The sequence below is a fragment of the Cyclobacterium sp. SOCE241 genome, assembly GCF_056867545.1.
Genome location: NZ_CP149779.1, coordinates 5,767,137 through 5,824,807, shown reverse-complemented (window position 1 = coordinate 5,824,807; position 57,671 = coordinate 5,767,137). Strand labels below are relative to the sequence as shown.

42 protein-coding genes, 2 tRNA genes and 9 pseudogenes (2 of these 53 cut by a window edge) are annotated in these 57,671 nt (G+C 37.7%); 20 read left to right on the top strand and 33 right to left on the bottom strand.

Features of this window, described 5'->3' with window-relative positions; genetic code table 11:
* Positions 1-202 (bottom strand): annotated as a pseudogene (locus WG932_RS29565) (putative porin) (it extends 612 nt beyond the left edge of the window).
* Positions 203-359: 157 nt separating this feature from the next.
* Entirely contained in the window at positions 360-1,307 is a 948-nt protein-coding gene (gene lpxK, locus WG932_RS29560; protein WP_483086279.1) for a tetraacyldisaccharide 4'-kinase, read from the bottom strand.
* A 165-nt stretch (positions 1,308-1,472) separates the two neighbouring features.
* Here lpxK and WG932_RS29555 point away from each other — a divergent pair.
* The 3 genes and pseudogenes from WG932_RS29555 to WG932_RS29545 all read left to right on the top strand — a co-directional run bounded on the left by WG932_RS29555 (position 1,473) and on the right by WG932_RS29545 (position 3,848).
* Positions 1,473-2,569: pseudogene (locus tag WG932_RS29555) on the top strand (Nif3-like dinuclear metal center hexameric protein).
* 3 nt (positions 2,570-2,572) lie between these two features.
* Positions 2,573-3,340 (top strand): zinc ribbon domain-containing protein, encoded by a 768-nt coding sequence (locus WG932_RS29550; protein ID WP_014021193.1) that lies wholly within the window; start codon positions 2,573-2,575, stop codon positions 3,338-3,340.
* A 97-nt stretch (positions 3,341-3,437) separates the two neighbouring features.
* Positions 3,438-3,848 (top strand): hypothetical protein, encoded by a 411-nt coding sequence (locus WG932_RS29545; protein ID WP_014021192.1) that lies wholly within the window; start codon positions 3,438-3,440, stop codon positions 3,846-3,848.
* Here WG932_RS29545 and WG932_RS29540 read toward each other — a convergent pair.
* The gene (locus WG932_RS29540) at positions 3,843-4,466 is read right to left on the bottom strand and encodes a histidine phosphatase family protein (RefSeq protein ID WP_483086278.1); all 624 of its coding nucleotides are present in this window, start codon (positions 4,464-4,466) and stop codon (positions 3,843-3,845) included. The genes WG932_RS29545 and WG932_RS29540 overlap by 6 nt on opposite strands.
* Positions 4,467-4,519: 53 nt before the next feature.
* Between WG932_RS29540 and WG932_RS29535 the strand changes: the two genes are divergently transcribed.
* From WG932_RS29535 to WG932_RS29475, 13 genes are all read left to right on the top strand, one after another.
* Positions 4,520-4,939: a hotdog fold thioesterase gene (locus tag WG932_RS29535; protein WP_014021190.1), complete on the top strand. Its 420-nt coding sequence runs from the start codon at positions 4,520-4,522 to the stop codon at positions 4,937-4,939.
* A gap of 5 nt (positions 4,940-4,944) precedes the next feature.
* Complete coding sequence (locus tag WG932_RS29530) at positions 4,945-5,739, top strand: chorismate-binding protein (protein ID WP_483086277.1); 795 nt, start codon at positions 4,945-4,947, stop codon at positions 5,737-5,739.
* 32 nt (positions 5,740-5,771) lie between these two features.
* On the top strand, positions 5,772-6,152 hold the full coding sequence (locus WG932_RS29525; RefSeq protein ID WP_483086276.1) for a chorismate-binding protein: 381 nt from the start codon (positions 5,772-5,774) through the stop codon (positions 6,150-6,152).
* Between the two features lie 2 nt (positions 6,153-6,154).
* Entirely contained in the window at positions 6,155-7,588 is a 1,434-nt protein-coding gene (gene menD, locus WG932_RS29520) for a 2-succinyl-5-enolpyruvyl-6-hydroxy-3-cyclohexene-1-carboxylic-acid synthase (RefSeq protein WP_483086275.1), read from the top strand.
* Positions 7,585-7,833, top strand: a complete 249-nt coding sequence (locus WG932_RS29515; RefSeq protein ID WP_483086274.1) for a thiamine pyrophosphate-dependent enzyme — start codon at positions 7,585-7,587, stop codon at positions 7,831-7,833. Before menD ends, WG932_RS29515 begins: the two co-directional genes overlap by 4 nt.
* 479 nt (positions 7,834-8,312) lie before the next feature.
* A complete protein-coding gene (locus tag WG932_RS29510; RefSeq protein WP_483088745.1) occupies positions 8,313-9,158 on the top strand; it encodes an inositol oxygenase family protein in 846 nt (281 codons plus the stop codon).
* A gap of 70 nt (positions 9,159-9,228) precedes the next feature.
* The gene (locus WG932_RS29505; protein WP_483086273.1) at positions 9,229-10,494 is read left to right on the top strand and encodes a solute:sodium symporter family transporter; all 1,266 of its coding nucleotides are present in this window, start codon (positions 9,229-9,231) and stop codon (positions 10,492-10,494) included.
* Positions 10,495-11,056: 562 nt separating this feature from the next.
* Complete coding sequence (locus tag WG932_RS29500; RefSeq protein ID WP_041934710.1) at positions 11,057-11,425, top strand: hypothetical protein; 369 nt, start codon at positions 11,057-11,059, stop codon at positions 11,423-11,425.
* A gap of 164 nt (positions 11,426-11,589) precedes the next feature.
* Complete coding sequence (locus WG932_RS29495; protein WP_014021185.1) at positions 11,590-12,813, top strand: efflux RND transporter periplasmic adaptor subunit; 1,224 nt, start codon at positions 11,590-11,592, stop codon at positions 12,811-12,813.
* 19 nt (positions 12,814-12,832) lie between these two features.
* Positions 12,833-16,003: an efflux RND transporter permease subunit gene (locus WG932_RS29490; RefSeq protein ID WP_014021184.1), complete on the top strand. Its 3,171-nt coding sequence runs from the start codon at positions 12,833-12,835 to the stop codon at positions 16,001-16,003.
* A gap of 56 nt (positions 16,004-16,059) precedes the next feature.
* Positions 16,060-17,514, top strand: coding sequence for a TolC family protein (locus tag WG932_RS29485; protein WP_483086272.1), 1,455 nt, complete (start codon positions 16,060-16,062; stop codon positions 17,512-17,514).
* A gap of 445 nt (positions 17,515-17,959) precedes the next feature.
* A complete protein-coding gene (locus tag WG932_RS29480) occupies positions 17,960-18,535 on the top strand; it encodes a pentapeptide repeat-containing protein (RefSeq protein ID WP_048642697.1) in 576 nt (191 codons plus the stop codon).
* A gap of 126 nt (positions 18,536-18,661) precedes the next feature.
* Positions 18,662-19,351 (top strand): TVP38/TMEM64 family protein, encoded by a 690-nt coding sequence (locus WG932_RS29475; RefSeq protein WP_048642696.1) that lies wholly within the window; start codon positions 18,662-18,664, stop codon positions 19,349-19,351.
* 70 nt (positions 19,352-19,421) lie between these two features.
* On the opposite strand, the gene WG932_RS29470 is transcribed toward WG932_RS29475, so the two are convergent.
* The 9 genes from WG932_RS29470 to WG932_RS29430 form a co-directional block, all read right to left on the bottom strand.
* The gene (locus tag WG932_RS29470; protein WP_483086271.1) at positions 19,422-20,750 is read right to left on the bottom strand and encodes an amidohydrolase family protein; all 1,329 of its coding nucleotides are present in this window, start codon (positions 20,748-20,750) and stop codon (positions 19,422-19,424) included.
* 235 nt (positions 20,751-20,985) lie between these two features.
* Positions 20,986-21,402, bottom strand: coding sequence for a hypothetical protein (locus WG932_RS29465; RefSeq protein WP_483086270.1), 417 nt, complete (start codon positions 21,400-21,402; stop codon positions 20,986-20,988).
* Complete coding sequence (locus WG932_RS29460) at positions 21,396-22,271, bottom strand: glycosyl hydrolase family 28 protein (protein WP_483086269.1); 876 nt, start codon at positions 22,269-22,271, stop codon at positions 21,396-21,398. Before WG932_RS29460 ends, WG932_RS29465 begins: the two co-directional genes overlap by 7 nt.
* A gap of 256 nt (positions 22,272-22,527) precedes the next feature.
* The gene (locus WG932_RS29455) at positions 22,528-22,938 is read right to left on the bottom strand and encodes a hypothetical protein (RefSeq protein WP_014021175.1); all 411 of its coding nucleotides are present in this window, start codon (positions 22,936-22,938) and stop codon (positions 22,528-22,530) included.
* 23 nt (positions 22,939-22,961) lie between these two features.
* The gene (locus tag WG932_RS29450; RefSeq protein WP_483086268.1) at positions 22,962-23,864 is read right to left on the bottom strand and encodes a hypothetical protein; all 903 of its coding nucleotides are present in this window, start codon (positions 23,862-23,864) and stop codon (positions 22,962-22,964) included.
* Positions 23,865-25,538: a T9SS type A sorting domain-containing protein gene (locus WG932_RS29445; RefSeq protein WP_483086267.1), complete on the bottom strand. Its 1,674-nt coding sequence runs from the start codon at positions 25,536-25,538 to the stop codon at positions 23,865-23,867.
* Positions 25,535-30,406 (bottom strand): LamG domain-containing protein, encoded by a 4,872-nt coding sequence (locus WG932_RS29440; RefSeq protein WP_483086266.1) that lies wholly within the window; start codon positions 30,404-30,406, stop codon positions 25,535-25,537. Before WG932_RS29440 ends, WG932_RS29445 begins: the two co-directional genes overlap by 4 nt.
* Positions 30,379-32,478: a hypothetical protein gene (locus WG932_RS29435; RefSeq protein WP_483086265.1), complete on the bottom strand. Its 2,100-nt coding sequence runs from the start codon at positions 32,476-32,478 to the stop codon at positions 30,379-30,381. The genes WG932_RS29440 and WG932_RS29435 overlap by 28 nt, the downstream gene beginning before the upstream one ends.
* 10 nt (positions 32,479-32,488) lie before the next feature.
* Positions 32,489-33,385, bottom strand: a complete 897-nt coding sequence (locus WG932_RS29430; protein WP_483086264.1) for a tail fiber protein — start codon at positions 33,383-33,385, stop codon at positions 32,489-32,491.
* A 640-nt stretch (positions 33,386-34,025) separates the two neighbouring features.
* Here WG932_RS29430 and WG932_RS29425 point away from each other — a divergent pair.
* Positions 34,026-35,783 carry a hybrid sensor histidine kinase/response regulator transcription factor gene (locus WG932_RS29425; protein WP_483086263.1) on the top strand — a complete coding sequence of 586 codons (1,758 nt, stop codon included), beginning with the start codon at positions 34,026-34,028 and terminating at the stop codon, positions 35,781-35,783.
* A gap of 429 nt (positions 35,784-36,212) precedes the next feature.
* On the opposite strand, the gene WG932_RS29420 is transcribed toward WG932_RS29425, so the two are convergent.
* From WG932_RS29420 to WG932_RS29400, 5 genes are all read right to left on the bottom strand, one after another.
* Positions 36,213-37,064, bottom strand: a complete 852-nt coding sequence (locus WG932_RS29420) for a hypothetical protein (RefSeq protein WP_483086262.1) — start codon at positions 37,062-37,064, stop codon at positions 36,213-36,215.
* Positions 36,995-37,498, bottom strand: coding sequence for a hypothetical protein (locus WG932_RS29415; protein ID WP_483086261.1), 504 nt, complete (start codon positions 37,496-37,498; stop codon positions 36,995-36,997). The genes WG932_RS29420 and WG932_RS29415 overlap by 70 nt, the downstream gene beginning before the upstream one ends.
* A 650-nt stretch (positions 37,499-38,148) precedes the next feature.
* Positions 38,149-38,221, bottom strand: a tRNA-Thr gene (locus tag WG932_RS29410).
* Between the two features lie 148 nt (positions 38,222-38,369).
* Entirely contained in the window at positions 38,370-40,403 is a 2,034-nt protein-coding gene (locus WG932_RS29405) for a DUF349 domain-containing protein (protein ID WP_483086260.1), read from the bottom strand.
* Positions 40,404-40,462: 59 nt separating this feature from the next.
* Positions 40,463-41,032: a YqgE/AlgH family protein gene (locus tag WG932_RS29400; protein ID WP_014021156.1), complete on the bottom strand. Its 570-nt coding sequence runs from the start codon at positions 41,030-41,032 to the stop codon at positions 40,463-40,465.
* A gap of 98 nt (positions 41,033-41,130) precedes the next feature.
* Between WG932_RS29400 and pdxH the strand changes: the two are divergent.
* A pseudogene (pdxH, locus tag WG932_RS29395) lies at positions 41,131-41,768 on the top strand (pyridoxamine 5'-phosphate oxidase).
* Between the two features lie 297 nt (positions 41,769-42,065).
* Here the strand turns inward: pdxH and bshB1 are convergent.
* The 10 genes and pseudogenes from bshB1 to WG932_RS29345 all read right to left on the bottom strand — a co-directional run bounded on the left by bshB1 (position 42,066) and on the right by WG932_RS29345 (position 50,937).
* On the bottom strand, positions 42,066-42,782 hold the full coding sequence (gene bshB1, locus WG932_RS29390; protein WP_014021153.1) for a bacillithiol biosynthesis deacetylase BshB1: 717 nt from the start codon (positions 42,780-42,782) through the stop codon (positions 42,066-42,068).
* 29 nt (positions 42,783-42,811) lie between these two features.
* Positions 42,812-43,842: pseudogene (locus WG932_RS29385) on the bottom strand (peptidoglycan DD-metalloendopeptidase family protein).
* Positions 43,843-43,854: 12 nt separating this feature from the next.
* Entirely contained in the window at positions 43,855-44,793 is a 939-nt protein-coding gene (trxB, locus tag WG932_RS29380) for a thioredoxin-disulfide reductase (protein WP_483086259.1), read from the bottom strand.
* A 155-nt stretch (positions 44,794-44,948) separates the two neighbouring features.
* Entirely contained in the window at positions 44,949-45,812 is an 864-nt protein-coding gene (locus tag WG932_RS29375) for a sigma-70 family RNA polymerase sigma factor (protein WP_014021150.1), read from the bottom strand.
* Positions 45,813-45,912: 100 nt separating this feature from the next.
* Positions 45,913-48,041, bottom strand: a pseudogene (gene pnp / locus WG932_RS29370) (polyribonucleotide nucleotidyltransferase).
* 101 nt (positions 48,042-48,142) lie between these two features.
* Positions 48,143-48,418, bottom strand: coding sequence for a 30S ribosomal protein S15 (gene rpsO, locus WG932_RS29365; protein WP_014021148.1), 276 nt, complete (start codon positions 48,416-48,418; stop codon positions 48,143-48,145).
* 80 nt (positions 48,419-48,498) lie between these two features.
* Entirely contained in the window at positions 48,499-48,753 is a 255-nt protein-coding gene (locus tag WG932_RS29360) for a hypothetical protein (RefSeq protein WP_483086258.1), read from the bottom strand.
* Between the two features lie 2 nt (positions 48,754-48,755).
* Positions 48,756-49,097: a hypothetical protein gene (locus WG932_RS29355; RefSeq protein ID WP_483086257.1), complete on the bottom strand. Its 342-nt coding sequence runs from the start codon at positions 49,095-49,097 to the stop codon at positions 48,756-48,758.
* 47 nt (positions 49,098-49,144) lie between these two features.
* A pseudogene (locus tag WG932_RS29350) lies at positions 49,145-50,307 on the bottom strand (LptF/LptG family permease).
* 225 nt (positions 50,308-50,532) lie between these two features.
* Positions 50,533-50,937, bottom strand: a complete 405-nt coding sequence (locus WG932_RS29345; protein ID WP_149394310.1) for an START-like domain-containing protein — start codon at positions 50,935-50,937, stop codon at positions 50,533-50,535.
* 92 nt (positions 50,938-51,029) lie between these two features.
* Between WG932_RS29345 and WG932_RS29340 the strand changes: the two genes are divergently transcribed.
* A tRNA-Met gene (locus WG932_RS29340) sits at positions 51,030-51,103 on the top strand.
* A gap of 561 nt (positions 51,104-51,664) precedes the next feature.
* On the opposite strand, the pseudogene rplT reads toward WG932_RS29340, so the two are convergent.
* The 4 genes and pseudogenes from rplT to thrS all read right to left on the bottom strand — a co-directional run bounded on the left by rplT (position 51,665) and on the right by thrS (position 54,913).
* A pseudogene (rplT, locus tag WG932_RS29335) lies at positions 51,665-52,008 on the bottom strand (50S ribosomal protein L20).
* A 95-nt stretch (positions 52,009-52,103) separates the two neighbouring features.
* Complete coding sequence (gene rpmI, locus WG932_RS29330) at positions 52,104-52,298, bottom strand: 50S ribosomal protein L35 (RefSeq protein WP_014021144.1); 195 nt, start codon at positions 52,296-52,298, stop codon at positions 52,104-52,106.
* Positions 52,299-52,320: 22 nt separating this feature from the next.
* On the bottom strand, positions 52,321-52,872 hold the full coding sequence (gene infC / locus WG932_RS29325; RefSeq protein ID WP_014021143.1) for a translation initiation factor IF-3: 552 nt from the start codon (positions 52,870-52,872) through the stop codon (positions 52,321-52,323).
* An 85-nt stretch (positions 52,873-52,957) separates the two neighbouring features.
* On the bottom strand, positions 52,958-54,913 hold the full coding sequence (gene thrS / locus WG932_RS29320) for a threonine--tRNA ligase (RefSeq protein ID WP_483086256.1): 1,956 nt from the start codon (positions 54,911-54,913) through the stop codon (positions 52,958-52,960).
* A 548-nt stretch (positions 54,914-55,461) separates the two neighbouring features.
* On the opposite strand from thrS, the pseudogene WG932_RS29315 reads away from it, so the two are divergent.
* Positions 55,462-55,891 (top strand): annotated as a pseudogene (locus tag WG932_RS29315) (DUF6157 family protein).
* 77 nt (positions 55,892-55,968) lie between these two features.
* Here WG932_RS29315 and WG932_RS29310 read toward each other — a convergent pair.
* Together WG932_RS29310 and WG932_RS29305 are read right to left on the bottom strand one after the other, a co-directional pair.
* The gene (locus WG932_RS29310) at positions 55,969-56,661 is read right to left on the bottom strand and encodes a TrmH family RNA methyltransferase (RefSeq protein ID WP_483086255.1); all 693 of its coding nucleotides are present in this window, start codon (positions 56,659-56,661) and stop codon (positions 55,969-55,971) included.
* An 11-nt stretch (positions 56,662-56,672) separates the two neighbouring features.
* Positions 56,673-57,671, bottom strand: a pseudogene (locus tag WG932_RS29305) (DNA gyrase/topoisomerase IV subunit A); it runs 1,594 nt beyond the window's last position.

Genomic DNA, 57,671 nt, shown 5'->3' with positions numbered 1-57,671 from the left:
CTATCTGAACCGGTACATCATAGAAAATGGGTCTTGCAGCAGTCCCTAAATTGCCCAGATCTTGGTACTTGTACCAGGTATTGGCCACCGGTTCATAGTTGTGAAACCCTGTAAGAGAGGTATCCAGCTCAAGTTTCTTGAATTTATTGTTTTTGACAAATTTCTCATAAAAATATAGAGAAGTTTTAGGCCCATATACCATTTTAGTCGAATCATCAAGTAATCCGGACCTCATGGCGTTTTCACTCTTCTCATTCTTTTCTTCTTCCGTAAGCGGTGCATTGGGCCGTTGTTGCTGAGCCCATATCGGAGAAGATAACAAAAAAGTTATCCCTAAAAGTGCGAAGAAGAGTCTCAGATTAAATTTCACTTTCAGCATTTTTATTTATAATCAAGCTTTCAACCCTATTCAAAAGTTGTTCTTCTTCATTTCGTGTCATTTCTACTTCCACAGGTAAGACAAAAACCGGAATATCCGGTATCAATTCTAGCAATCTATTGTCCTTCAATTTTACTGCATCTTTTTCTGTAGTCAAAATGGTTACGTTTTTTGCAGAATGAATCTTATAAATTCCTTTAATCTTTTCCATATCCTGCGCTTTATAGGCATAATGATCAGGAAAAGCCAATATTTCCAGTACTCTTTTACCTTTATTTTCTAATGCTAAACGAATAGGTTCAGGATCTACTATACCTGTTACCAAAATAATATTGTCACCCAATGAGAAATCTCCTTTACCTAATGCATAAGGTGCTCCATATTTTAGCCCTGCAAAGTAAATCGGTTTTGCCGAATTAAGATAGGCAGCGGTTTTTTCTTTGTAAATGCTTTTATCTTTTTCTGATAAATTTTGTGGACATTTAGTAAACACTATTATATCCGCCCTATTAACATTCTTTCTTCCCTCCCTCAATCTTCCCATCGGCAAAAGGTAGTCTGAGAAAAAGGGTTTTTGATAAGTAGTCAATAATATATTTAGATCTGCTGCAAGGTATCTGTGCTGGAAGGCATCATCAAGAACAATGGCCTCCACATCCGGATTTTCCGCAAGGATCATAGGGATAGCCAAGATTCTCTCTTCCCCTACAGCAACGCAAACCTTGTTCTTATATTTTGAATAAATCTGAAATGGTTCATCACCAATGTCTGCGGGAGAACTAGTCTCTGTGGCCAATCTATAGCCATGGGTTTTCCTTCCGTAGCCCCTACTCAAAACGCTCAAATTAAATTTACTCGAAAGCCTATTGAGCAAAAACTCAACGAAAGGCGTTTTACCTGTACCTCCTACGGCTAAGTTCCCTACCACAACTGTTGGCACCTCGAATGGTTGACTTTTTTAAGACCCACGTCAAACATCCTGTTTCTCAATGCAGTGACTCCATCATAGATTAAAGCAAAAGGAAACAGTAAAAAATCAACAAAACGCATTGTGTTTTTTTTGTAGTTTTGAGAATAAAACGAAAGCAAATATATGGTTTATTTGATTAAGGATATCATAACTTATCTGGAAAACCTAGCACCAACAGCCTATCAGGAAAGTTATGACAATGCAGGATTAATCGTTGGTAATGCTCAGGCAGAAGTAAAAGGCATTATTTGTTCACTAGATGTGACGGAAGAGGTGGTTCAGGAAGCCATTGAAAAAATGCAATCTAATTGTTGCACACCATCCCATTATTTTCGGCGGATTGAAGCAATTGACAGGTAAAAACTATATTGAACGTACAGTAATAGCTGCTATCAAGAATGACATTGCTATTTACGCAATCCATACCAATCTTGATGCAGTAAACCAGGAGTCAATCGCAAGATAGCTGAAAAAATAGGATTGTTAAACCCTCAAATTCTCGCCCCTAAAAAGGGTATTGTTTCCAAATTAACCACCTTTATTCCTAAAGGAGAGGAAGAAGATGTACTAAAAGAATTATTTGAAGCAGGTGCAGGGAATATTGGAAATTACTCCAATTGTAGTTTTAAATCAGAGGGTACCGGAAGTTTTCTTCCTAAAGAAGAAGCAGAACCAACCATTGGCGAAAAAGGAAAGCTCGCTTTTGTTGAAGAGACACGTGTTGAATTAATTTTCCCAAGTCATCTGGAATATAAAATTATCCAAACATTAAAAAAGGCCCACCCTTATGAAGAAGTCGCCTATTACCTTCAGGTGCTTGAAAATAAAAATCAGGATGTAGGCTCAGGAATGATTGGAAGTTTACCAGAACCAATGGAAGGAGAAGATTTTTACTTTACCTTAAGTCCTCAATGAACTTAAAGGTGCTTAAACACACTAAAATACTGAACCGAAAAGTAGAGAAAATAGCCATTTGCGGGGGTGCAGGGGTATTTCTATTGAATCATGCTAAAAAATCCGGAGCAGATGTTTTTGTCACTTCAGACATAAAGTATCATGAGTTCTTTGATGCAGAAAACAGTATCCTATTGACAGACATAGGACATTATGAAAGCGAAATTTATACAAAAGAACTTTTAAAAGATATATTGTCACGAAAATTTAGTAATATTGCAACCTATTTGACAAATGTAATTACAAATCCTATAAGTTACCTATAGTACATGGAAAGTCCAGTCGCACAGAAATTAGAAGCAATTCTCAACTTACAAAATATCGATTCCCGTCTTGATGCAATTTTTAAGGTGAGGGGAGCTCTTCCTGAGGAAGTCCAGGATTTAGAGGATGAAATAATAGGATACGAAACCCGTTTAAGCAAATTTAATGCTGACATATCCTCAATGGAGGATGAGATCAAGAAGTATAAAGATGCCATAAAAGATTCCGAAAAACTGATCAAAAAATACCAAGATCAGCAAATGAATGTTCGGAACAACAGGGAGTATGATGCAATTACCAAAGAATTGGAATTGCAGGATCTAGAAATCCAAGTATCCAAAAAGAAAATAACCGAGACTCAAGTAAGGATTGAGAATAAAGAAAAAGATATCGCAGACCTGAATGAAATCTTAAAAGACAGGCAAAAAGACCTTGATCAAAAGAAAGGGGAATTGGACACCATTGTCTCTGAAAGCGAAAACGAAGAGAAAAAGCTTAGGAATGAAAGGGAGAAAGCTGCCAAAAAGGTAGAGGAGCGGTTGATTAAATCTTACGACAAAATTAGAATCAATGCCAAGAATGGTTTGGCCGTAGTATTGGTTAAGCGTGGTGCTTGTGGCGGTTGTTTCAATATTGTTCCCCCTCAAAGACAAGCTGAGATCAGGGAAAGGAAAAAAATAATAGTTTGTGAACATTGCGGTAGAATTCTTGCTGGGGTTGAAGACGAAATCGTCGAAGAGCCAAAACCAAAAAGAAAAAGAAGCAAAAAATAAAATAGTAAAAATCCGGAAATTAAAATTCCGGATTTTTTTTGACTTAATCCATTTTCACTATTGATTCGTATATCTATATTATATATATTACGAATCTATGAAAAAGGTATTTTTATTTTTTCTGGCAAGTATGATCGGGTTTCTTTCTTTTGGAAAAGAAAGAAACGACAAAACCTTTTTGATAATTTTTGATAAGACTGAACTTGCACACCACCAAGCAAGTTTAGGGCTCATGGAATTGAATATTTCCAGCACTTTTGAAACCAAACTTTACACCGGCAATTCTGAGACTGCACTAATTGTCACTGTTCCTTTTACTGACTGGACGGTCTGCGATATGGGGCGATCTATTGTAAAAGTTTCCGACAACAAAGAATTGCCTTTGGAACAAATCGCTTTTAGGATCATTGACATGGATGCAAGTCAGAAAAACTTTAAATCACTGCTTAGTGAGACCAAAGAAAATCAAGAAGAAGTCAATAGCCCCCTCATAAAGCTTGACTTATAATTCTTTCATCGTTAATGGTGAAGGATGGTAGCTGTCCAAGTATATCTTTCCGTCTTCTTTTTCTTCCAACAAATAACAACAGAGATTTTCATGCTTGAATACATCCATATACCTTAATTCATACCCCAACACTACGGTCATTAATATCCTTATGGCTCTGCCATGCATACAAACAAGAATATTCTCTCCCCCTGTAGTGAGGATATAATCAAAAGCACGTTTTAGCCTTATGGCCACTTGCCTCGGCGATTCACCTCCTTCAATTTTAAAATCCAACTCGCCAGTAGACCATCTTTGAAGCATATTCACATAGTACTGGTTCTCTTCATGGTCCATTGGTAAACCTTCGTAATTTCCCCAGGAAATTTCATTTAAATCCACCAGCTGTTCTTGGTAATTATCCGGCTTTAAAAACTGGGCAATAGATTGCTTTGTTCGAATGAGGCCTGAATGATAAATATGGTCAAAAGGTACATTTTTAAAGTTCTCATAAAATGCAGCAGCTTGTTTTTTACCGGTGGCATTAATCGGCGCATCAATGCCACTTCCTTGGACAACTCCCTTTAGGTTGTAATCCGTTTGCCCATGCCTTACTACATATATTTTTTTAGTGCTCAAGATTCCTTAATTTTGGTTCAAGGTTCAAAGAAAAAAATTTTATCCCACATAACATGGTATTTAGTAAAAAACCCGACCTTGATTTTATAAATCAAATGGGAAAAGACAATATGCCCGGCTTTCTGGAAATCAATTTTACAAAAATTGGTGATGATTTCCTCGAAGCAGAAATGCCTGTAAATAATAAAACCAAACAACCCATGGGTTTGTTACATGGTGGAGCAAATGTAGTATTGGCTGAAACCTTAGGTTCAATTGCAGCCATACTTACCTTAAACCTGGATACCCACTATGCTGTAGGCTTAGAAATAAATGCCAACCACCTGAGGGCGGTGAAGGAAGGAAAGGTACTGGGTAGGGCTACACCTCTGCATATTGGGAGAAAAACCCAAGTTTGGGAAATTAAAATTACTGATAACAAAGGGAAGCTCTCCTGCATTAGCCGAATTACCATGGCTATATTACAGAAGTAAACTTTATGGAAATCACCAATACTAAAACTAGCAACTCAAAGGAACATCTTATTTCTTCCCTTTTTGTTAAAGCTATAAGAAAGAATGCCGCGATTGCGGTTTGGAGAAAACCAAAGGCATCAAAAATAGAGATCATCATAGATGAAGACCTTCATGCAAACGGAGAAAGCCTGAAAGAATTGGATGACCTCCCTCCTGGATTTATGGCCCATCCCTTTCAAGCCTCAGCGGTGCATTCCCCTATTTATATTAAAGCAGGAAATTATAGTTACATTGATCTTAAAGGAAATCATCAGGATGACGAACAAAGTGAAGATTTTTCTGAATTTGAAAACACAGCTACTACAGTACTTGCTACAGAAATAAGAAATTTTATCAGCACGGCAAAAAGTAAATCAAACACCTCAACCACATCCAAGGAGGCATTTTTAACAACAGTAGAAAAAGCCATTGCTGCCATTAAGTCCGGGGATCTGTATAAAGTAGTACCGGCAAAAACCAAATGCATTGACCTCCCCGAAAATTTCGACTTGGCTTCAGTATTTCTTACTCTTTGCGAAGCTTACCCAAATGCTTTTATCAATTGTTTTTATAGTGAAAACACGGGTTTTTATATCGGGGCAAGCCCGGAAACTTTGATTAGAACCAAAGGTGATGAATTCTTTACCATGGCTTTGGCGGGTACTCAGATAGCAAAAGGAGAAAACCCTTTGAAAAATGCAGCATGGACTCAAAAGGAAATAGAAGAACAGGCATTGGTTAGTCGGTACATCGTTGACTGCTTTAAAAGATCCGATTAAGGGAATACAAGGAAATCGGCCCAAAAACTACTGTGGCAGGAGGGCTTTTGCATCTCAAATCCGAATTTTGGGTAGACATGAGCGCTACTAACTTCCCGCAACTAGGAAGTGTGATGCTAGACTTGTTGCACCCTACTTCAGCAATTTGTGGCATGCCGAAAGACCAAGCACTTGAGTTTTTACAATCGGAAGAATCCTTTGATCGGGCCTATTTCTCCGGATTTATCGGACCTGTAAATATGGATGAAGAAACCACACTGTACGTCAACCTCAGATGCGCCATGTTGGCCAATAAAAAAATCTGGCTATATGCCGGAGCGGGTATTACCGAAGACTCTGTACCGGAAAAAGAATGGGAAGAGACAGAAATGAAATGTAATATTATAGGCCAGTTTTTACAAACAAAAAAGTAATTGTGATACTTCCCCACCTTACCTACTTAGCTTCCATCTGCGCCAATAAGGGTGTCACCGAGGCGATCCTCTCTCCGGGTTCACGTTGTGCTCCGGTTTCACTGGCTTTTATTAGACATCCCGATATCCATTGCCGAATCATTCCTGATGAGCGTTCTGCCGCATTTATTGCAATGGGCATGGCTCAACAGAAAAACAAACCTGTAGTTTTGATCTGCACCAGTGGCTCAGCGGCATTGAATTATGGCCCTGCTATAGCTGAAGCTTATTACCAGCAAATCCCCTTATTGGTGCTGACTGCAGATAGACCTGCTGAATGGATTGAACAATGGGATGGCCAAACCATTCGGCAAGAAAATATTTATGGACACCATATTAAAAACAGCTACACCTTCCCTGATGAGGTATCTCATCCGGATAAATTATGGCATGCCAAAAGGATAATTAAAGAAGCCCTTATTCAGTCGGAAGATTTCCCAATGGGACCGGTGCACATCAATATACCATTGAGAGAACCTTTTTACCCACAAGCCAATGAACAATACCCCTTTGATCTTACGGATCTTGAACCTGATTTGGACCTCCACCTCCCCACTTCCACCTTTAGAGAAGAAAGTGTTGTCCAATTAAAAACAGAAATAAAGAAATACCAAAAGGTATTGATTATTCCAGGCCAACAGCGTCCTGATAGTAACATTAAGCATTTGTTGAAGTCTATTGCTGAAAATCACCAAGCTGTGGTAATTACAGATGCCATCAGCAATATGTCTCAGGAGGCTACAATTAAGCATCACGACCTATTATTGATAAATCAAACAGAAAAAATGGTTCCGGAGCTGATTATTAGCTTTGGCAAATCCATTGTTTCAAAGGCATTGAAGTTGTTTTTAAGACAACAGAAAATAGCCCACTGGCACATACAACAAAATGGTCAGGTTCCTGATACTTATCAAAATTTAAATCAAATTATCAGGCTGAAGCCAAAAACATTTTTAGATTTCTTTAGAAAAGAAGCCAATAAATTGGAGACAAACTTTGAAAATGAATGGCTGAAAAAAAACGCTACTGTCAAAACCAAATTACCAAGTTTACTTGAACATGCACCATTTGGGGAATTAAATGCTTTAGAGAAAATACTAAAGGCTCTACCGGCTTATGCAAAGCTTCACATCGCCAATAGCATGGCCGTGAGAAATGTAAACTTTTTAGGACTAGGCGGAGATGATCTTGAGATTATTTGTAATAGAGGGACAAGCGGGATTGATGGATCAAACAGCACAGCTGTAGGTTGTACATTTACCACCAAGGAGCCGGTGGTATTGGTCACCGGAGACATGGCATTCTTTTATGACAGAAACGCATTTTGGCACCAATACAATCTACCCAACCTCCGGATAATTCTATTTAATAATCAGGGGGTGGGATCTTCCGAATGATCGATGGCCCCTCTAAATTGCCTGAATTGGACGAATATTTTGAAACCAAACAAAAGCTAAATGGCAAATTTTTGGCTGAGGAGTTTAATTTCCACTACCGTGAGGTAACAGGCATGGGTGACCTTTTATCCGAGCTACAAACCTTTTTTGACAAGTCGCTAAACCCAAAACTACTAGAGATAAAATGTGACAGTGAAACCAATACCAATACCCTAAAAATGATAAAAGAAACACTCAAGGTGTAATAAACCAGTTCTTTGCACTAAATCTGAGGTTTATTTTTTTAAACATCTAAACAAACCACTTTTTATAGGAATAGTTACCCACTCAACCAAGATTATTTAATAGGATTTCTCCGCCCAGACATAGTCGGGGGTAAAGCCTATATCGTGTTTATGGGAAGTATTGTAATCAAAGGAAAATCAGGCTGTTTGGAGATTTCACCTTAATGGTCCTATGGTGAAATTGAAAATAGCAACAAAATGGCTGATTTTGTAGTGATTTCAGCACGTAATAGATTATGAATTTCGGGTTCAACCGGACTTCAAAGGTTCATTTTCTGAAAATAATTGAAAGCCGCTTGCTGTGGCTACGGAAGAATCTCTATACCAGTTAAATTTGAATAAAATTTAGGACAAACATTCATTTGTTTTTTCTAAATTTAAGGATTGACAATAAAACTCAAATTCATGGGACAGGAATTTACAAGTAAAGAAAAACTCCTCTGGAAAATATAGAAGACTGGGAAGCTGATTTAAAGGTCAGGTATCCAAAGCCTAAGACAGAAGAAACCAAGGAAAAATCTGATTACCGCAATTATCATGATTCCGAAAGAGTGGACACCGTCAAGGAATTTTATCGGCTCAATCATCAATACCAAACGGTCGATTTTGTAAAGGAAAAGCAAAAGGAGTTCCTCACTTTTGATAAAAAAGAAATGTCATTTTGGGAGGCAATTGATTACCTCAACACCTTGGTGGATGATTCTGACCCTGATACTAGTCTAGACCAACTTCAACACTTGCTACAAACCTCAGAAGCCATAAGAGCAGACGGACATCCTGATTGGTTTGTATTGACAGGATTTATCCATGATTTCGGCAAAATACTCTGCTTATTTGGAGAGCCGCAATGGGCAGTTGTTGGAGACACATTCCCAGTAGGATGCCAACATTCAGACAAAATTGTTTATCCCGAATTTTTTGAGTCAAACCCTGACAGCAAAGACGTTCGATACAATACCAAGTATGGGATGTACGAAAAAAACACCGGACTTGACAATGTCAACATGTCTTGGGGTCACGATGAATATTTATACCAATTGGTGAAAGATCAACTACCGGAACCGGCCTTATACATGATAAGGTACCATTCTTTCTATGCCCAACACCGGGAAAATGCTTACGACCATTTGATGAATGATCATGATAGGGAAATGTTTAAATGGGTGGATAAATTTAATCCCTACGACTTGTATTCTAAAGTCCCTGTCCCACCTGATGCAAAAGCATTGCGGCCATATTATGAAGATTTGGTAGCGAAATACCTTCCCACGACCTTAAAATTTTAAACATTCCCAGCTAATAAACCCAACCTTGATTGCTGCCCATAAAATTGGGGCAGCAATTTAACTTTATACTATGCTCACTGCCTTAACCTTTATAGGATTTACATTATTTGTTGCAATTTTTTCATGGTACAAATTAAGGAAGGATGACATCAGTTCAAGAGATGGCTATTTCTTGGGAGGTAGATCTCTGACAGGAGGAGTAATTGCAGGTTCCATGATATTGACCAATATATCTACGGAGCACTTGATCGGACTCAATGGATCTGCTTATAAAAATGGAATGATCATCATCGCCTGGGAGGTTACTAGTGCCATAGCATTGGTTATTGCGGCTTTGTACTTCCTACCCATATACCTTAAAATGGGTTTAACCACCATTCCACAATATCTTGAACAACGGTATGATGGAACCACGAAAACCATTGTAGCATTTTTATTAATGGTATCCTTTGTAGTGACCTTACTTCCTATAGTATTGTATACAGGAGCCATTAATTTGGAAAGTATTTTTAATGTTTCAGAGGTATTCAATGTGAGTCAATCTGAAGGAATTTGGATCACGGTGGTAACCATTGGGGTAATAGGTTCCATATATGCCATTTTTGGTGGATTGAAAGCCGTGGCTTTGTCAGATTCCATCAATGCCATTGGTCTATTAATCGGTGGGCTTTTGGTACCAATTTTTGCACTATGGGATATAGGTGATGGCAATATTATAACAGGTATGTCCAAAGTATATGACTACGCGCCAGAGAAGTTTAATGTCATTGGTAAAGAAGATTCAGTCCTTCCTTTCAGCACCATATTTACGGGCCTTATGATCAATCAATTGTACTTTTGGGGGATGAATCAAACCATCATTCAGCGTGCCTTTGGAGCAAAGAATATGGCAGAAGCCCAAAAAGGACTGTTATTCACAGGGATGATGAAAATCTTTATCCCTTTAATCATTGTTATCCCCGGTATAATCGCCTATTACTATTACAATGATCAGTATTATGACAACCAGGACTTTATTTATCCTGTCTTATTGACACGTGTTATGCCGCTAGGCTTGCTTGGTTTTTTCGCTGCAGTTGTGCTCGGGGCAATATTAAGTACCTTCAACAGCGTATTAAATTCTGCTGCAACAATTTTTAGTCTTGACATCTACAAAAAATTAATAGACAAAGAATCAAGTGACAAAAAATTAGTTTATGTGGGGCGTTTAAGTTCACTTACTTTGGCGGTATTTGCCATTTTAATTGCCCCACTTGTAGGAAATGCACCGGAAGGACTTTACCAATTGATGCAGCAATTGAACGGAATCTTTTTATTCCCATCGCTTCTATTTTAATTGCGGGATTTTTCATTCCAAAAATCACTGCAAATGGAGCAAAGGTAGGCTTGTTTACAGGTTTGTCATTTTATTTGCTTACCACTTTTATATTTGATTCAGGCATTCACTTTATACACATTTGGGCAATTGAATTTATCATTAATCTTATGGTCATGTTTGCTGTCAGCCATTATTTCCCCGGAAAACCCAACACTTTTGTCAGGAAGGCTCCGGTTTTAGAAATGAAACCGTGGAAATTTGCTAAGCCTGTGTCTTTGGGGCTTTGTGTCATTACTTTATTAATTTACATCTGGTTAGGTACCTAAACCAATTTTGTATTTTAGTAAGTTTGACTAACTAATGAAAGCGAGGAAAAAAAGGTTATTTTACCTGAAAAAATTTACAATTAGCAGTGCTCAGAATGTAAGTTTTTTCTACACTTATTCTGGTTTTATTGGGCATTAGAAAATTTAAAATTATTGTTTAATAAATCTTAAAACATGGTTTTTAATTGTATTAAGGCCTAGTTTGCTTTTGTAAGCGGTCAGTCTATTCAATATTTTTTTTCTATTTTTGTGCTGTGAAATTTGGCAAACATAAAATAGGGGCATTTTTAACCAGAGTGGTATTGACCAATTTATTGGCTATCTTTTTAATTAGTCTTTCTGTTGCAGAAGGAGAAAAGGCCATGTACAATTTCCCCTCGCCAGGATTCGAAATTGGAATGTTGGATTATGATTATCTGGATTTCCCAACTTCCTTGACAAGAACATTCACCAATTACTCTCCCCAAAAAAACGCTTTATTACCTACTTTTTATTTGAAGGCAATTGATTTCAAAAGCCTGATAATAACTTCATTGAATAATCCCAAAAGAATCTGTACATCAGCTTCACTCAGGCAACTTAAACGAATCATCTCTTTGGTGATTTGTAAAAATGCCCCCTGAGTTAAGGTTCAACTGTATATTTTAGTTTTATAAGTAAAATATATGGGGAAAATGTCAGAAAACGCCCCTTAATAATCCGGTAAATATGCCATAAATATTCTAAGGCCTATATACCAAAAAATCATAGTATCAATTTATTGTAATTTTAACTTTATTTAAAAGAAATGTTAAACACAAACCAATGGTTCAGGTCTTCCTTTTTGGAATACCGAACAATCATCACATTGCTTTATTTGGCAGGGATTGCTTTCACATCCGTGTCATGTAGTGAGGGAAACGGAAAAGGCAAAAAGAATGCTGAAGTATTGGAAGTTCCGGTCTTTACATTATCTCCTAAAAGCATCGAAGTGCCTCAAACCTATGTTTGCGACCTTCAGGCCATCCAATTTGTTGAGGTTAGGTCTAAGGTGGAAGGTTTTGTAGAAAACATTTATGTGGATGAGGGAGAAAGTGTTAAAAAGGGTCAACCATTATTTCAGTTGTCCTCCGCCGAATACAATGAATTGGTAAATTCAGCTCAAGCCAAATTGATGCAAGCAAAAGCAGAAGAGAAATCTGCTAGCTTGGAAGTGGAAAGGCTTAAAGTGCTGGTAGATAAAAAAATCTATTCCCAATCTGAGTTAGAGTTGGCCCAATCCAAAAAGGAAATGGCGCAATCTGCGATTTTGGAAGCACAATCCATGCTTAAAAATGCTCAGGTAGGTTTGTCCTATACAACTGTAAAGGCACCGTTTGATGGGATTGTCGATAGGATTCCTTATAAAACAGGTAGTCTTGTGAAAAGTGGCGATTTATTGACCAACATCACGGATATCAGTGAAATTTTCGCTTACTATAGAATTACTGAAAATGAATACCTTGAGTTCATGCGAGGAGAGTTAGACAAGGAGTCTGATAATGAAGAAATGAATCAGCAAGTGACAGAAACTTTGCAAAAAGAACAAGAGGAAATTTCTCTAATCATGTCTGATGGAGTGGTTTATCCTTACAAAGGAAAACTAGAAACCATGGAAGCAGATTTTGAACAAGGTACAGGCTCTATCGCCTTAAGGGTAAGGTTTCCAAACCCAGATCAATTGATCAAGCATGGTGCTAGTGGCAAAGTACAAATGAAGAGTATGCTTAATGACGTTTACCTAATTCCTCAGAAATCTACTTTTGAGATCCAAGAGTACAATTATGTATACTTAGTCGATAGTGAAAACAAAGTCAATGTTCGTAGTTTCCGTCCATTGGGAAGACATGGGTTATTTTACATCGCTCAAGACTTCAATCCCAATGACAAAGTTGTTTTAGAAGGTATTCAATTATTGAAAGATGATGTAACCGTCAAAACAAACCCTGTTGGGGAAGAAGAAATTTACAAATCCTTGGACATCAGCCTATAAAGGTTAAAAATATTTTCACATGTTTGATTTATTTATAAAAAGGCCTATCCTTTCGACGGTGATCTCAATTTTGATCACTTTGCTAGGATTATTAGCCCTGCTGGGATTACCAGTGACCCAGTTCCCGGAAATTGTTCCACCCTCTGTTACCGTAACTTCCCAGTATCGTGGAGCAAATGCAGAGGTGGTAACCAAAGCTGTTACCACCCCACTCGAAAGGGCCATCAATGGGGTGCCGGGAATGACTTATATGTCTTCTGTAAACACCAATGATGGTGTATCTGTGATCACCGTATTCTTTAATGTAGGTACAGATCCGGATCAAGCAGCTGTAAACGTTCAAAACAGAGTAGCGACAGTAGTAGATGAGCTCCCGGAGGAAGTAATTCGTGCGGGTGTAATGACAGAGAAGGAAGTTAACTCTATGTTGCTTTACCTTAACCTTATTACTTCCGATACTACTCAGGACGAGAAATTTGTATATAATTTTGCAGACATCAACATCCTTTCGGAATTAAAGAGGATTGACGGTGTAGGTAGGGCTGAAATCATGGGTAATAGAGATTACGCCATGAGGATTTGGTTAAATCCGGACAGAATGGTTGCTTACAACCTCACCCCACGAGATATAAGCGATGCCATACAAAGCCAAAACGTAGAAGCAGCACCGGGAAAATCAGGGATTAGCTCTGATAGAGATCCGCAGGCTTTACAGTATGTATTAAAATATACCGGTAAATTCAATCGTCAAGAGGATTACGAAAACATAACACTAAAAGCGCTTCCTGATGGATCTTTGTTAAAAATACGAGATGTCGCTGAGGTAGAGTTTGATTCTGAAGATTACAATATGGTATCAATGACAGATGGGCAACCTTCTGCATCCATTATGATTAAGCAAAGACCGGGTTCCAATGCCAGGGAAGTAATTCAAAACATCAAAGATAAAATGGCTGAGCTAGAGGAATCTTCATTTCCTCCAGGTATGTCTTATAATATTTCTTATGATGTATCACGATTTTTGGATGCTTCCATATCTGAAGTAGTTAAAACACTAATAGAGGCCTTCTTGTTGGTGTCCTTTGTGGTTTTTATCTTCTTACAGGATTGGAGATCAACACTTATCCCTGCCATAGCAGTACCTGTATCACTTGTTGGAACTTTCTTTTTCATGAGTCTATTTGGCTTTTCCATCAATATGCTTACACTATTCGCGATGGTATTGGCAATTGGTATTGTGGTAGATAATGCCATTGTGGTGGTAGAAGCGGTACACGTGAAAATGCATCAAGATGGACTCAATGCCCAAGATGCTACATTTGCGGCCATGAAAGAAATTGGTGGAGCCATTATCGCCATTACATTGGTAATGTCAGCAGTATTTGTCCCGGTAAGTTTTCTTTCCGGTCCCGTAGGGATTTTCTATAGGCAGTTTTCTTTGACACTGGCCATCGCCATTGTGATTTCAGGTATCAACGCACTTACCTTGTCTCCTGCCTTGTGTAGTATTCTACTTAAACCCGTTCACCATGAAGGCAAGAAAAACATTGTCAGCAGGTTCTTTGTAAAATTCAATGAAAAATACGATGCTTTCTCCGGCAAATATGCCGGGTTAATTGGTAAGACTGCCGGAAGGAAAACCATAACTTTTGGGCTATTAATCCTGTTTTTCTTCCTTACTTATGGAATGACTCAAATCTTACCCTCAGGTTTTATTCCAAATGAAGATCAGGGGATGATCTATGTCAATGTGACCACTCCTCCAGGTTCTACCATGGATAGAACACAGCAAATAATGGATGATGTGCAAGCTTCTATTCTTCCTTTTGATGAGGTAGAAACCATATCTACCCTTGCAGGTTACAGTTTGTTAACAGAAACAGCAGGTGCTTCTTATGGTATGGGGATGATCAACCTTGTGGCTTGGGAAGACCGTGAGGAAGATGTAAATGCACTTATTGAAAAATACCAGGAAAGAACCGCACACATAACAGGAGCAGCCATACAGTTTTTCGCTCCTCCTCCTGTTCCGGGATTTGGTAATGCATCAGGTTTTGAATTGCAGATGCAAGACAGAACCGGCGGGGATTTGGCATTTACTGCCTCCACAGTAGAGGATTTCCTTAACGAAGTAAGGGCACGGCCTGAGATTCAGGAGGTATTTACCAACTTTGATCCATCCTTCCCTCAGTATATTTTAAGGGTAGATCATGACAAGGCAGCAAAACTTGGGGTAGACATTAGAGAGTCAATGGAGACCCTTCAGAGTTTTATTGGTAGTTATTACAGTTCAAATTTCATTCAATTTGGACAAATGTATAAGGTAATGCTTCAGGCCTCTCCTGAGTTCAGGACTAACCCAGAGTCACTCTTGAAAATGTACACCAAGAACAATCAAGGTGAAATGGTTCCATATTCCAACTTTGTCAATTTGGAAAGAATATATGGCCCGGAGCAACTGACAAGGTACAATATGTTTATTTCAGCCATGATCAATGGAGATGCCGCACCGGGTTATTCAAGTGGGGACGCCATTCGAGCAGTAGAAGAAACTGCAGTAGCAACTTTGCCTAGAGGTTTCAATATTGATTGGTCGGGTATTACCAGAGAACAAATTGCTTCGGGTAATCAAGCGGTATATATCTTCCTCATTTGTTTGGTTTTTGTATACCTATTACTTGCTGCCCAGTATGAGAGCTATTTACTTCCTCTGCCGGTAATTTTATCCTTACCTGCCGGTATATTTGGCTCCTTTTTATTGTTACAAATTACAGGATTGGAGAACAATATCTATGCACAGGTATCATTGGTAATGCTCATTGGTTTGTTGGGTAAAAATGCCATCCTAATCATTGAGATTGCGGTACAATCCAGAGAAAAAGGTATGGGTATTTTGGAATCCGGAGTACATGCTGCAGTAGAAAGACTACGTCCAATCTTGATGACCTCTTTTGCCTTTATTAGTGGTCTAATTCCTCTTGCATTGGCTAGTGGAGCCGGAGCCATTGGTAACCGAACCATTGGTACAGCAGCTGCAGGTGGTATGTTCATTGGTACTTTTGTAGGAATTATATTAATTCCGGGTTTGTATGTGGCTTTTGAATCTCTTTCGGCTTATTTAAACAAAAAGCCAGATAAAGCTCCTGTTACCGAAAAGGTGATCAATTCTACTGATCTTAAAACATCCTAAGGAAGTGGCGATGGCCGGATTTATTCCTGCCATCGTTTCTAAAACTGAACAAAATCATGAACAGAAATTCATACCAATATATCGTATTAATCCTCTTGGTGTTAAGTAGCCTAACAGCCTGTAAGGTTGAAAAAGCCTCTTTGGAAAATATCAAGGCGCCACCATCAAGTTACCAAGACACCCAACTTGAAGGGGACAGTACCAATTTAGCCATGGTACAATGGAGATCCTTTTTTGCTGATGAGCATCTAAATCGATTGATTGAAAAAGGCCTTGAAAACAATCAGGAAGTTGCTAAAACTCTGGCGAATATCAGGATCGCAAGAGCAGCTTTATCCCGAGCAAAAATGGGGCAATTGCCTGAACTCAATCTTACTGCCGGAAGTAGTGTCAGGAAATTCGGTGATTACACTATGGATGGTGTAGGTAATGATGACACCAACCTTTCTTCTACTGTTCCAGAAGATAAAAGAATTCCTAAACCATATACAGATTTTATGGTTGGAGCTGAGTTCAACTGGGAATTAGACATTTGGGGCAAATTAAATATGCGTAAAAAGCAGGCTTTGTCTGAATACATGTCTTCAGTAGAAATGGGTAACCTTGCCCGTACTTGGTTGATTGCAGAAATAGCTAAAAACTATTACAACATTATCGGATTGGATGAAGAAATTGAAACTTTATTAGCCAATATTGCTTTCCAAGAACAAGCTTTTGAACTAGGTAAAAGCCTAAAAAATGCCGGTAAAGAAAGTCAATTGTCTATCGATCAGTTTGAAGCCTTGATGTTGAATTCAAAAGGAATTCTTGTAAGAAAAAGAAGAGAATTGAAACAAGCAGAATTAAATCTCTCTTATCTTATAGGTACTTATCCCGAGAATATTCAAAGAGAATCGCTATCTGAAGTCAACGTATTGCCTCCTGTCTTGGAAATAGGCCTGCCTTCTACCCTACTTACCAAGCGACCTGATGTTAGGGCTGCTGAACAAACCTTACAGGCGAATAATCTGGAAGTAGGCATCGCACGTACCGCCTTTTTCCCAACTTTTAATCTTTATGGGATGGCAGGATTCAATGCATTTGATTTTAGCAAATTATTCCTAAATCCTGCATCAACAGTCTACCAAATAGGTGGTGGGTTGGTCGCTCCTGTATTTAACAGAAGCAGGATAAAAGCAGCTTTCGAAACAGCCAAAGCCAAACAAAAGGTAGCTTTGTATGATTATGAACAAACAGTGTTAGGTGGTTATTTGGAAGTTTTGGGTCTGGTTAATGAATACCAAACTTTAAAAGAAGAGTTAACCCTAAAAACAGATGAGGTGCTTGTGCAAAGAAGATCTGTAGACAATGCAAATACCATGTTTAAAGTAGGTTACGCAGACTATTTAGATGTAATCAACAGTCAATCCAATTCATTGGCCTCTGAACTAGATTATATTGAATTAAAGGTTCAACAATTGCAAAGTATTGTGAGCCTTTACAGAGCCTTAGGTGGTGGTTGGGAGGAGTAAAAGTTGAAACCCTGACTAAATAAACTGAGCTATTCGCTTAAAAAATCCCCAATACAATTTTGTTTTGGGGATTTTTTGTCTCTGCAAGTCAAACTGAATTTTTAAATATTATTTTTTCTCAGATTATATAATAGAATTTCCAGAACTTTGTTAGGGAATTTTAAACTTAAGAAAATCTTCAAACGGCACAATAAGGTGCCTTGTAGTGATTTCAATTGTTAATAGTTTGTCATTGGACCTTTCGATCACTTATTTAGTAATGCTAGGATTTAGCTCATTCCAAGCCATTGACACTAGCAATAATTACTTCCCTAGGTTTTCCTTAAAATTGAAGAGAAAAAATATTCTTAATTAATAGCAGTGATATTTTTTAAATGCTCGCATTGCCTTAATTTCGCTAAACTAAGCCAAACTCACCCTTAACTTTCATCAACAGTCATTAGCCATGGAAAGTGAATCATTTCAAAAAGAAACATTTGATCAAGTCGATTATTCCGAAAACCGAATGGAAGGTGAAGCCTACGAACAATGCCTCTTCTCCAACTGTAATTTCTTTAATAGTGATCTTTGCAGGATAGAGTTTATGGATTGTCAATTTATTAATTGCAACTTTTCCATGACCAGTATTATAGATGCGGCTTTTAAAAATGTGGCATTTCAACAATGTAAATTAATGGGAATAGATTTCAGTAAATGTGATGACTTTTTATTTTCGGCTTCCTTTACGGGTTGCACTCTTGATTATTCCATTTTTCAAGCCAAGAACTTAAAGAAAGCCAAGTTTGACCACTGCTCATTAAAGGACGTTGACTTTTCTAATGCTGACCTAAGCTTTGCTATATTTGATACATGTAACCTACTTCAAGCCACATTTTATAACAGTATATTAGAAAAGGCTGATTTCAGGACAGCTATTAACTACAGTTTTGATCCGGCATACAACAAAATTAAAAAAGCTAAATTCTCCCTGGAAGGATTACCCGGTTTATTATCTAAATACAACATAGAAGTGAATTATTGACCTATTCCAAGGTCTAAGCCATAAATGTTTCCTGTTTTGAAATATTAACCCTTACTATTTCAGTTCGGCATTATTTTAGTGAACAACCTATTAAATTTTTCAATGGTTGGTTCAAATTATTCATAAATGTCAAAAAGGAAAACATCTAAATGGCCCTATATAATTTCATTTTTATTTTTAGGAAGCTTAATCAGCTTGTATTTTCTCAATTCATCTGTCCATCAATTTTTCAACGAAGCCTGGGAGGTGTTGGGAAGCAATGATGAACAAAGAATATCAAATTGGGTGAACCAGTTTGAGTTCTGGGGTCCATTAATAATTGTTGCAGCAATGGTGGTCCAAATGTTTATGTTTATCATTCCTTCTTTCCTGTTGATGGTCGTTACTGTATTAGCCTACGGCCCTTGGTTAGGGTCAGGAATTATTCTTATAGCTATATTTACAGCTTCAAGCATAGGGTATGGGGTAGGAGTCAATTTTGGCACACCAGTTATCGATCGTTTGCTGGGAGAAAAAACCGATAAAAAAATCACCGGCTTTTTAGAGGATTATGGTTTCTGGGCCGTTATTGTAACTAGGTTATCTCCTTTTCTCTCAAATGACGCCATCAGTATCATTGCAGGTATGCTTCGGATGGGCTATTGGAGATTTATAGGATCTACAATGCTAGGTATATTACCTTTAACAGCTGCAATAGCCATATTAGGAGAAAACAGAGAGGAGATGAAGACCGGTTTAATTTGGTTAGGGGCTGTGAGTTTGGTAGGATTTATCATATATGTTTGGTGGGATAAAAAAAGGAGAAATAAAAATTAAGTCCCTCGCCTAAAATAAATTAAGCGAGGGATTTACAAGCAAAGAATTCAAGCTAATGATTTTACGAATTTTAATCCATTGTACCGCTATTTTCTACCCACTCTCCATTTAGCATTACTTTCTTAATGGAATACATGGATTTAATATCCTTAGAAGGATTACCTTCTACCAAAATTAAATCGGCTAACTTCCCTTTTTCAATGCTTCCCAATCTTTCTTGAGTACGGAAATATTCCGCATTGATAATGGTACTACTAGAGATTACTTCTAATGGACTCATACCTGCTGCAATTAGCAATTCCATTTCTCTTTGGTAAGCAAGTCCAGGTTTTACATATCGACCTGAATTGTGAGATCCTATAACAATTTTAACCCCTGCCTTATGAGCCATGCCTACAAATTCAAGCATGTTTTTAAATCCTTTGGCCTCATATTCTTTCACTCCATCGTCACCAAATTGCTTTTCAAATGTGGCAAGAGTCGGTGACAATACTACATTGTTTTTGGCAGCCAAAGCAAGTACCTCTTTCACTCGGTCAGAAGATAAATCTATTTTTGACCACAACTGATACCTTCCTGCCCTACGGTTATTGCTGTCTTCCTGAACTGAATTCCTGAATTCTTCTGCATCTTTTGGGTCAGCAATAGAAGTACCAAAAGAAGTGACATGTTCAATTCCTTTTAAACCTGCTAAAATTGCATCGTCAGCATCTACCAATTCCAAGTGGGCCACTACAGGTATCTTATGAAAATCAGCTGTTTTAACCACTGTTTCTATGTACTTTAAAGGAAGTCTAAAATAAATTTTTATCCCGGATGCTCCATTCTCAACATACTCCCCAATTTGGGACCTGATATGATCTGCATCTTTCACTAAAGTGGCCTGTTGAACATATACTCCAGGGTAACCATCAAGGTGTGCACCGGTCACATAAACTCTGGGCATTTGGGTAGTAGCAAAATGCTGTGCCTGATAAAACCTGATGGGATGGCCGGGATCTCTCATGGTAGTTACACCATTCCTAAGTAGGTTACTTAGAGATTTGTTATTATTGGCACTATGGAAATGAGCATCAATTAGTCCCGGTAAAAGGCTCATTCCTTTCCCTTCTGTAACTTCTGCACCCTGAGGTATACTAACGCTATTTTCCGGTCCAATTTCAACAATTCTGTTTCCTTTGACCACCACTGTAATATTTTCACTAACAGGTCCGCCTAAACCATCGATAAGTCGAAGGCCTACTATCGCTTTTACCCTATCACCTAAAGGACCTTCCGGTGGATTTATCTCCAATAAGGAAGGATTGGCCTCATTTTGAGAAAAAACCTTATTTGTGAAGAGCATGAGCCCAAGGCAAATCAACATTACCAGAGATCTAGAATCTTTAATTACAGTCATTTTTTATGTTATTTTGTGATATTTATCTATTAACTTTTTCTATTTGGATTATAAAAATATTGGCTAAAAGCCAAATAGTTTACGTTACCAAAATCTTTCAAGAAACTTAAGCATAAACAACAATCCCAACTTGATTATTGAAAAACCCCTTCCTAAAATACCATTAACTTCTAAAGCTAAGTTGTTATTTTTATTTATTGAAATTTTGGTATAGGAATTAAAGAACATTAATTTATTATTTCACTTTGATCCAATTATTTTGGGTGACATTTGAAGTAGTCAAAGAGTCGATTTCGTAAAGCGTGGCAGTAGCATTTTCACCGGAGTACATTCCATTCATAAAATGGCAATCTGCTACTTGTGCTTGAATTCTAACAAGGGATTGACCATTTCCTATAATATTCATGGCATGGATAGAATTAATTTTTCCTGGCAGAGATTCCTCCCCATATCCCCTACCTCCGATGAGGATGGCATCATGACGACCCTCGTTGGCTTTAAAAACCACTCCATTGATATAAACATGGTGAATTCCGGCCTGATCACTAGCCCTAATAGCAATGGCGCGATACCTATTTTCACAGGAAATATTGGTGATCACTACCTGTTCTATATCATCTTCTGGTCCATACCACCTACTGGCTGTTACCATACTGTCAGTAATGTCCCCATTTTTTTAACAAGTTCAGGGGCTGTATCGAGATTGGATAGTGCTATAAAATCATCTCCGGTGACTCCGGAAATATTGTCAATTCTAAAATTTTTACAGCCTTGCCTTAAATTGATCCCATCTTTATTAGACACCATATGCTGTTCTCCATTGACCCTTACAAATTCCTCATTGAAAATGGTTAGGTCAGATAGTTCGGCACCTATTGTGCGTTCAAAACTTATGGTCCAGCCATGGGTGTTTTCAAACCTTACATTTTTTATTGAAAAGTTCTTGACATAGCCAATTAGCATCATAATGTTTCGCCAGTCGCCTTTTTGCTTTCGGTCCGGTTTTCCGGCATCAGTTCCGTAACTTACTCTCCAATTCCCTTTATCCTGCTCTTCCTTTGGATTCAATGTCAGCATTCTTGCTCCGTCTCCAGTAGACCTGGGATTGCTTGCCCCCTTCAAAATGGCTTTCCCTATCCCATATATATTTATATTTTCATTCCATTCAGGGTTAGTTATTCCTAATCCCACGTTATCGGATCTAAACATATTGTCCCTGCTGGAATTTGATAGTTGAAGGGTACAATTGTCTAAAATTAGCGTGAGATTGCTTGGTAATAAAATGGCACTATCGATCATCCAGACATTGGTACCATTGTTATTGATCTTAGGTATACGAACTAAATTCGAAGTGTTTTTGGCTTTTTGAATGGCCTGTAAAATCCGCTCTGTATCTGTTCCATGGAAGTCATTGGGGGTGACTGATGCCTGCCCAGTCATTGCAAAGACATTAGCAGGATTTATTAATATAAAGTTTACGAAAAAGACACTTATTACAAACGCAATTAAATACTTGGGCATAAGGAGTTTAAATCTATATGGATCAATTTTCACAACTGTTTATTTAGGAGATTGTGAAAATAAGTAAAATATGAATTTATCGAATTATTGTAAGTAAATTCAATATTATAACCATTATAAATTTAAAACTAAATCCATTTGGGCAACCTATAGTACAAAATTCTTCTAAATCATTACCCAGATTCATTATACTGGTTTACATTTTTAAAAGTCTTTAATTAATCGAAGAAACTTAGAAATAAGGCCTTCTTCCTTCTCATTCTATCAATTGAAAATCACCTTGTTCAACGTAAGTCAATTCTGTAGATACGGCTGTTTTCACTAATTCTGCAATATTTTTGCCATTTACCAGTGTCACCGGATTACTTTTTACCCCTTCCTCTATAAACGACATACTGTAAGGTGACCCATTTATGGTATACTCGATTTTTGAAGCGTTTGTATTGCGGTTATTGTTTGTTGTAACTTCGATCTGAACGGCGTATTTAATATCGGGAGAAATACAATCTGAATCTAGCACTTCAGTTCCATCTTCATAAACAAATTTAATTCCAATTGGGTGATACCTTTCTTCATTCCCTAAAAGACCTGTATTGTCCTCCTTAATGCAGCTGACACAATAAATGGTCAAAAAAATTAGTATAAATATATTTCTTGCAATTTTCATTACTCACTCTTTTAAAATTATTTCTACGTTTTTTCAAGATCACCCGTTTTCAATAGATAATCGCCAGCCAGTAAATCCGTAAAAAGCACCTCCCCATTGACAATAGGCAATTTTGCATATTCAATCTGGTCTTTAAATAAAATAATTTCCCCTCCATTTAGATCCGATACAACTTTGATGGCTCCTCCATTGTAACAAACAGCATCCTTTTTGTATATTTTTATACTGCTTGATCTTGTGGTATAACGTACACTTATTACCCATTGCTTTTTCATTGATTCATCCTGTGATAAAACATCCAGGTATACAGGACTTGAGAAATCCAGCACACTCGTACCCGAGATTAGTTGTTGACCTCTATGGAATAATTTACTACCATCACTTAATTCAAAAACACCTTTTAGTAAGGTGGGATTAACCCCATTATTAAGATAAAGAACCATCTCTTGGTCATTTTCAGTTTTATTCACTACTTCAATATCCTTAAAACTAAAGTCAAGTAATTGCGCTTCATTATTTAGCGCAGGACTTGCAATACTGAAAGCCTGCGATAAATTACCGCGTAAGGCATTGGTTTCAAATTTTACTGTTTCGGATATATCTGTTACTTGATTTTTCTCAGAATCATAAACCTTAAAATGGATGGTTTCACCTAGGGTATTAGAAAACACATTAAAATACGCATAATACCTGTCTTTGCTTTTCACATAAATCAAATTGGTAGTACCTCTACATTCTCCATTTACAAATGCACCAACTTTATCGCTCGTACTATTTAAATTAAGACCGTCAATATTTAAGAAAGAGACAAATGACATGGTATATTCGAAGTTATTTTCCTCTACCACCCATTCAGGCTCTTGCCCATAACCATTTGTACAGATAAAAAAGAGTATTGCCAGCCTAATAATTGATCCTTTCATCATCTATTCTTTTATAACCTTAAAAGTATAAGGTAGGAATGTGTTCTTGAATTTAATCTTCAGAATATAAAGCCCACTCCCCACATCGGGGTTAAGTATGAGTGTATTAATTCCTTTATTTATACTTTTCCCATAAGTATTTACCAACTGACCAAACGTATTAAACAATTGGATATTGATAAAATCATCCTGATTGGAAATTAGCTTTATCTGCAATTCCTCTTTGAAAGGGCTGGGGAAAATTTTAATTCCACCCAATATTTCATTCCCTAATACTACCGGATTTTCTACCGTTCCAAGCACATTGTTTGCAGTGAAATGGAAAGTTTTGTGGGTAGGAATCATGCGCTCACCATCACCTATATAGAAGGTTAACTCCTTATTGGTCTCCCCAAAAACAGTAATAAAACTTAAATTTTGATTCCCAATCACTTGGTTTACTGCTTTTCCTCTTAAATCACCCTTATCATCAATTGCAAACAGTTCGTGGTAGCCTTCGGGTAACAACACTACTGCATTCATATTGGCCGAAAATCTAGCAAATTCAGCCGATATCACTTCCTCCGGTGTTTGAATCTCAAGATTCGACATTCGGGAATTAGAGAAATCCCATAAAAACCTAGGGTAGGTGAATATTTGCTCTTGACTAGATCGCAGCATATAACCTTTATTGGCTTCTAAATAATTTAAAGTACCACTCCAACCATTTACCTCATCATATATGGCAAATTGATTTTGAGACTTAATAACATCCCCTTCATGAGCATCGAAAGATGACAGGCCTTCATTCAATGCAACATTGTTTTTTAAAGGATAGGGTAACCAATTCCAATTGAGCTTGATAGGAAAACTCCATGAATCTAAATTGACAGAAGAACCGGAAAGAATTAAATCCTGTCGATTATTAAACTTCGCTTTATACATGTAAGAAGTAGATAAACCGCCATGCTCACTTATTTCACCATTCCATGAACTGGATTCAGGAGAATTCTCATTTTTAAAGTAGGTTTCTAATTTCGAAGGGCTATTGCTCATTAGCCTGTCCGACGTTTCTAAAACCATTCCTTCTGTTAAGACATTTAAATTTGAAAAATTTTGATCCTCAATATTTAGAGACAACCATGTCCATCCTTGATTCAATTGTATTATTTGCTCTACAACCCCTGAATTTTCAAACATTGAGGTATTAGTCTGAGTGCCTATTATGGTGTTTTCATTAAAAGTAACCGTCAACTTCTCATCTAAAGTTGCCTGAACAACTTGTCCTTTTGAAGCATCCCATATTTTAAAATTAATTAAATCACTGTAAGCCGAATCACTATAGACCGTTAAAAACACAAAGTATTCCTGATAGGCCTCATCCCAAACCATGTCCGCTACGCCCCTTAGCTCACCATTAGAGAAAGCTGAAACTTTATCATAAATGTCATCAGAATAAACACCATCTATGCTAACTCGACCGACAATATTCATACTATAATTAAAACTATTCGGGTCTATGACCCAATCAGGATCTTCTGCTAAGACCCTAAGTTTCAATTGTAGTTTCTCGTCTAACCCGAAATCAGTTTGTAGATATAGGTCTTCTATGTATTCTCCTGTTGCCAGACCTTCATCAACACTAGCTGTTATCACTACCTTACTATCCGGCAACAATGTTCCCGAAGAACTGCTCAAAGATAACCAACTTGGAATGCCAGAAATCGCAAAGGGCTGGGTTTGCCCCCTTTGTTTAAGATGCTTATTTCAAAGAATGTAGCTTCTTCACCAATTTTGGTAAGGTCAACAACATCGTTGTGGCCGTCTACAAACCAACTCATCTCATTTTTTTGTATAAAAGCTGTCCAGGTTATTGGGGATTGTTGCATATTATCAGAAGCATCAAACATTCGATGAACGGTAATGTCTAATACCTGTCCTTCTACCACTGCCCAATCTGAAATCACAGGTTCCAAAATCATTTCATCTTCATTGATCACATGATTCACCTGAAATTTGATTAGGTTTCTTTCAGGCTTTATGGCAGGAACATCATTTGAAAAATTAACAGCACCGGCATTCATCGTACCATAGGAAGTGCTCATTTCTCCACCACTGACAACGTGGTAATATAGTGGCCCCTTATCAGTTGCAGTGTTAGGTGCATTCATTCTGGCATAAAGTAATAGGCCAATACTTTCCACATCAATTTCATGGTACCTATCTCTAGAAATTTGATCAACATTCCTAAGGGTATTCCAAAGACGGAATTCATCGATTTTCCCAGTAAAAACACGGTCCACTGTTTCTTTATTCCCTAGATCTCTAAATCCTCTCGCTCCTATCCAAACCTTATCCCCGGAAAACCCACCTATATTAGTCATTGGATTGGAGGATACTTGTTGGGCATCCACGTAGGTTCTTAGAGCACCATTTCGATTGAATAATAGTGTGATGTGGTGCCAAGAATTATCAGCGACACTTGCAGCGGTTAACACATAGGTATTTTCTTCACTGGCCAAATACAAAGCTCCGGACGTATTCATATTGATCGACCATTTATTCGCCAAACCGTTGGACTGGATCGGATCCTTTCCTTCTAGTGTGCCATCACCTATTCCTCTTCCATTTGAGAAAATAGTTGCCTCTTGCGGAGTTTCTGTTTTGATCCAGAAGGAAATAGTTGCATCCATTTCATTGGTCATCTGAACAAAACCAACATCATCCAAGGCCAAGTATTGCCCATTACTAAAGGAATAAGCAGTCCCTTTAGGCTTAATATCCCATTCCGCTTTCACTAATGCATGTTTAAAACGTGCAAGATCATTAGCAAGCTCTCCACGTCCCTCGTTCAGCGGCCAATAACCTACCAAATTAGCCTCTTTCCCTTGGAGCTTGCTATACATCCCGGCATATGCATCGCTCAAAGTTTTTGATACTGACCACAACCGGAGATCATGAATATTTCCAATGAAAGAATTTCCACCAATAATTAAGGGGTTGTTATTTGTAAATGCTGTGTTTGCCGAGCCGGCATCCCCACCTATTTCCCTATCATCCTCATATATACTTAGCGTTCCCAATTCATTGTTATGCGAAAATGTATAGTGATGAAATAATTCGTCATTTGCGATAGTTCCATGGGCTGTGATATCCCCAAGGGTTACAAATATCTCATGGTCCTCCAAATTGATGGTTAGCCCGTCTTTTTGTTCAACAATTGTAGCTGTGCTTTCTGTAGTCGAATTATTCATCCAAAACTCAAGGGTCAAATCACCCGACACTAACCTTGGGCTTTCAATAGTTACCGTGTTACTATCCCCCTCAAAATACAAAGAAACACTATGATCAATTGGCAGTTGGTTGGATTGTCCTTTTATCTCAATGGTGCTTACTGCACTATTGAAATACATATTTTCGTTGAATTTTACCCGGAGGTCTTCTCCCACCCCTAAAATACCATCTATAGGAAATGGTGTACCAAATTGCCTTGGGGCTTCTAAATTAACTGTTCCAGAAATTACGTCAGAAATATATACTGTACCATTTTCACATATACTTCTTGCTCTTATTTCGTAAACTCCATCTTGTAACTGAAGTCCTGCAATATCAAAAGGAAAATTAATGTTTGGTGTTTCAATCAACGCAATTTCCGTTTCCCCATTCCCGACAGCCTCATCGTAAAATGCCTCCGTATTGTAGTAGGTATGCAGGCGTGTCCAGTTTGGCGATGTTGCTAAACGGTATTCTAAATCTATCTTTTTGAAGTTATCAAATGTCTGATTATAATCTGATAAGGTAATCAACAAGGGCTTTGAAAGTTCCGAATGATTGTCATAAGCTGCATCTATATTGTAAACCCAATTATCCCGAGGTGCACTTACCTTTACTTGAGAACAGGTTGGAATAAAATGGGCCGATATTAAAACGTCATCAAAAACGTTTACAGGATCACAAAGTGATTGTAAAACCACCCTTATATTTTCATAATCGTAGACATCTGCAATTTTCTTATCCAATGTCAAGGTATAATCTACAGTTTGTCCGTAAGGGACAAATATTACGGTTCCATTGGGCGATACATTGATATCAGGTGCATTAGGATTTGTTGTATTGTCGATTAATAACTCAAAGTAATTAAAATTTGCATTATCACTAGTTGCATCTGCTAAATTTTGAAAAGACAGATGAAATTCTGCGGTATTGCTTTCCGGAATATTAAATATTTCTGCAACCTCTACGGTAATTTGAGGATCTTCTGCCTTTTGAGTTGCATTGCTTAAGGTTTCCCTATCCGCCTCTGCCAGAGCAACAATGGGGTTAGCAGGATCATAGGAGGAATGATTATAAAAATGAGACAACTCTTTGCCCTCATATGGGCAAGATGTTCTACCTCCAACAGTTGTGAAAATCGGTCCGTTACCATCAAATAGGTTAAAAACATCAATACTCAAAATGTTTGCAGGATCATTGTCCTTCAAGGTATATTTAAAGGTCGTAGTTTCAGCTTCTTCTTTGGTAATACCTGCACTAAAATCTTGAGCCAAGGAAAAGACAGTGGTAGAAACAAGGCCTAACGCATCATTAATTTCAAATCCTATATCATATTGCAAGCTTTCTTCCAACTCAATATTATAAGCCAAAGAAGAGGAATTAATAAGCTCTGTTTCTACACTCCTACTTACTTCGCCTACACCCGAATCAAATGAAATATTACTGGATGATTGGGAGTTTACCAATGATTTATTCCTAGCGGCAAGGTCAAGTTTTTCCTTCAATAACGCTTGGTAAGGATCACCAACATCTGAACGATTTAATTCATTCTCTAAATCAGACATATAAATATCTAAATAATCATCAGCAGCTTTTATCAACGATTCAGATTCATTTAAAGCCAAATATTTCTTTCGTTCATTTTCAAGAATAATCTTACGCCACAACCTGATTTGTTCTTCGTACCAAAACAAACTATTGGCGCCTTCTACTGGAATATGATTTCTGAGATTTTCTGCAATTAACTCATATTGAGGTATTAAATCATTAATTATGTACTTTTGAGAGTACACAAAAAAGGTATTGGTCGGTTTAGTATTTATATATATAGCTTTTTGCTTATTTAAATAAATGTCATCACCATTTGCATTGGTCAACCTATAATTATTATTCGGATCTCCAATCGGTGCAATGTCAGCTTTAAAGTCATCATAAGATCCTATGGCATAATTACTAGCGTTCCCTATATACAAATCCCCATCAGCACCCACAAATTCCGGGTCATCACTGGTCGAAATGGTTTGATTAAACGTATAGGTTTTTGTTAAACTTAAAGCATCTGAAGAAGAAGTTTCCAGCGTTATATTGCCGGTAAGGTCATTGACCACTTCTGTTTTCACCTCAATCGAGGCTCCCGGAACTCCCCCAACAAAGGTAACAGCTCCTCCCATCATTAATTTTAAGGTTTGAGAAAGCCCTCCGGATAAGGTGGACATGGATTCTGTGGTAAAACTTAAGGTTTGACCTGCCTCTATAGATGCAAAACTGTTGGACCCGGGAGGGTCTCGGAGAATAATATCCGGGATTTCAGGAGCTACTGTAAGGGGTGGAGCAGAAGTCCCATCAGGAGCCCCTCCTAGTATAATCCCATCAGGGATATAATTTTCTGCCGGATAAGAAATCCCCCCAATAACATACTGTATATCCAAACTGCGTGTATATGGGAACGTAGTATTGGGAACACCCACTTGAAACGAATAATAGGAAATACTATTGTCTACTGTATCCTTTTCGATCTCTTCAGAGCCTAAAATTGCTAAATTATTATTGATTTTTAATTCCCCATCTATAATTGGCACAACATCTTCAATTATACTGTCTCCATCCATGTTCACGTATCTTTCAAATGTGGATAGGGTTATGGCATAACTTGCAGCCTGCTCATAAATCAATACCTCTTTACTAGCGTCTGCCGGGTGGGTTAACCCTTCAGTGCTTATAAAGTACTCACTACTATCTGCATTAAAAAACTGTAGTGAATCTGTTGAAGTTTGGTCGATGACACGCAATACTGGCGTAGAACGGTACACAAAGCTTTTTTCAAAATGGTAGGGTACCCCTTCCAAAATATCATTGTTTGGAAGAATAAACTCCGGAGTTAAAAGCGGTGGAATACTTGAAAAATTTATACTTTCATTTGATGTTCCAATTATAGCTGAATTAATGCTCTCATTACTGGAAATTGTTAAGCCTGGTGTATCTCCGCCTTCAATTTCATAATTCAATGGCATCACTTCAACACGATACTCGCCGGATTCGCTATTCGTTTTAAAGTTAAATTTTGTGTAATCGGTGACACCTCCAGCACCTGGTGGATCATACTGAAACGCAAAACTAGCCACCCCTATATTATTTTTCGAACTAACAACCAAAGGAATGGGCTTAAAATTTTTAATTGTATAATTGGTTACATAAAGCCCATTTTCACCAAATCCTATTGGCTTACTTGCTTCCACTGCTCCACCAACTACGCGTCCAACCGCAGTTACTCTGGTCTCATCAATAAATACCACCGGCTCCTGAGCATCTTCAAAAAATTCTTTAAAAGTACCGGTTTCAGCAGGAAATCTACCATTGTAAGAAAAGGAGTGACCATTTTTTCAACCCGTATAAAATGATTTCCAATAGGTACACTAATTTCAAAATTACCGGCTTCATCCGACAGTACAGGTGTATTGTTTTCATCAATTACGATTTGTCCATCAATGTAGATCGTAGCTCCGGAGACTGGAATACTGGCATAGCGTTCCAATCGAAAATTGGTAGAGTCGTTCTCATCATAATAATTAATCCAATATTCACCTTTATTATAAGTGCCTGCATTTGCTCCTGTAAGCTTCTCATATCGATTATAGTTTTCATCGATAATTCCAGGACCTGTAACATATTCATCTCCATCATTCAATCCGGACAAATTTCCACCATTTACCTCTACGTAGGAAGGGAATACCTTCCTGGTATCGTACAATATTTTTCCTTTAAAGATAAAGGAGGACTTATCGATAAAATCAATTTTATTTACCACCTCTGAGCCCTGACCTAAAAAGACCAGTTGTTGATTGGGTTCAAACTTGTGTTGTCCATAAACAGGGGTAATTTTAAATGATTCTCCTGTTCCGGAGTAGGGAATGGAATTAATCTGATAATTGCCATTTTCATCGGTTACCCCTAAGATTCCCAATTGACTAGCAGATGGGATTGCACCAGGTCCAGATACAAAAGTGATATTTTCTAATTTACCGTGATTTCTATTATATGTATAGTCTTCTCGTGAAGCATCATAGGCATAATCCCCTTGATTTTCGTTGGCGCTTAAATAGACTATCAAACCCGGATCGTCACCACTGATATACCTTTTATAATCTGTTCGGATAGCAGCGGCTGTTTCTATGCGATTCCATAAGCGAATTTCATCAATCAGAGCTGTTTTTCCACCACCTATTCTGACCTTGTTCCAAACAGCCTTCCCTAGTTGAAAATTAATAAGACTTATATCCTCGGAAATCTCTAAATATGGAGTATTTATATTTTGGTCTATCTCGGCTCGTGCTTTATGTACAGCATCCCGGTACTCCTTTGTCATTGGGCGGCCATTGATAAATAGGGATGGAGCCATTCCATCCCTCAACTGTATCGAAAAATGAGTAAAGTAATCATTGAAATTAGCTACAGGGACCATAATATCATCACCTCGGGCATCGATATCTCCAGAAGGAAATACATTTTTGATAAGGAACAAACTCTCTTTTATTCTAACTTCCAATTCGTTTGCCAATATTTTTACTCTGACATTAATATCTATGTTATTACCGTTTGCCTCAGTTAGTCTAAACAGCCTGATCGGGCTCCCATTATCATCAGTATAAGGACTATTGATGTCCGGTTTTACCCAAGCCTGTAAAGTAGCCAACGAATCAATTGGTTTATTTAATTTATTGATCTCAAGCTTAGCGTTAGAAGGGATTTTCAAACTACTCCCATAGCTTATGGAACTCCCACTCGATTCGGCAACTACCGTTACGTTTTTCACCGGATTTCCACCTTCAAAATTAACATTTCCGGTAATGACCGCAGTAGGATTTCTAAACCCTATACCTGTGATATAATTGGTAAAAAGCTCTTCATTCTCCATTACATTTTCAGCCAACACTTTATATTCATACAGTTTTCCTCCATCCACGTACTTGTCTTCATAGGTACCGGAGGGCTGTGGGGTAATATCAGCTATTGGTTGAAAATTTTCATTACTTCCAAGTTCTCTACGTAAAATTTTGATGTTTGTAATGTTATTAATATTATTTCTAAGTCGCCATTCTATCAAAACCTTATCACCAAAATAACCTTTGGAAACACTAAAAGATTCTTCTGCAAAAGTACCATACAGGTAAAGTACATCCCATGGAAAACGTAAATCTGTCGGAGTGGTGTTATTGGATGTTCCTAAAAAAGGCAGCCCAACCTGAATTGTAAAACCTTCATTTTGTATGGCTTGTGAGACAGTAACTTCCTTGGCTCCTTCCTCCTGTTGTGCATAAAGGAAGGAAACCAACATACTCGATATCAGTGTAAGAAATAATTTTCTCATCCCCCTGAAATTATAATTTGATGATGTAGTTCACCCCATAGTTTATAGGACGAGATTCAGTTCCTTCAGAAGACGTATTTCCGGAAACAGCATGGGTATGTATCCCACTTAAATCGGTTGTTACTGTCGATACCCCTCCATCCTGGGCTTGTATATTAAACGCTGTTGAACCGCTATTACCATCATTAACAAACCTCCTGTTCATTAACATTAAGGGATGTGAGTGTTCACCATTATTAGAAGTAGTTAAATCCACGCTGTGGTTGTGCGCCATGTTGGAATCTTGCTGTGTGGAATTTACGCCACCATCCCTTCTATTATCGGCAAACTGGGCATCAGCGTTGACTCCTACCCCTCTTAAAAACATAGCCCTCAAATCTGGTGCATTGGTACTCCCCAATAAAGCAATGAGATTTTCAGCCCCATTGATATTTGTTAAGGATTGTCCATCGCACAGCACCCAACCAATTGGAGCTGTAGCCCCAACAAAAGGCATGATAGCTCCGGTCGGCACCCCGTTATTAGCTGCTATTGCATAAGGAACGTGCTTTAGTTTTTCCTCTGACACAAGAACATTCCCCTCAGTAATTTTTAAATAGATTTGCTGATTAGCAAATATGGAATTATTGGTAGCAGCAGGGCTTATAACATGGGAAAATACACCAAAAGCATCGGTATTTAGAATTACTGTTTCTGGAGCCCCAACTTCAACTTTAGCATTTCCATTATTTTTATCTAAATAATAAAACTCGAAAGTAAGGGAAATTTGGGCATTTGCTTTTGCCGTATTATTGTCATCTCTTGCAATACCTTGTATTGCTATATCAGCCATTTCAGCAGAAGTCTGTGCCAAAGAAAAAGAACAAGAGAATACTATTAATACAATGAGAATAAGTTGAGTTTTCATGGTAATTGTTTTAATAAAGACATTCAAGACAAAAGAGAACTATTAACCCTCCTTTCTAATTTTTAACCAAATATTATTAGGTATATATAAGCAGTATAATGGGAATAACGTACCTAAAAGTAAATCAGGTAAAGGTCAAAAATCAATCAAACAGAATCACTAACAGGTCAATTTGGATAATCAACCGGTCTAATTAACCTTTATGGAGGTTTGGTATTGATTTATTGCGGTCAAATCGGCTGGAAAAATTTTATAATATCTATTTTTAAATGGAAAATGGTCAATAACTTAACACCTAAATACAATTGAATACAATTCGACAACATTGGTTAAACCTTTATAAAGCAATTTCATTGATCGGGTTTGATCCTGACAAACCTAGAGAAAAACAAAAGCAAATAAAGCTCTTGAATATCTTTTGTGGTTTTTGGATATTAATCGAAATGGCTTCAATCATTGCTGAAATTTTTGAACCCAATAAGCCACCTGTTTATATCTTTACCCATCTAGCCAATTTTGCAGGCATTTCACTTGTGTTGTACCTTCAAAGGATAAACCGAAATAAAATGGCAACTGCCCTATTTTTTTCTTGGTATACTTTAGCAATTTTATGTTCTCCAATTTTATTATATCCGGTAAAATGTTAGAAGCCGGATACCTTTTAGCTCCTGCCTTTGTACTCTTGTTTACCAACAATCGTTTTTATATTTTTTCCTCATTTGTAGTGTCCCTAGTTCTTTTTATAATACCCAATATTTATTTTCTCCATTACCCACAAAATTATTTCGGCCCTGATCGTTTCATCTTCATGGTTTTCGCAATCGTATTTGTTTTGGTTTACTATTTCAAACAAGAAAATCTTAAAAGTGAACTTGCATTAGAAATAGAGCGAAAAAATATAGCCGATATTAACGAGCAGCAGTCGCAGTTTTTTATCAATGTCTCTCATGAGGTCCGTACCCCTTTGACACTTATCAAAGGTCAAATCAATAAACTTAAAAAATACAACTCCGAATTAAATGATGCTCAAATACAATCCGTCGTGACCCAGCTCAATAACCAAGCTGATAAAATAAAAAAAATAGTAGATGATGTAATCGATTTAGCCAAAATGCAGGATACCAATTTCAGCATGAGCTTACATCCAATAAACTTGACTGATTTATTGAAGAAAATAGCTACTTCTTTTGAACCTTTATTTAAGCAAAAGCAAATAACATTTAAGGTAAATACAAGTACCTCACCAAAATTCGTTTTGGGTGATAAGCTATATCTGGAACGGGCACTTAATAACATTCTATTGAATGCCTTAAAATATACGGAAAAGAAAGGGAAAGTGACCCTATTCTTAAAGGAAAACCAAACCTCAATAATCATTGGTGTGGAGGATGATGGCATAGGTATAGAAAAGAATGATTTAGAATTAATATTTAATCGATTTTATCAATCAAACAACTCTTTCAATAAATCAGGTGGAAGTGGTGTTGGACTGGCTTTCAGCAAAGAGATAATTACAAAAATTGGAGGAACAATTAGGGTTTCCAGCAAACCTTCAGTTGGGAGCACTTTTGTTATACACCTTCCTAAGGTTGAGAAAATCAAGGAAAGAGATCGTGTTAAAAATAGCGAAATAAGCAAACTTGAGCTATTGGAACGTTTTTCTTCTACTAATAAAAAAGTTAAAATTTTATTGGTCGATGATGCTTATGATATGCGACTCTACCTTAAAGATTTACTATGTAAATACGAATGCCTGGAAGCCGGGGATGGCCATGAAGCCTTGAAAATAATAAAGAGTCAAGCCGTAGATTTTATCATTACAGATTATATGATGCCAAATATGAATGGATTAGAATTCATTTCAAAACTTAAATCCCTACAACATTCTGCTCCAATTTTGATGCTTACTGCGAGGGCAGATAACCAAATCAAATTATCTACTTTAAGACTTGGTATCGACGATTATTTACTTAAACCTTTTGAAGAGGAAGAATTGATCATACGGATAAATAATGCATTAATAAATAACAACAAACGTACAAGGTATCAACTGGAGGAAAAAATAGATCTTTCCCAAAATGATCCTAACAATTGGATTGATAAATTACAGACATATATTTTTGAACAATCCGGGAAAAGTAAAATCAATCAAACTGATCTTGCCGAGCATTTTAATCTTTCATCAAGTTCTTTATTTAGAAAAATAAAAAGTGAAACAGGTTTATCCCCTAATGAACTTATAACAGAAGTTAAATTACAGAAAGCTAAAATGCTCCTAGAAAATAGGCAGGTTCACTCCTTAAAACAACTTGTTCTCGAGGTTGGATTTAAACATTCTTCCTATTTTTCAAAAAAATACTACGAGCGATTTGGCAGCAAGCCTAATTTTAAATTCTAGCAAGTGGCTTTGAACGATAAAAGAAAAATCAACTAAGTACCTAACCAATGGAACTAGGTTTTGGTCAAAGTAATGTAAAAAATACAAGAGATTATTTTCCTGATCACTCCCTTTTTCTTCTTACAGCTGAATTAGATTTTAACTAAATCGACATCAAAATCAGCCAAAGAGTTGAAGAAATATCATTTGCTTATCGTTGAAAGTCTAACAATCCACCGAGTTGATTCAGTTTTCAATGTTATATGGATAAACATTAATGGGTAATTTTATGATACTTAAAACACTTACAAACACCGTTTAATTCACTACTTGTATTGTAGTTACTAATTACTTTGGGTTTGTATTTATTAAAAAATTTTGTTCTTATCATCTCATAATAAATAGTAGTAGGAAACTCTACAATTCTCTTAGTATTAATTAAATCTTTGATTATTGTTTTGAATTCAAATTTGGTCGCTTCCACAGTATTCTGGCAGTGAAAACACTATTATCAGCAACTACGTTCTCTTCTCCCCTCATGTATTCGGCTACAGTTATCCAGGTCTCATTTTGATTGACTTCCATGATGCCAAAATTACCTAAAGCAACTCCTCTATTGGGAACCATCTCACGTTCAGTAGACCGTATAACTTGAAGGTTATTAACATCCACCTCTGCCATAAAAAGAGGTGCCCTATGGCGAAAAACCTTATCATTATCTGCACCTCGTCTGGTGTACACCAAGTATAAGGCATCACTATGCCTCACCCAATGTTGCTGGGTGTTATAACTCCCCAAAATAGACTCATCGTCAAAGGTCCATTCCTTAAGAGAACTAAAATGCAATCCATCTTTGCTTTTAGCAACAAAAGCACTTTTGTCACTACGCATGGTTAGATAATATTCTCCCTTAAAAGAGGTGATGGATGGTTCATAGATTCCCCTACCCTGTTTAAGTATTAATTCATCACCATGTTCTTTATAAATTAAATTTTCACCGTCGAAGGTACATCGCACTACTGTGCTGCTAAAACCAAAATCATCACTTTTCATCAAACTACCTATACTAAAAGCCTCATCTGGATTATTCAAAGCTGAATAAGCCTGTTCCTCGGTAAGCTTAAAATAAAACACAGGTAAAAGAATATCTCCATTGGGCAACTCCAACCATTGGGCACTGCCTGCTGCAGGTGCCATTAAAAGCATTCCATCATGGTCCAATTCCGGTAGTTTCAAAAATTTAGGAGAACTCCATTTTTCGGTTTCCGGATCAAAACAGGCATACACCACCTTTTTTTCCAACCGTCATGTGTCCTTTCGTTAGAATAAAAAGGAGAGGTACCTATATTTAAAACCTTATTTGTAGAGGAATGCCATTGAGGCCACATATCCACTACAGATCGATAGCCACTATCTTGTTCAATTATTGTCAATGAAGGTATTGCTTCAGGCTCAGACCAGGTTTGGCCCATGTCTTGGCTTATCACTTGATACAAGTCATGATAAACATCTGAGCCCTCTTTGAGTGTTTGTGACATAGTGGTAAGCACCTTTGGCTTATCGGAGGGTATTACAGCAGAGCGTGCATGTGTCCAAGTGTATTCTTTTTCTTTTCCCTTTGTAATGGTTTCTAGTTCCACAGAAAATGCTTCGCTTTCAACAGTATCTTTTTCTTTACAGCCGATGACTAGTCCGATAGAAATACAGCTAATTAATTTTATAATATTTTTTAACATTCGCTTATCGGGTAAAAATCTGTAGTGTTTTAAATCGATTATTTTTCCTAATTTATTGAATTCTTTATTTGAAAACCTTCCTTCTTTATTTTTATCTTTCCATCTGAAGGATCTTCCTACTCTCGCTAGAAGGCTGCTGAAATGTAATCAAAATATCCCTCTCAATCTTCAAATGACTTTATCAAGGTTCTATAGCATATCAATAAAGGCTTTTACCTTTTAAGCCATTCAAACATTTCTTTGAAGGCAAAAATATTAAAGGAGCTTATACCCCATACATGAACAATTTGTTCGGTATTATTACAAGACTCAAACTGAATCCTTTAGCATATATTATGAGGTCAACTCCTAATTCTGCCTGAATTAATTGCATAAATTACAAAAAATAAAACCAATCCTAATTCCATCTATAAAACAAAAGGAGCATAAACAAAAATAACTAACCACACCCCTTTTACATGGAAAGACTTATCCTTAAAAAATATTGGGAGAACGATAAATTAACTAGTCCAGTTAATAATTTATATGTAGCCTTGCCTATTTATTTTTTGATAATTTTGCTTCTTTTCTTCTTTTACTATCCGGATATAAAATAACTACCTAAAAAAAAGCACTTGCAAGATGTATCCTGCAAGTGCTTAAATTTTAAGAGCCTCCTGTCGGGATCGAACCAACGACCTACTGATTACAAGTCAGTTGCTCTACCAGCTGAGCTAAGGAGGCTTCTTTTATAAATACACCCTTTTAAAAGTGTTATCAGGAAGGCTTTTTCCCTGATTGCGAGTGCAAATATAGTTTTATACTCCTATGAAATCAAAACTTTTGAGAAGATTTTTCTAACAAAATCCCTATTTTACTCATAGTGAAGGAATTAAAATTCTCTGATAATTGAAAGTTTCTTTTTCAGTTTATCCACTTCCAGCTCTGCCTTTTCAATCTTCTCTTCAAATTGATCTTTTAGCTTATCTGCCGTTTTTGAAGCTGCAAAAAACTCCAAATTATTTCTCCACAAAGTAATGTTATTTTCCAAATCAGTAATCTGTCTGCGGATTCCGTGCTCCTTTTTATTCAGTACTTTATTGCTATTCGGATCTGCCTGTAGTTTGTTGAGGTTAAGTCTGAATAGAAAATCATCCTTACTCTCCCCTTCAAGTTCTAGTTTGGAAACATATTCGTTGACAGCACTATTGAATTTATTGGAAATATCCTTCATGCTCTTCCGCGGCACAAAACCTATTTCATTATACGCTTGAATAAGCCTTTCAAGGTTTTCTGCGCTTGTTTGGGTTTCATCCTTTGCAGCCTCTAAGATCTCTTGACAAACCTTCTCTTTGGCCAAAAGATTTTCTTCAAAGGCCTTGTTGTTTTCCTTGTTTGCATTCCTCCTGTTATCGAAGAAGGTGTCACAGGCCTTTTTAAAGCGGTTGTAAAGATCATCGCGGAATTTTTCAGGCATAGGCCCCAATTCCTTCCACTGCTTCTGTAATTGTATTAACTCATTGGAAGAATTTTTCCAGTCTGTACTGTCCAAATAGGCCTCAGCACTTTCAATTAACTTTTCAGCCTTTTCTTTATTCTGTTGCCTTATTTCATCTAATTCTTTGAAGAATAAATTTTTATGGTGAAAAAACTGCTTGAACAGCCCCCAAAAAGTTTTGTTGATCTCTTTGCCTGCTTCCCTAGGCACGGGACCAATGGCCTCCCACTCTTTTTGAAGGGCAAGAATTTCTTTGGTTTTTGTGTTCCAATCTCTAATTTTTTCAGCTTTAAAAGCCTTAAATTCTTCTAATTTTTCAATTAGCTTCTCTTTAAGTACTTGATTGGCCTTGAAAACTTCTCGTTGACTGTCATAATAAGCCTTACGTTTGTTGTAAACAGCATCGGAAGCGCTTTTAAAACGTTGCCATAATGCTTCTTGATCTTCCCTAGGAACAGGGCCGATATGTTTGAATTCTTCATGCAGGTCATTCAAACTTTTAATGGCCTCCTTCACATCCTCAACCTTGGACAAAGCCTCTGCTTTGCTGCATAGGTCTAGTTTACTGTCCAAGTTCTTTTTCCTATCTAGCTCTTTCAGCTCAAAGTATATACTCCGGTTGTCATAAAACCTATCCATTAAAGCATTATAAGAAGCCCACAGATTTTTATTTTGACTGTGTGGGACAGGACCTATCTTTTTCCATTCATCTTGGATCTTTTTAATGGTCTCAATGCTATTGGTAGTTTCTTCCCCATCCACAATTTCTCTTAACTGATCTAGGATAAGGTTTTTGTCATTGGCATTCTTTTCCTTGGACTTTTCAAGGTCTTTGTATTGCTGGTGTTTTTTCTCTTTAAATAATTGGTAGGAAGCGAAAAACTCACGGTCTTCATCCGTTCCCCTATATACAAAGCCATCTTTTTCTCCTCCTTCTTTAAGAAATTGATCAAGGGCTTGTTCTTGCTCTTTTAGATAGTATTCGTCGTATTGATTTTTTATTTCTTGTACCAAGCCATCTCTGCGTACAAAATTCTGCTCTTGTACAAAATCTTTAAGGGCTTTGATTAGTTGAGGCTTGGTATAATTATGAAAATCAAACTCTTCTTCCTCATCTTCACTTTCTTCCGATTCCTCTTTAGCTGCCGGACTGGTTTCAATTGGAGTCGCAGGGGTCTCAATTTTATCTGAAGAAGCCTCTTCTTTGGTCTCTTTTGGTTTCTCAGCAACTGCATCTTCCTGAGTATCATTTGACACCACGGAAGGATCCACCACATTCTCTTGATCTTTTGGAGAATTTTCACCTGTCACATCACTGTTTGGTGTTTCCTGCTTCTCCTTAGATGCTTCAACTCCTGATTTTTGACTATTTGCCAATTCTTCAGTAACCTTGTCTGCATTTTCAGACATTTCTTTCTCGTTATCCATAATATTTAAAATATTCCTGCGTAATTCAATCCATGCTAAACAAAAGTAGCAATTTTGAGCTAATTTAGTCTTGGGTCAATCGGATAATTTGCCAATACTTGGAAATCGCCCCCCATATTCTTTAAAATTACGCGCCATAATTCATCCGGAGCCACTTTAAAGATCTTTTTAGTATGGCTATTGTCACAAACAATCCATGTTTTCTCATCCAACTCTTCACTTAATTGCCCTTCTTCCCATCCTGAATAACCTAAGAAAAAACGAAAATTTGTAATATCAACCAAGCCTGACTTGTATTTGCCTATCAATTCATTAAAATCACCTCCCCACCACAGCTGGTCTCCTAAAGCCACACTATCTTCTAGAAGCTGCTCTCCACAATAGATAAAATGAAGCGTATTTTGCTCCACCGGGCCACCCACATAAACCTCCTTATTTGTAAGTTCACAATCTTCCAAAAGTTCATCTAATTTGAAAATAGACAGCTTATTCAGTACCAAACCAAAAGAACCCAACTCATTATTTTCACACAAAAGAACAACTGACCTAACAAAATTCTCATCTTGTAGGAAAGGTTCAGAAATCAACAAACTTCCTGATTTTGGCATTATATTGGACCTATTATCCATCAACTGTGATTTATACGAGGCATTAATATAAAGCAAAAAATCTTAAAACCAATATATTTGTAATCCAAACTTAAATTTCAGCTACAAATAAAGATAAAATGAATTTAGCAGACATAAGAATAGAATATTCTTCTAAGAAATTGAACTTAAATGAGACAAACAAGAACCCTTTGGAACAATTCAAAGTATGGTTATCTGAAGCTTTGACAGCAAAAGTAAATGAACCAACCGCCATGCATCTGTGTACCGTAAATGAAAATGGCCAACCTTCCGGGAGAATTGTCTTGTTAAAAGGGGCTGATGAAGGGTTTGTTTTTTTACCAACTACTCCAGCAATAAAGGAAAGCAACTTACCAAAAACCCTAATGCTTCTTTGACCTTTTTCTGGCCAGAACTGGAAAGGCAAGTAAGGATTGAGGGACTTATTTCCAAAACCTCAGCTGAGGAATCTGATGAATATTTTAAAAGCAGACCCATTCAAAGTCAATTAGGAGCATGGACAAGCCCCCAAAGTGAAGTTATTCCCAACCGAATTTTCCTTGAAGAAAGACAACAAAAAGTTGAGGAAAGGTTTCAATCAGAACCTATTGTGAGACCGGAACATTGGGGCGGGTACCGGTTAATTCCTTCAACCATTGAATTTTGGCAAGGCAGGCCTGCCAGACTCCATGACAGAGTTTTGTACCGAAGGGATGAAGGAGAACAGCAGTGGAGGAAAGCACGTTTGGCCCCGTAATTTTTACAGACCCACCGAAAAAGTTGGCTTAAACCCGAAATATGCAATAGACAATCTATTACGTACTGAAATCGCTTCAAAATCAGCCACTTCGTTGCTGTTTTCAATTTCACCATAGCGGTGCTATGCTAAAATCTCCAAACAGCCTGATTTTCTTGCGATTGCAACACTTCCCGTAAACACGGGACAGGCTATCACAAATTCTATTACATAATCCGGATTAAAGGATCCGACATAAAAATACCCAAACATGTAAAGTACATTTACTATATCATGTTTGGGTATTTAATTTTGTAATCAAATAAGATTGAAAAGGTCCTTCACTCCGGCAACTCTTTCCACAGTAAAGCCTTCTCCAAACTTCACATTGATCTTATGTCCTAATTCACGAGCTCTTGCTTCAATAAAGTCCAGAAATTCAGGCCTTGAAATAAAGCTTTCCGGCTCTTTGGAATTAGGATCATGAAACTGAGATTTAAAAGCAAGAATACTCTCCTTTTTAGTCTCCCAATAATCTGAGATATCAACAACCAGATCAGGTTCTATAAATTCGTTTTGAATATAATGGTAAACAAACTTTGGACGCCAAACTTCTTGAGGCACTCCATCTATTGCTGTCTCTAATTTTCTCAACCCACTTATGAAACAGGCATGAGAAGCCAAACTTCCACCTTTACCATGATCCGGATGCCTGTCTCTTACGGCATTGGCAAGCACAATTTCAGGCTTGTATTTACGAATTACCTTAGCTATAGCTGTTTGATGATCCAAGTCATCTTTAAAGTAAATGTCCTTAAACCCCAAATTTTCGCGGGCACTTAGTCCCAAAATTTCTGCTGAAGCTTCAGCCTCTTGCATCCTAATTTCGGGGGTGCCTCGTGTCCCCATCTCTCCCTTGGTAAGGTCCAATATACCGACCTTATAGCCCATATCTCTGTGGGACGCCAGGGTACCACTACATGCTAACTCAATATCATCCGGATGAGCAGCAATGGCCAAAATATCCAATTTCATTTTTATCTTTTACAATGAATCTATAACTTTTATTGTATTTGCAAGCGCCTTCCTATTTTGAGAATGGTTCTTGTGCTAATGCCATTTAATCTAGTAATTTGACTTACCCTAACTCCATATCGCCGGGCAATGACAGATAAGTTGTCTCCACTCCTGATTCGATGATAGACTGCTTCTCTCATTTTTATCTCATGATCAAAACTCTGAGCAGTTATCGAATAAATCGGGGCCTTAATTCTTCCAATTTCAAAATCGAAAATTTCGGTAGGATTAATGGAAAGCCCTTGGTACCGAATCTCAAAATGAAGATGGGGACCTGTACTTCTACCGGTGCTTCCTCCAAGCCCAATGATGTCACCTGCTTTAATCTCTTGCCCAACTTTAACTTCTTTCTTGGACAGGTGCCCATAAATGGTTTCAAGGCCATTTCTATGCCTTATCACCACATAATGTCCGTATCCATACCGCTCATAGGAAGTAATGCGAACGATACCATCAAATACAGACCTCACCGGATCACCGGTATTTAATTTTAAATCAATTCCATGGTGCCAGCGGTAGCGCCTTCTACCAAAATCAGAATTAATTTTGGTATGCTCTAAGGGGCACTCCATCCGGAACCATAATAAGAGTTATATAATGTTACAGGAATAGTATCTTTAAATTCTCTCGGATCAAAATCATAACTATTAATCTTATGACTGTCCCAGCTTCCATAATGTTCAAAGGCAGTAATCCAAATACTATCAATCATCACTTTCTCTGCTACCTCCACCATCACATGAGTGGGCGCCCAGATAAAAGCATCGTGATTTTCACTAACAAGAGATAAGCGTTTTTTAAGATCAAGACCATCTTTGAAAATCAAAGCATCGGTAGCCTTTTCTAAATCATTACGATATTGATCAGCATCAAAATCAAGTGTACCATAGGGTACCACAAGGTTTTGTTCTACAACCCCATTATTATGCTTATTCCCTTTTTTAATTTGCGCAAAACTACCAAAGCTAAAGGAAGTCAAAAGAAGAAGAACCAAGAGCCAACGTTCTTTTAGACTCATATAATTTTAGACCTATTCCTGTGAAGTCAAAAATCTTTCTGCGTCCAATGCAGCCATACAGCCTGTACCTGCGGCAGTCACCGCTTGTCTGTATTCGTGATCTTGAGCATCACCACAAGCAAACACTCCAGGCACATTGGTTTTAGTACTCCCCGGCTGGGTAAGTATATAGCCATTTTCGTCAGTATCAATTTGATTTTCAAAAACAGCGGTATTGGGTTGATGTCCTATGGCTACAAAGAATGCTTCCACTGCTAAGACTTTCTCCTCACCCGAAATTCGATCCCTTACCTTAGCTCCGGTAACTTCTTCATCACCTAATATCTCAACCGTTTCATGGTTCCAAAGAATTTCAATTTTAGGGTTTTTCATCACCCGATTCTGCATAATCTGTGAAGCCCGAAGCTCATCTCTTCTCACCAACATATAAACCTTATTACATATATTGGCCAAATAACTGGCTTCTTCACAAGCAGTATCTCCCCCACCTACAATGGCCACATCTTTTCCTCTAAAGAAAAACCCATCACAAACAGCACAAGCTGAAACGCCTTTTCCGTTAAGTCTCGTTTCACTTTCTATACCTAACCATTTGGCAGATGCACCGGTAGAAATAATCACAGTTTCTGCAAGAAGTGTTTTTCCCTCATCCACAGTTACTTTAAAAGGTCTTTTTCCGGCATCTATGCCTGTCACTACCCCATACCTCACATCAGTACCAAAGCGTTCTGCTTGTTTTCTGAAATCTTCCATCATTTGAGGGCCCATGACACCGTCTGGATATCCGGGATAATTTTCTACATCATTGGTGATGGTCAGCTGACCACCGGGTTGGACGCCCGTATACATTACAGGAGAAAGCCCTGCACGAGATGCATAAATAGCGGCAGTATAGCCTGCCGGACCTGATCCAATAATAAGAACCTTTATTTTTTCTATTTCTTTGTCCATTGTTTTATCAATTGTTCAATACTTCTCACAAAGTGAAATTCTTTCGAATACTAACACCATAGCAAAACAAAAAAGTTTACTCGAATGGGATTTTTTTGTGGGATATAAAAAAAGGGCAAAGTGCCCTTTCTTAATTCTTAACTTTGTTTAAATTTTTATCCCAAATAAGGCTTCAAAGTTTTACTTCTACTGGTATGTCTAAGTCGCCTAATGGCTTTTTCTTTGATCTGCCTTACCCTTTCTCGAGTAAGGTTAAATTTCTCACCAATTTCCTCCAAGGTCATGGCATGTTCACCGTTGAGTCCGAAATAAAGGGTAATGACATCAGCCTCCCTTTGGGTAAGAGTAGACAAGGCCCTTTGAACTTCCTTCCTTAAAGAGTCATTCATCAAACCATCATCAGGTTTAATTTCACCGTCATTTTCCAGAACATCCAGCAAACTATTTTCTTCTCCTTGAACAAATGGAGCATCCATAGACACATGCCTTCCGGAAATTTTCATGGTATCCACTACTTCTCCTGCAGTCACTTCCAAAACTTCGGCAAGTTCTTCCGGTGATGGTTCACGTTCAAACTTTTGCTCCAGCTCAGAAAATGTTTTGCTGATCTTATTCAACGAACCCACTCTATTTAGTGGAAGCCTAACAATCCTGGATTGTTCAGCTAGAGCTTGAAGAATGGATTGGCGAATCCACCATACAGCATAGGATATAAATTTAAACCCCCTGGTTTCATCAAATCTTTGGGCCGCTTTAATCAAACCTAGGTTACCCTCATTGATCAAATCTCCCAAGGATAAGCCTTGGTTTTGGTATTGCTTGGCAACGGAGACAACAAATCTAAGGTTGGCTTTGGTTAACTTTTCCAATGCCAATTGGTCTCCCTCACGGATCCTTTTGGCCAAAACCACTTCTTCGTCTGCTGTCAATAAATCTACCTTACCTATCTCTTGAAGGTATTTATCCAGAGATTGACTCTCCCTGTTGGTAATCTGTTTACTGATTTTAAGCTGCCTCATTCAATTTTATTGATTATTTTTTAACGCATTGATAACAGATGTTCCCTTCAAAATAGTTCATTTTATATTTCATGACCTATTAATTTAGAGAACTTCCAGCTTATTTGTCTTTTCTTTCCGGTTTAGGCAATAATGCTTTTCTAGACAATTTGTATTTTCCTGTCTTTTTATCCACATCGATTAACTTCACTGCAATTTCCTCGCCAGATTCTAGAACACCATCCATGGATTCAAGTCTTTCCCACTTGATTTCAGAAATATGCAATAAACCATCTTTACCAGGCATAAACTCAATAAAAGCACCAAAAGGCATAATGTTCTTAACTTTACCGGTATAGGTCTCACCAATCTCCGGCTGAGCAACGATTGCTTTTATCCTGCCAATGGCAGCGTCCATTGATTCCTGATTATTTGAGAAAATATTGATTTTCCCGATATTATCCACCTCTTCAATAATAACAGTAGCTCCTGTATCTTTTTGGATTTCTTGGATAACTTTTCCTCCGGGGCCGATAACCGCACCAATCAATTCCTTAGGAATCTGCATGTTATAGGACCTTGGAGTATGTGGCTTAAATTCAGGTCTTGCGGATGACAATGTTTTATTGATTTCATCCAAAATGTGTAGCCTTCCTTTTCTTGCTTGGTAAAGCGCCTCTTTCAACACTTCATAATCCAAACCTTCTACTTTAAGATCCATCTGGCAAGCAGTGATACCTTTAGCAGTACCGGTCACTTTAAAATCCATATCTCCCAAGTGATCTTCATCACCTAAAATATCGGACAAAATCGTGTAATTTCCTGTCTCTGCATCAGAAATCATCCCCATCGCAATCCCTGTAACAGGGCTTTTGATCGCAATACCGGCATCCATTAGAGCCAATGATCCTGCACATACAGTAGCCATTGAAGATGAACCATTGGATTCCAATATATCGGAAACTACTCGGATGGTATAAGGATTGTCTTCCGGTGCAGGCAACACTTTCTTAAGTGCGCGCATGGCAAGGTTACCATGACCTACTTCCCTTCTTCCCGGTCCTCTATTTGGTTTAACTTCTCCGGTACTAAAACCAGGGAAATTGTAATGTAAAAGAATTTGTTATAACCCGATAAAACGGCTCCGTCTACCATTTGTTCATCAAGCTTGGTACCTAAAGTACAAGTGGTAATTGACTGGGTCTCTCCTCTGGTAAAAACGGCAGAACCATGCGCCGATGGCAAGTAATCCACTACCGACCAAATAGGTCTAATTTCATCAGGCTCTCTGCCATCTAATCTCTTTTTCTCATTCAAAATTTCTGGCCGCTTCTTTATGAACCTTACCGAAATATCTACCAATGAGGCTTTCATCGTACTCGTGATCTTCTCCAAGGCTTTCTACAAATTTTTCTTTGATGGCCTTTACTAGTTCTGATCTTTCCGATTTGTTAGGAATTTGCCTGCTGACCACATCATACAGACTGTCATACAATTCCTCTTTAATTTTAGCATGAAGTGCTTCGTCATTTACCTCATGACTGTAAGCTCTTTTTCTTCCTTGCCTACAAGCTTGGTCAGTTCTTTTTGAACTTTGCAGTGTTTTTTGATTTCTTCGTGAGCAAATTGCAGTGCCTCTACCATTTCGTCTTCAGAAACCTCATCTCCTTCACCCTCTACCATAAGGATAAATTCTTCAGATCCTGCTACAATTAGTTCCAAAGAAGCCTTTTCTAGCTCTTTAGGGGTAGGATTAATAAATAGATTACCATCAATCTTTGCCACCCTTACTTCTGAGATAGGTCCATTGAAAGGAATATCAGAAACAGCAAGTGCTGCAGAAGCAGCAAGTCCCGCTAGGCAGTCAGGTAAAACGTCTTCATCATAAGACATCAAAGTGATGCTTATGTTGGTATCTGCGTGGTAGTCATCAGGAAAAATAGGCCTAATGGCCCTATCTACCATTCTACTAATTAATATTTCGTAATCAGATAATCTTCCTTCTCTCTTCAAAAATCCTCCAGGTATTTTCCCTGAAGAAGCGAATTTCTCCTGGTAATCTACAGACATAGGGAGAAAATCAACCCCCTCACCTGCTTCTTTTTTAGTTACTACGGTAGCTAGTAGTATAGCTTTGCCCATTTTAATTACAACAGCACCATCAGCTTGTTTGGCCAATGCACCTGTCTCTATGATTATTTCCCTACCATCTTCAAGAGTGATAGTTTTTGAAATTGTATTTGGTAACATATACTTTTGAGTATGTAAAGTGTATAGTTTTAAAAATAAGGCTTAATAACAGAAGGAAGTAAAAAAGTAAGGTCCCTTAAATAAAGGAACCCTACAAGTTATTATTTACGGATACCAAGGTCAGCAATTACATTCCTGTATCTCTCAATATCAATTTTAATAAGGTAATTCAGCAAACGCCTTCTTTTACCTACCAATTTCAAAAGGCCTTTTCTGCTTGAATGGTCCTTCTTGTTGGTCTTTAAGTGTTCCGTCAGGTGCTTAATCCTGTAAGTAAACAGGGCAATTTGTGACTCAGGAGACCCTGTATCACTTTCTGACTTCAACCGACCATGATTCTTGAATAGTTCTACTTTTTCTTCTTTCGCTAAATACATGCTTAGTCAAATATGATGTTAAATTTTTTAAAACAGAGCCAAAGGTAGCTGTTTTATTCCAAATTATAAAACATCTTCTTTTAACTTTTTCCTTGGACCAATTTCTGGTATAATTTAACTATTTTTTCCCAAATTCCTTGGTAAAAATCGGGTTCAAATAATCTTGCGTCCTTTCGTGCTTGTTTTAAAAAGAACAAACCGAAAGGAATCAATGCCATATTGGAGAAAAAAGTTCCAAAAAGCGGATCTGATAAACCTTCCTTCGCCCATTTCTCTCCGGTAATGGTCAGCATATAATACATGATAAAAAAGATAATGGACAACAATACCGGCATTCCTAGCCCCCTTTTTTTATAATTGCTCCCAATGGTGCCCCAATCATGAACATTACGAAACAGGCCAATGACTGCGTATACTTCTGATACCAGGCAACCGTAAAATGCCTGTATTGCCTCATCACTTCATTGATTTGTGTTTTATTCTTGGTGAAATTGTTTTTTATATTTCTTGCTGAAGTAAGCCCTACAGAAGCCCTGGAGTTACGGTATCTTGGCGTTGATAACAAGGAGTCCAGACGTTTTTCTTGATCATCAGAAAGGGTCTGTAGGACCGGTTTCTCCAATTTCAAAGAACTGTTTTTGTTAATATCCCGCATGTCGGGATTTTTATTATTTGCCAAAGCTTTGTCTAAGCTGTCTTTGGATTGGACAAGGGTGTCACTCGATGCTACAGAAGACTTACTGTCCCCCTCTGTGCTAACTTAACCGGCGGAGCAACGCCACCACTTGTATCAGTAGCAGTAGTACTATTGGTATTTTTCCCTCCGGAAGCATTAGAAGATACTGCTGCTGCTGAACCTTCCCCACTTGCCCGCTCAATGTCATCACCTTTTAGAAGCAAGTCATGTTCGGCCTGATACCTTAAATTTTTCAAAGAATCACTTTCCAATTTTTTATCCAAGATATCCTTCGGTGGGGTAAGCTTACGGGATCTACCAAAATAGTTGTAAGAGGCTTCAGTATTGGCATAATTAAAAAAGTGAAAGTGATTGATTTCTCTTTCCATTGAGTCAAGGTCCACCCGTATCTCCCTAATATTTTTAATGGATTTACTGTTGGACCAAAGCTTTTCATCCGTCCGATCAAGTTCAAAAGCATCCAGATTGAAAACCATTTTATTGGTTTCAAATTGTGTTCTACTGAAAGCTTGGGGAACATTCCTTCCTCCTCTTCTTCCCGACCCTTCTTGGTAGCTGTTACCGTGATAAAGGGTCAACATAATGTACCGGTCGTTAAAAAAAGGCTCCATCCTACCTGAATCTGCAGTTATCACATGGAGATTGCCCTGTCCGGAAGTATGGTCATAAATCAATACGTCTTGGAGCCGCACTTCGTCCAATTTATTATTAACCTTAATGCTATATCCCGGTATTCCATTATAAAACACCCCTCTTTGATATCAAAGGCAGGAGATTTCATCCGGATATCATACAATAGACTAAATGTCTTCAGGTTTACCCGAGGAACAATGTAATTATTGGATAAAAATGCCAAAATAGTAACGATGGCGACAAATACACCTATCGGAAGCATTGTTCGGTTAAGGGAAATGCCACTGCTCTTGATGGCGGTTAACTCAAAGTGTTCTCCCAAGTTACCAAAGGTCATCAAAGATGAAAGCAACACCGCCAACGGCAAGGCCATGGGAGAAATGCTTATCACAAAATAACCAATGAGTTCCATATAGACCATAAAAGGCAGGTCCTTCCCAAAAATCTCATCGAAATATTTAAGCATATTCACCGTGAGTAAAATAAAATCTACCACGATAAAAGTAAGCAGAAAAGGACTGAGGAATGACCCCAATACCAGCTTATCTAATTTTTTCATTCAATGCTTTTACTTTTCATTTGTCAACACAAAATAGCCAATCGCCATTCTAGTGGGTATAGGTATCAACGCTATTTGCACCAATTACTGATAGAGATTTACTACTAATTTATGGAAGCATATTTCATCAGCTTACGGTACATGCTTGCTTTGCATTTAAACTGCAGGGTTAAGCCTTTAACAAAATTGAGCATATTAAGTTAAAAATGATAATTTAAAGCCATTTTATCCGCCAATAATCTCTTTGAGCGAACCTATTAATCCTTCCCATATTGATTGCTGCTCCTGCTCGTCAAAGGCATCGCCATATTCTATTACACGAAGATAAATGGTTTGTGTTAATTCATTTTCGTCAAGCTTAAATTCGATGAAAGAATGCTCAGCATCTACACCCTCTTCCTCTTCACCGGGGTCAAAAAACTCAAATTTGACATGATGATTGGTCCGCATAATAACTGCCCGTGCATAATGATCTTCGCCATCATAAATGAAATTGTAAACTTTATCCTCATTAATTACTACATCATCGGCAAACCATTGTGACAATCCACTTGCTGTGCTTAAATATGGATAAATAATCTTTTTGGAGCTATTTATCTGATAATCTGAAACAAATTTGATTTTCTCCATGGCTTTTTTATTCTAGTTGTAAAAAGTGCATTATTTTTTAGGTACTTGATTTGCAATTCAAGGATTATACTCACATATTTGCATTCCCAATTGGCGAGGTAGCTCAGATGGTTAGAGCGCAGGATTCATAACCCTGAGGTCAGGGGTTCAACTCCCCTCCTCGCTACTCATCAAAAGGTCTCTTATATTTAGAGACCTTTTTTTATGCCCTCTCCTTTCATCCAACTCATTTACACATCCTCGTATTGGCGGCATACCTTATGTGGTAAAACACCTCCCTTTTATTAGTTTAGGCTTAAATAATCAAAATAAGGCTAATGGCTTTCAATTGATAGGTAAACCTTGAGTAATATAAGGAAAATTTCAAAAATAAACCTTTTTAAGGTTTGATTCTAAAACTTGGTAATAGGCAAGGCTGGAAACATCTCATAATTAGCTGTATTAAATCCAATATAAATCCAGTTCCGGGTCTTTCTATTGGCTCAACAGAATCAATATTGCTGTGACCTTGCGATTTGAAAACAATTCCTCCAACTGAATACCTTATTTTCACAACATAGCTTTCCAAAAGAAAACATTAATAATAATGGGAGGTAGGCGTCCCTTTTCATCTATCTTCACAAAAAAAACAAACTTTGGTGCAGACAAGTTGCTCAATCGTAGATTGGAAAAAAAGGGCATAAAAAAACCCTCCAAGGAGGGTTTTTAACTATAGCTTAAAAGCTTCTTATTTTACTTTCTCAACGATAGCTTTGAAAGCTACCGGATGGTTCATTGCAAGATCTGCAAGTACCTTTCTATTAAGATCAATCTCCGCTTTTTTAAGCAATCCCATAAATTGAGAGTAGCTAATGCCATATTGTCTGGCTCCGGCGTTGATTCTTTGAATCCAAAGTGCTCTGAATTCTCTTTTCTTTACTTTTCTATCTCTGTAAGCATACTGAAGTCCTTTTTCATACTTGTTTTTTGCTACAGTCCAAACGTTTTTACCTCTTCCGAAGTAACCTTTGGTTGCTTTTAATACTTTTTTCTCCTAGCTCTTGAAGCTACTGAATTGACCGATCTTGGCATTTTTGTTTTAGTTTTTGACTTTTGGTGCTTTCAGTTTTTCTGAAAAGACTTGTTTACCAAAGGCCTGGTGAATTAAATAACCTGATAATTTTTGATTAGATTCTAAGCATTGCTTTTACTCTGCCCTCATCAGACTCATGTACGACTCCCATTTTGGTAAGATTTCTCTTCCTTTTGGTAGACTTTTTAGTCAAAATGTGGCTTTTGAAAGCATGCTTCCTTCTTATCTTTCCAGACCCAGAAAGCTTGAACCTTTTCTTAGCACTTGATTTAGTTTTAACTTTTGGCATTACCGTATATATATTAGTTGAATTATTTCTTACCTGCTTTCGGAGAAACAAATATGTTCATTCTTTTCCCCTCCATTTTTGGTAGTTGCTCTACCTGACCATAGTCTTCTAGAGCCTGAGCAAATTTCAATAGAAGCATTTCCCCTCTTTCCTTAAAAACAATGGTACGGCCAACAAAATGGACATATGCCTTCACTTTGGCACCATCTTTTAAGAAGTTGATGGCATGTTTCAATTTAAAATCGAAATCATGATCATCAGTATTGGGACCAAACCTAATTTCCTTCACTACAGTTTTGGCAGCATTGGATTTGATCTCTTTCTGCTTTTTCTTTTGTTCATATTTGAACTTAGCATAATCGATCACCTTACATACCGGTGGTGAAGCGGAAGGAGAAATTTCAACGAGATCAAGCCCATTTTCCTCGGCCAATGCTACTGCTTTGTCAGTCGCCATAACCGCGTTTCCTCCCTCTACAAAATCTCCTACAACCCTGACCTCTCGGGCCCTAATTTTTGAATTTACTTTATATGGTTCCTCTTGTCTCGGAGTATAAGTTCTTTTTCCTCTCAAAATAGTTATGGTTGTTTTTTAAAGTTTCAGATTGCAAATATCTAATAATTTTTTAAATATTAAAAATCAACAAATTATATTCCTGTTATTTATTCAATGATTCCCTAATGATTCCCTGAAAGAAGTCCACAAATGCGCTCAATTCAAATGAGCCAATGTCACCTTCTCCATGTTTTCTTAGTGATATTTTGTTTTCCTCCTGCTCTTTCTCCCCTACAATCACCATAAATGGAATCTTCTTTACTTCAGCATCCCTGATTTTCCTACCAATCTTCTCATCTCGGTTGTCAATCTCACCTGTTATGTCATTGTCTGCCAATAATGCTTTTACCTTAGAGGCATATTCGGCATATTTTTCCGATATAGGCAAAATCACTAATTGCTCAGGGGCCAGCCAAAGTGGGAAGTTACCTGCGCAATGCTCTATCAATACTGCCACAAATCGTTCCAAAGATCCAAACGGAGCCCTGTGAATCATCACCGGCCTGTGTTTTTGATTGTCTGAACCGGTATATTCTAATTCAAACCGTTGGGGTAACTGATAATCTACCTGTATGGTTCCCAGTTGCCAACTTCTTCCCAAAGCATCTTTGACCATAAAGTCGAGTTTCGGCCCATAAAAAGCCGCCTCTCCGGTTTCTGTCACTGTGTCCAGTCCTTTTTCTTCTGCTGCCTCTATAATGGCTTTCTCTGCTTTATTCCACGCTTCTTCATCCCCAATATATTTTTCCATATTGTCAGGATCTCTCAAAGAAATTTGCGCCGTGTAATTGTCAAAACCCAAGGCCTTGAAAACATACAATACCAAGTCAATTACTTTGATAAACTCTTCTTTTACCTGATCCTGCCTACAAAATATATGGGCATCATCTTGGGTAAAACCACGTACCCTGGTCAACCCATGCAACTCACCGCTTTGCTCATACCTATAGACGGTACCAAATTCGGCATACCTTACCGGGAGATCTTTATAAGACCTCGGCTTATGTTTGTATATTTCACAGTGATGAGGGCAGTTCATTGGCTTCAATAAAAACTCCTCACCTTCATGTGGAGTAGCTATTGGCTGAAATGAATCCTTACCATACTTCTCATAATGTCCGGATGTTTCATACAATGCCTTGTGCCCTATATGAGGAGTGATTACCTGCTGATAACCTGTATGATCCTGTTCTTTCTTTAGAAAAGAAACCAAACGCTCTCGCAATAAGGTGCCTTTGGGCAACCATAATGGCAGTCCTAAGCCAACTTTCTCGGAAAAAGTGAATAACTCCAATTCCCTGCCAAGTTTTCTATGGTCTCTTTTCTTCGCTTCCTCAAGCATGTGAAGGTATTCTTTCAATTCCTTCGCCTTCGGAAAGGTAATGCCATAAATACGGGTAAGCATTTTATTTTTCTCATCCCCTCGCCAATAAGCCCCAGCAATATTCAGCAATTTAACCGCTTTGACATAACCAGTGTGTGGAATATGGGGCCCTCTACACAAGTCTGTAAATCCTCCTTGCTCATAAAAGGTAATGGTTCCGTCTTCTAACCTCTCAAGTAGGTCTAGTTTGTACTCATCCCCTTTTTCCTTAAAATAGCCAACGGCATCCTGCTTGGAAATGTCTTTTCTGACAAATTCATTCTTCTGACGAGCCAACTCTATCATCTTGGCTTCTATTTTTTCTAACTCCGCCCCTTCTAAGGTTTTGTCTCCAAAATCTACATCATAATAAAACCCATTCTCAATAGGTGGGCCTATTCCAAATTTAATACCGGGATATAAGGCTTCCAATGCTTCTGCCAACAAGTGGGCAGAAGAATGCCAAAAGGTAGATTTCCCACCTTCATCTTTCCAGGTAAGCAACTCGATGCTTACATCTTGGTCGATAGCCCTTGTAGCATCCCAAATCTCACCATTGATTTTGGCTGCCAATACATTTCTGGCCAAACCTTCACTGATGCTTAATGCTATTTCTAAACTGGTTACTCCCTTTTCAAAAACCCTGACAGACTGATCAGGAAATGTTACTTTAATCTCATTACCACTACTTGACATGCATTCCTTTTATTTATGATAAATCACCTTTACAAACAGGTGCTTTTAAACTCATTCTTCGCCAAAACCAGTGTATTTTTTACGATTATAGCGCAAGGCCCCAAAAGTAAAGCATTTTCCTGATTTATGAACTGCAAATATGCAAATTCGGCGGGTTAAATAAAAAGATTAGCCCTTGCTTATCTTATTCATTCATTAAAGTAATCAGGAAAAAAATTATTTCCACTTCTTCAACCCGAAATAAACATGCTATGACTCAATCCGGGCTAATCTTCCTATGGCTCAGTAGCCTAAAACCTTCCCCACTCGGAATATTCCAAATAAAAAATAAACTTTCTTTTTTAGCCTCGAAATTATTGCTATTTGCCAACTTTATTGTAGAAAACTCGCAATAGTTTTTTCCACCCGCTATAAGGCTACCTTATTAAATAGAAAAATGGTAACGGACCGATTGAATAACATTAAAATTGTTTAGATTTATCTGAAACAATATGGTTTTAATATTTTGTGAACGAATAAACAAGTTGCTTACCTTCTCATTTTAAAATATGAAAGTACATTCCACCAATTACTTTAATACCTTTATTGAAGTTGCCGCTGATTGCCTGGCAGAAAATGGACAAGTTCCTCCACTAAAGGGCAATAAAAAATCAGTTGCCAATCTTCAATATGAAATGATTACCAAGGAGCCATACCGATTCACTTCAGATGAATTGCTATTTGAAATTTATGCCCTGCGCAATGACCTTAGCCAAAAGGAGTACCCGGAAGCAAGAAACATTTTTTTCTAAGGGCCAACCTTGTTTAAGGGCTTCACCTTTAACCAAAAGATACGGTTTTGGAATCCATAGTGATCATCTTGGTAAAATTGCGCTTTATGGAAGAGAAACCGAGGCCTACGAAAAATTTCTGGAGGACTCATCCATCTCTAAAGTTAAAGCGATGCGGTCAAAAAAGCCTAAACCATGTCTCGAATAACTCATCAAAAGACAGAGTCTCCATCTTCATGTGGAAGAATTCCTAAGGAAATAAATCGATATTAAAGCCGGCAGTCCTTATTTTCTATTATGAAAAAATGCCCGTTTATGGGCTGCAGAATGCTTGACTATCTCTTGGTACCAGCGGTACTTTAACTTTAACTTTTCTGCCTCATTTAATGAATAATTATCCATTGACTCCCCTCCGATTTTTTCCTGAAGTGCATACAGGCAAATGGCTGCACTCACTGAAATATTAAAACTTTCAGTAAATCCTTTCATGGGTATATGCACCAAACCGTCTGCCGCTTCCATGGCCGCTTGACTTACTCCCTCATGTTCATTGCCAAAAATCAGAGCAAGCGGCTGATCTATGGACAATTCACTCACCGGCAAACTACCTTCTCTGGGACTAGTGACCACAACTTTATAGCCATTATGTTTGAGTTGTTTGATACAATCCTCTGTTGCATTTCCCGATGCATTGTCATATTTATGCAAGTCTACCCATTGAGCGGCTCCTCTGGTAACATAGGGATTGATATCATAACTGTTATCGCCCTCAATGACATGAACATCCTGAATACCAAAGCAATCAGCCGTTCTAAGAACGGCTGAGGCATTGTGAGGTTTATAAATATTTTCTAGAACAAGAGTTATGTATCGAGTCCTCTCTCCCAGTACTTTGTCTATCAAAGCTTTTTTATGGGGAGTGACGTAGTCGGAAAGATAGGCTAGAAAAGCCAGTTCATCTTTGTCCAATTGCTCCATAGCGGTATGGGTTAAAACAGCCCTAACTGTTCTTTGTCATCATCTTCTCCTGAACCATTTTTGGATTCCTCCGAATCATTGTTTTTTACGGGGTTCTCCTTTTTCTTTTCCGGTTTGGCTGATTCCACCAAAGAAATATTTATCACTTTATGGTTGCTTAATCGATTGCCGACAGATTTCCATCCTTTTACATCTATCAACATATCCATATCGTAAACCTTTTCTTCTACTTCTTTGTCCAGCTTAAATTTAACTTTTACCTGAGGCTGCTTCTCTGTGGAAACCACGGTTAGCTTGGATTGCTTATGGTCTGAGATAAAGTTAAATTTCTTGTTTAAGGTAGAAGTTTCGATCACGAACCTTTTCACATAATGCATCTTATTTACACCATCATAATAAATGGATGACACCACGCTTTCAGGGTCATATTTTTCGATCAATAATATATTCTCCGGTTCATACCGGTTGGTCAATTCAAAGGTTGTCAACTCATAATTTCCATCTTTATAGAAGACCAATACTTTGTCTTCTCCTAAGAAATTCCCTACAAAGTCTCCTCTTTCATCCGTATTTAACCTACCTACAGAAGGGTCAAAATAAATGTCCAATCCACCCAAAGTAGACACTCCTTCCATTTTAAGTTGAATTTTCCTAACAGGGTATTTTGTGAGGATATTTCCCTTGGCTCCACGTCCTTTGATTTCCAGATCTTTAAAATCGAAGTCAAACACCTTAACCCTTGCCTTGGCCCCGGCAGTAAGGAAAACAGTTACAATTTCTGCTTCCCCATTGGCATTTGCTGTAAAGTAAAGCACTTTAGTTCCTTTGGTACCTTTGGTAAGTACGTATTCTCTATCCCTCGTTACACTTAGTACCTGGAATCTCTTGATCATCGTTCTTCCCGAACCTCCATCCAAATAAATCAGGTTGTATACCATCCTTTCATCCCCTTTCCGGAAGACTGCCACATGGATAATGTCTTTACCTACAAACCCTTTGTCCTGAATTTT

Excerpts from the sequence above, each read along its gene's own strand:
- WG932_RS29550 (WP_014021193.1), top strand. The coding sequence starts at position 2,573 with ATGGAAAGTCCAGTCGCACAGAAATTAGAAGCAATTCTCAACTTACAA.
- WG932_RS29545 (WP_014021192.1), top strand. The coding sequence starts at position 3,438 with ATGAAAAAGGTATTTTTATTTTTTCTGGCAAGTATGATCGGGTTTCTT.
- WG932_RS29535 (WP_014021190.1), top strand. The coding sequence starts at position 4,520 with ATGGTATTTAGTAAAAAACCCGACCTTGATTTTATAAATCAAATGGGA.
- WG932_RS29530 (WP_483086277.1), top strand. The coding sequence starts at position 4,945 with ATGGAAATCACCAATACTAAAACTAGCAACTCAAAGGAACATCTTATT.
- WG932_RS29515 (WP_483086274.1), top strand. The coding sequence starts at position 7,585 with ATGATCGATGGCCCCTCTAAATTGCCTGAATTGGACGAATATTTTGAA.
- WG932_RS29505 (WP_483086273.1), top strand. The coding sequence starts at position 9,229 with ATGCTCACTGCCTTAACCTTTATAGGATTTACATTATTTGTTGCAATT.
- WG932_RS29495 (WP_014021185.1), top strand. The coding sequence starts at position 11,590 with ATGTTAAACACAAACCAATGGTTCAGGTCTTCCTTTTTGGAATACCGA.
- WG932_RS29490 (WP_014021184.1), top strand. The coding sequence starts at position 12,833 with ATGTTTGATTTATTTATAAAAAGGCCTATCCTTTCGACGGTGATCTCA.
- WG932_RS29485 (WP_483086272.1), top strand. The coding sequence starts at position 16,060 with ATGAACAGAAATTCATACCAATATATCGTATTAATCCTCTTGGTGTTA.
- WG932_RS29480 (WP_048642697.1), top strand. The coding sequence starts at position 17,960 with ATGGAAAGTGAATCATTTCAAAAAGAAACATTTGATCAAGTCGATTAT.
- WG932_RS29475 (WP_048642696.1), top strand. The coding sequence starts at position 18,662 with ATGTCAAAAAGGAAAACATCTAAATGGCCCTATATAATTTCATTTTTA.
- WG932_RS29470 (WP_483086271.1), bottom strand. The coding sequence starts at position 20,750 with ATGACTGTAATTAAAGATTCTAGATCTCTGGTAATGTTGATTTGCCTT.
- WG932_RS29465 (WP_483086270.1), bottom strand. The coding sequence starts at position 21,402 with ATGGTAACAGCCAGTAGGTGGTATGGACCAGAAGATGATATAGAACAG.
- WG932_RS29460 (WP_483086269.1), bottom strand. The coding sequence starts at position 22,271 with ATGCCCAAGTATTTAATTGCGTTTGTAATAAGTGTCTTTTTCGTAAAC.
- WG932_RS29455 (WP_014021175.1), bottom strand. The coding sequence starts at position 22,938 with ATGAAAATTGCAAGAAATATATTTATACTAATTTTTTTGACCATTTAT.
- WG932_RS29450 (WP_483086268.1), bottom strand. The coding sequence starts at position 23,864 with ATGATGAAAGGATCAATTATTAGGCTGGCAATACTCTTTTTTATCTGT.
- WG932_RS29435 (WP_483086265.1), bottom strand. The coding sequence starts at position 32,478 with ATGAGAAAATTATTTCTTACACTGATATCGAGTATGTTGGTTTCCTTC.
- WG932_RS29430 (WP_483086264.1), bottom strand. The coding sequence starts at position 33,385 with ATGAAAACTCAACTTATTCTCATTGTATTAATAGTATTCTCTTGTTCT.
- WG932_RS29425 (WP_483086263.1), top strand. The coding sequence starts at position 34,026 with ATGTTAGAAGCCGGATACCTTTTAGCTCCTGCCTTTGTACTCTTGTTT.
- WG932_RS29415 (WP_483086261.1), bottom strand. The coding sequence starts at position 37,498 with ATGTTAAAAAATATTATAAAATTAATTAGCTGTATTTCTATCGGACTA.
- WG932_RS29405 (WP_483086260.1), bottom strand. The coding sequence starts at position 40,403 with ATGGATAACGAGAAAGAAATGTCTGAAAATGCAGACAAGGTTACTGAA.
- WG932_RS29400 (WP_014021156.1), bottom strand. The coding sequence starts at position 41,032 with ATGGATAATAGGTCCAATATAATGCCAAAATCAGGAAGTTTGTTGATT.
- bshB1 (WP_014021153.1), bottom strand. The coding sequence starts at position 42,782 with ATGAAATTGGATATTTTGGCCATTGCTGCTCATCCGGATGATATTGAG.
- trxB (WP_483086259.1), bottom strand. The coding sequence starts at position 44,793 with ATGGACAAAGAAATAGAAAAAATAAAGGTTCTTATTATTGGATCAGGT.
- WG932_RS29375 (WP_014021150.1), bottom strand. The coding sequence starts at position 45,812 with ATGAGGCAGCTTAAAATCAGTAAACAGATTACCAACAGGGAGAGTCAA.
- rpsO (WP_014021148.1), bottom strand. The coding sequence starts at position 48,418 with ATGTATTTAGCGAAAGAAGAAAAAGTAGAACTATTCAAGAATCATGGT.
- WG932_RS29360 (WP_483086258.1), bottom strand. The coding sequence starts at position 48,753 with ATGCCGGTATTGTTGTCCATTATCTTTTTTATCATGTATTATATGCTG.
- WG932_RS29345 (WP_149394310.1), bottom strand. The coding sequence starts at position 50,937 with ATGGAGAAAATCAAATTTGTTTCAGATTATCAGATAAATAGCTCCAAA.
- rpmI (WP_014021144.1), bottom strand. The coding sequence starts at position 52,298 with ATGCCAAAAGTTAAAACTAAATCAAGTGCTAAGAAAAGGTTCAAGCTT.
- thrS (WP_483086256.1), bottom strand. The coding sequence starts at position 54,913 with ATGTCAAGTAGTGGTAATGAGATTAAAGTAACATTTCCTGATCAGTCT.
- WG932_RS29310 (WP_483086255.1), bottom strand. The coding sequence starts at position 56,661 with ATGGAGCAATTGGACAAAGATGAACTGGCTTTTCTAGCCTATCTTTCC.